The 41,248-nt window shown below is 40.0% G+C and carries 34 protein-coding genes and 1 pseudogene; 10 read left to right on the forward strand and 25 right to left on the reverse strand.

Translation table 11 applies throughout. From position 1 onward, the window contains the following. The 13 genes and pseudogenes from Q0X72_RS03195 to Q0X72_RS03255 form a co-directional block, all read right to left on the reverse strand. Window positions 1-186, reverse strand: a pseudogene (locus Q0X72_RS03195) (NADH-quinone oxidoreductase subunit N); the annotation flags it as partial. 12 nt (window positions 187-198) lie between these two features. Then, a complete protein-coding gene (locus Q0X72_RS03200) occupies window positions 199-1,686 on the reverse strand; it encodes a NuoM family protein (RefSeq protein ID WP_297761950.1) in 1,488 nt (495 codons plus the stop codon). Window positions 1,687-1,696: 10 nt separating this feature from the next. Beyond that, window positions 1,697-3,616: an NADH-quinone oxidoreductase subunit L gene (nuoL, locus tag Q0X72_RS03205; protein WP_297761952.1), complete on the reverse strand. Its 1,920-nt coding sequence runs from the start codon at window positions 3,614-3,616 to the stop codon at window positions 1,697-1,699. 12 nt (window positions 3,617-3,628) lie between these two features. Beyond that, a complete protein-coding gene (nuoK, locus tag Q0X72_RS03210; RefSeq protein ID WP_297761954.1) occupies window positions 3,629-3,946 on the reverse strand; it encodes an NADH-quinone oxidoreductase subunit NuoK in 318 nt (105 codons plus the stop codon). Further along, window positions 3,943-4,467, reverse strand: a complete 525-nt coding sequence (locus tag Q0X72_RS03215) for an NADH-quinone oxidoreductase subunit J (RefSeq protein ID WP_297761956.1) — start codon at window positions 4,465-4,467, stop codon at window positions 3,943-3,945. Before Q0X72_RS03215 ends, nuoK begins: the two co-directional genes overlap by 4 nt. A gap of 4 nt (window positions 4,468-4,471) precedes the next feature. After that, a complete protein-coding gene (locus Q0X72_RS03220) occupies window positions 4,472-4,948 on the reverse strand; it encodes a 4Fe-4S binding protein (RefSeq protein WP_297761958.1) in 477 nt (158 codons plus the stop codon). A gap of 4 nt (window positions 4,949-4,952) precedes the next feature. After that, the gene (gene nuoH / locus Q0X72_RS03225; RefSeq protein WP_297761960.1) at window positions 4,953-6,014 is read right to left on the reverse strand and encodes an NADH-quinone oxidoreductase subunit NuoH; all 1,062 of its coding nucleotides are present in this window, start codon (window positions 6,012-6,014) and stop codon (window positions 4,953-4,955) included. 10 nt (window positions 6,015-6,024) lie between these two features. Further along, a complete protein-coding gene (locus Q0X72_RS03230; RefSeq protein ID WP_297761962.1) occupies window positions 6,025-7,146 on the reverse strand; it encodes an NADH-quinone oxidoreductase subunit D in 1,122 nt (373 codons plus the stop codon). A gap of 6 nt (window positions 7,147-7,152) precedes the next feature. Beyond that, window positions 7,153-7,614, reverse strand: a complete 462-nt coding sequence (locus tag Q0X72_RS03235; protein ID WP_297761964.1) for an NADH-quinone oxidoreductase subunit C — start codon at window positions 7,612-7,614, stop codon at window positions 7,153-7,155. A gap of 11 nt (window positions 7,615-7,625) precedes the next feature. Next, window positions 7,626-8,186, reverse strand: coding sequence for an NADH-quinone oxidoreductase subunit B (locus Q0X72_RS03240; protein ID WP_297761966.1), 561 nt, complete (start codon window positions 8,184-8,186; stop codon window positions 7,626-7,628). After that, window positions 8,177-8,527: an NADH-quinone oxidoreductase subunit A gene (locus Q0X72_RS03245; protein WP_297761968.1), complete on the reverse strand. Its 351-nt coding sequence runs from the start codon at window positions 8,525-8,527 to the stop codon at window positions 8,177-8,179. Before Q0X72_RS03245 ends, Q0X72_RS03240 begins: the two co-directional genes overlap by 10 nt. Window positions 8,528-8,545: 18 nt before the next feature. Continuing rightward, the gene (locus tag Q0X72_RS03250) at window positions 8,546-9,556 is read right to left on the reverse strand and encodes a 2-oxoacid:ferredoxin oxidoreductase subunit beta (RefSeq protein WP_297761969.1); all 1,011 of its coding nucleotides are present in this window, start codon (window positions 9,554-9,556) and stop codon (window positions 8,546-8,548) included. Window positions 9,557-9,558: 2 nt separating this feature from the next. After that, window positions 9,559-11,412 carry a 2-oxoacid:acceptor oxidoreductase subunit alpha gene (locus Q0X72_RS03255; protein ID WP_297761971.1) on the reverse strand — a complete coding sequence of 618 codons (1,854 nt, stop codon included), beginning with the start codon at window positions 11,410-11,412 and terminating at the stop codon, window positions 9,559-9,561. A gap of 154 nt (window positions 11,413-11,566) precedes the next feature. Between Q0X72_RS03255 and Q0X72_RS03260 the strand changes: the two genes are divergently transcribed. From Q0X72_RS03260 to Q0X72_RS03275, 4 genes are all read left to right on the forward strand, one after another. Then, window positions 11,567-11,917 carry a 4Fe-4S dicluster domain-containing protein gene (locus tag Q0X72_RS03260; protein WP_297761973.1) on the forward strand — a complete coding sequence of 117 codons (351 nt, stop codon included), beginning with the start codon at window positions 11,567-11,569 and terminating at the stop codon, window positions 11,915-11,917. Between the two features lie 380 nt (window positions 11,918-12,297). Beyond that, on the forward strand, window positions 12,298-15,831 hold the full coding sequence (gene nifJ, locus Q0X72_RS03265) for a pyruvate:ferredoxin (flavodoxin) oxidoreductase (RefSeq protein ID WP_297761975.1): 3,534 nt from the start codon (window positions 12,298-12,300) through the stop codon (window positions 15,829-15,831). Between the two features lie 70 nt (window positions 15,832-15,901). Then, window positions 15,902-16,279: a HEPN domain-containing protein gene (locus Q0X72_RS03270; protein WP_297761977.1), complete on the forward strand. Its 378-nt coding sequence runs from the start codon at window positions 15,902-15,904 to the stop codon at window positions 16,277-16,279. A 130-nt stretch (window positions 16,280-16,409) separates the two neighbouring features. After that, window positions 16,410-17,186, forward strand: a complete 777-nt coding sequence (locus Q0X72_RS03275) for a hypothetical protein (RefSeq protein ID WP_297761979.1) — start codon at window positions 16,410-16,412, stop codon at window positions 17,184-17,186. A gap of 70 nt (window positions 17,187-17,256) precedes the next feature. Here the strand turns inward: Q0X72_RS03275 and Q0X72_RS03280 are convergent, their stop codons facing one another. The 4 genes from Q0X72_RS03280 to Q0X72_RS03295 are packed head-to-tail and all read right to left on the reverse strand — an operon-like array spanning window position 17,257 to window position 21,247. Next, window positions 17,257-18,324 (reverse strand): membrane dipeptidase, encoded by a 1,068-nt coding sequence (locus Q0X72_RS03280; protein ID WP_297761981.1) that lies wholly within the window; start codon window positions 18,322-18,324, stop codon window positions 17,257-17,259. Window positions 18,325-18,333: 9 nt separating this feature from the next. Continuing rightward, on the reverse strand, window positions 18,334-19,446 hold the full coding sequence (locus Q0X72_RS03285) for a D-TA family PLP-dependent enzyme (protein ID WP_297761982.1): 1,113 nt from the start codon (window positions 19,444-19,446) through the stop codon (window positions 18,334-18,336). An 11-nt stretch (window positions 19,447-19,457) separates the two neighbouring features. Continuing rightward, entirely contained in the window at window positions 19,458-19,922 is a 465-nt protein-coding gene (locus tag Q0X72_RS03290; protein ID WP_297762008.1) for a RidA family protein, read from the reverse strand. Window positions 19,923-19,930: 8 nt separating this feature from the next. Continuing rightward, window positions 19,931-21,247 carry a gluconate:H+ symporter gene (locus Q0X72_RS03295; RefSeq protein ID WP_297761985.1) on the reverse strand — a complete coding sequence of 439 codons (1,317 nt, stop codon included), beginning with the start codon at window positions 21,245-21,247 and terminating at the stop codon, window positions 19,931-19,933. A 103-nt stretch (window positions 21,248-21,350) separates the two neighbouring features. Between Q0X72_RS03295 and Q0X72_RS03300 the strand changes: the two genes are divergently transcribed. From Q0X72_RS03300 to Q0X72_RS03315, 4 genes are all read left to right on the forward strand, one after another. Then, a complete protein-coding gene (locus Q0X72_RS03300) occupies window positions 21,351-22,613 on the forward strand; it encodes an aminotransferase class V-fold PLP-dependent enzyme (protein ID WP_297761987.1) in 1,263 nt (420 codons plus the stop codon). A 179-nt stretch (window positions 22,614-22,792) separates the two neighbouring features. Further along, the gene (locus tag Q0X72_RS03305; RefSeq protein WP_297761988.1) at window positions 22,793-23,287 is read left to right on the forward strand and encodes a DoxX family membrane protein; all 495 of its coding nucleotides are present in this window, start codon (window positions 22,793-22,795) and stop codon (window positions 23,285-23,287) included. Next, window positions 23,284-24,867, forward strand: a complete 1,584-nt coding sequence (locus Q0X72_RS03310; protein WP_297761990.1) for a Gfo/Idh/MocA family oxidoreductase — start codon at window positions 23,284-23,286, stop codon at window positions 24,865-24,867. The genes Q0X72_RS03305 and Q0X72_RS03310 overlap by 4 nt, the downstream gene beginning before the upstream one ends. A 114-nt stretch (window positions 24,868-24,981) precedes the next feature. Then, window positions 24,982-25,704 (forward strand): energy transducer TonB, encoded by a 723-nt coding sequence (locus Q0X72_RS03315; RefSeq protein WP_297761992.1) that lies wholly within the window; start codon window positions 24,982-24,984, stop codon window positions 25,702-25,704. A 69-nt stretch (window positions 25,705-25,773) separates the two neighbouring features. Here the strand turns inward: Q0X72_RS03315 and Q0X72_RS03320 are convergent, their stop codons facing one another. Next, window positions 25,774-26,664 (reverse strand): metallophosphoesterase family protein, encoded by an 891-nt coding sequence (locus Q0X72_RS03320; RefSeq protein WP_297761994.1) that lies wholly within the window; start codon window positions 26,662-26,664, stop codon window positions 25,774-25,776. A 114-nt stretch (window positions 26,665-26,778) separates the two neighbouring features. Between Q0X72_RS03320 and Q0X72_RS03325 the strand changes: the two genes are divergently transcribed. Then, window positions 26,779-29,154 (forward strand): GAF domain-containing protein, encoded by a 2,376-nt coding sequence (locus Q0X72_RS03325; RefSeq protein ID WP_297761996.1) that lies wholly within the window; start codon window positions 26,779-26,781, stop codon window positions 29,152-29,154. On the opposite strand, the gene Q0X72_RS03330 is transcribed toward Q0X72_RS03325, so the two are convergent. Further along, window positions 29,151-30,356, reverse strand: coding sequence for a Pycsar system effector family protein (locus Q0X72_RS03330; protein ID WP_297761998.1), 1,206 nt, complete (start codon window positions 30,354-30,356; stop codon window positions 29,151-29,153). The two genes, Q0X72_RS03325 and Q0X72_RS03330, sit on opposite strands and share 4 nt — an antisense overlap. Window positions 30,357-30,401: 45 nt before the next feature. Between Q0X72_RS03330 and Q0X72_RS03335 the strand changes: the two genes are divergently transcribed. Then, entirely contained in the window at window positions 30,402-34,115 is a 3,714-nt protein-coding gene (locus Q0X72_RS03335; RefSeq protein WP_297762000.1) for a metallophosphoesterase, read from the forward strand. Window position 34,116: 1 nt separating this feature from the next. Here Q0X72_RS03335 and Q0X72_RS03340 read toward each other — a convergent pair whose 3' ends face one another. The 6 genes from Q0X72_RS03340 to Q0X72_RS03360 form a co-directional block, all read right to left on the reverse strand. Further along, entirely contained in the window at window positions 34,117-34,971 is an 855-nt protein-coding gene (locus tag Q0X72_RS03340; RefSeq protein WP_297762002.1) for a hypothetical protein, read from the reverse strand. Between the two features lie 2 nt (window positions 34,972-34,973). Continuing rightward, complete coding sequence (locus Q0X72_RS03345) at window positions 34,974-35,864, reverse strand: GyrI-like domain-containing protein (protein WP_297762004.1); 891 nt, start codon at window positions 35,862-35,864, stop codon at window positions 34,974-34,976. A gap of 4 nt (window positions 35,865-35,868) precedes the next feature. Further along, window positions 35,869-37,212 carry a vanadium-dependent haloperoxidase gene (locus tag Q0X72_RS03350; protein WP_297762010.1) on the reverse strand — a complete coding sequence of 448 codons (1,344 nt, stop codon included), beginning with the start codon at window positions 37,210-37,212 and terminating at the stop codon, window positions 35,869-35,871. Continuing rightward, window positions 37,212-39,185 carry an FG-GAP-like repeat-containing protein gene (locus Q0X72_RS13900; RefSeq protein WP_367180408.1) on the reverse strand — a complete coding sequence of 658 codons (1,974 nt, stop codon included), beginning with the start codon at window positions 39,183-39,185 and terminating at the stop codon, window positions 37,212-37,214. Before Q0X72_RS13900 ends, Q0X72_RS03350 begins: the two co-directional genes overlap by 1 nt. A gap of 47 nt (window positions 39,186-39,232) precedes the next feature. Continuing rightward, complete coding sequence (locus Q0X72_RS13905) at window positions 39,233-40,216, reverse strand: FG-GAP repeat domain-containing protein (protein ID WP_367180409.1); 984 nt, start codon at window positions 40,214-40,216, stop codon at window positions 39,233-39,235. A gap of 172 nt (window positions 40,217-40,388) precedes the next feature. Further along, window positions 40,389-41,248, reverse strand: an 860-nt coding sequence (locus Q0X72_RS03360) for an FG-GAP-like repeat-containing protein (protein WP_297762006.1), incomplete at its 5' end; no start/stop codon positions are given.

Consider the following 41,248-nt stretch of genomic DNA (forward strand, 5'->3'; position numbering starts at 1 on the left):
AAAAACTGTCCCTTCACCCAGAGGTAAAAATCCTAAAATGGTATGAATGCCAAAAAGAAAGATGACTAAAGGTACTACGAGGCTCTTTTTATTCTCGGAGATGAAAATTTCAACTATAAGCAAGAGCAGCGCAATAGCCAGTAGTGAAATTTCTTGTTTTAGCAGTAAAAAAGTATCGATCTCCATGAAACGTTTCTTTTATAATACGCCTTGAATAAAGGGTTGTATGCTCTTTAATATCATTTCGCTAAGCCATAGTGGGGCCACCCCTATTCCTATAATGGGCAATAGCATTAGTAATATGCCTGTTTTCTCATACCAGGTAACTTTTTCCATCACCAAAAAGGAATCATTTTTAACAGGACCCATCAACATGATCCCTACCACACGTAAAATGTAAACTGCAGTAACTACAATCGCTGAAATAGCGAAGATGGTCGCTATCCGATACGGAAGTTCGGCATGTTCAAAAGCGCCTACAAAGATGTTCATTTCCGCTACAAAGCCACTAAAACCTGGTAATCCCAAAGAGGCGAGACCTGCTATAACATAGGTGGCGGAAATAAAAGGTATCACCTTTAAAAGTCCACCCAATTTAGTTACATCCCTGGTATTGGTCCTTCCGTAGATCATCCCAATCAACGCAAAGAACAAGGCCGTCATAAAACCATGAGACAAGGATTGTAGAATGGCGCCGTTCCAGGCAGTTTTGTTAAGCATCAATAGTGCAAACAAGACCAACCCCAAATGACTTACAGAAGAATAGGCATTGATATATTTAAGGTCTGTTTGCCTGATCGCCGCAAAGGCCCCGTAAATGACGCCAAAAGCGGCCAAGACAATAAAGAACCAGGACCAGTGTAGCGTGCCTTCTGGCAAAAGGTACATGGCCACCCTAAATACTCCGTACCCTCCTAATTTCATCAGAACGCCTGCATGTAACATGGAAACCGCAGTTGGGGCTGAGGCATGTCCGTCAGGAGACCAGGTATGAAAGGGGAACAAGGCCCCAATTACAGCAAAGCCTATAAAGGTTAAGGGGAAGAATAACTTTTGCGCTTCCAAAGGAATGTTCACTTTGGCTATTTCGAGGATATTAAAGGTCAAAGGACCTCCTTCTGCGGCAGAATTGAAATAAATGCCTAAAATTCCAACTAATAAAATAGCAGAGGCCGCCATTAACATAAGAGTTAATTTCATAGCGGCATATTCCCGTGGCCCGGAACCCCAGATGCCTATGAGCAAGAACATTGGAATTACAGCTATTTCGAAGAATACGAACATGGTAAATAGATCGAGGGAAATAAAAAATCCATAAACGCCTGTAGACAGTATAAGCAGGGAAATAAAGAATTCCTTGGGCAATTCCTTCATCTTCCATGAAATAAAAACACCCGCCAGGACTACAAGAGATGTCAATAGGAGCAGGGCAACCGAAATGCCATCAACCCCAACGCTGTAATGAATGTTGAAATCCTTGAACCAAACCAGATCGCGGGTGAAGACCATAATGTCGTCATTGACCGCTCTTTCCTTAAAATAGGCAAAAAGTAAATTCACAGACATGGCCAACTGAATAATACTTCCTATCATCGCAATGATACGTGCCCGTTTAAGATCGTTGGCAAAAAGTAATGCCAGCACCGTTAACAAGGGAACGACAATAAAAAGCGATAATATATCCATAGGGATCATCTTAATTAGTCCATATATAAATAAAAACTATAGCCAGTAATACTATTCCGCTGACAAAGACCATGGCATAGTCTTGTATCCTTCCGGATTGGATGCCTCTGATTTTTTTGGAGATTCCCACCGTTGAGTTTCCAATGGCATTCATGGTCCCATCTACAATATTCCTATCGAACCATGCAGCAGAGGCGGCAATACCTTTAAACAAAATGTTTTTGGTTACAAATAGATAGAGTTCATCAAGGTAGAACTTATGATAGGCCCAGGTATAAAAAACACCAAATCGTTGGGCCGTTCTGCCTGCCAGCGCATTTTCTTTTTTATACAAGGCCCAGGCAATGGCAATACCTATAACTCCTACAAGTACAGCAATTAATGCAAGGGGTATATTTATATGGCCTTCAAATCCCATTCTATCGGGACTGATAAAATCGCTGAATGGAATAAAACCAACCGTTGCGCTAAGAACGGCAAGAACAATTAATGGAAATGTCATTGAAACAGGGGATTCCTTGGGCGTATGTTCATAGCTTCTGTTTGGTCCCCAGAAAATCCCAAAGTAAATACGGAATATATAAATTGCCGTTAGCCCTGCCACTATAATGCCAATAGCATAGAGAAAGCTATTATGTTCATAGACCGCTACCAGGATCTCATCTTTACTCCAGAATCCCGCAAAGGGAGGAATACCTGCAATGGCAAGAGCTGCAACCAGAAACGTGATGTTGGTAATAGGCATGTATTTTCGCAGTCCACCCATATCCTTTAAGTAATTGCTATGAACCGCATGGATGACAGAACCGGCACCTAAAAAGAGTAAGGCTTTGAACATGGCATGTGTAAATAAGTGGTACATGGAAGCCATATAACCAAGGCCATCTTGCCCATCGTATCCTGAAACACCCAAAGCAAGCATCATAAAACCCAATTGGGACATAGTAGAATAAGCTAATACCCTTTTAATATCGGTCTGGGTGATGGCAATTATAGCAGCAAACAGGGAAGAAAAGGCCCCAACAAAAGCCACAATTTGAAGAACAAATCCTTCTTCAACAAAAAAGAACATAGGGAAAAGTCGGGCCACAAGAAACACACCTGCAACCACCATAGTAGCTGCATGTATCAAGGCAGAGACGGGGGTAGGGCCTTCCATGGCATCGGGAAGCCAAATATGTAAAGGAAACATAGCCGATTTACCTGCGCCTCCTATAAAAACCAATATCAATCCCCAGGACAATACAGACAGTCCCATAAATGAGGTGGAAGCCCAGTTCAGTATAGCACTACTTTCCGGGTTATTGAGGGTTTCAAAATCATATGTGCCTGTATAGAAACCTATTAACAAGATACCTATAAGGAAACCGAGATCTGCAAAGCGGGTTACAATAAATGCTTTTTTGGCCGCTGCCACTGCGGACTCTTTGGTATAATAATATCCGATCAGCAAATACGAAGAGACCCCTACCAATTCCCAGAAAATATAGATCTGAAATAAGTTGGTGGCTAAAACTAGGCCATACATGGAGAAGGTGAATAATGACAGAAAAGCAAAGAATTTGGTATAACCCTCATCACCTTTCATATAACCCCTGCTGTAAATGTGTACCATCAGGGAGATAGTAGAGACCACAATCAGCATCATCACCGAAATAGGGTCTATTAGAATGCCCATATCTATGCGGAGAGTGTCTGTAAAGTTCATCCAGATAAATTTCTCTACCAGACTTGGAAATGCCCCGGAATCCTTTCCAATGATAAAAAAGTATTGGAAAGCGGTGTAGATCGAGAAAAGAGTTGTGAGTACCAATCCAAACACACCTATAAGACCGGAAATCGCCGGTTTTATTTTCTGATTAAATAACCCCAAAAGCAGAAATACCGCTAAGGGAATCAAGGGGATTAACAGAACCAAGGTGTAATTCATAATATGAATTCTTTAATACTTCATTGTTTCAATATCCTTTACCTCTACAGAGCTTATTTGCCTGTACAGATTAAAAATGATAGATACGGCGAGCGCAGTTTCGGCCGCTGCCACCGCAATTATAAAGATGGAAAACAGTACACCCTGTAAAACGTCGGGGTACATGTATTTGTTGATCACGACAAAATTGATCACGGAGGCGTTGAGGATGAGTTCTACTGAGATCAGAATAGAGATGAGATTCTTTCTGGTGATAAATCCATAGATCCCTATAAAAAAGAGTATGGAGGTAACCGTTAAGAGTTCGTATATAGTAATTCCTGCGATCATTTAGCTGGGTTGTTTTTTTCAGATAATTTGTTGCCTTTGGCAATCACAATTGCCCCTATCATAGCCGCTAATAACAGCACACTTATTACTTCAAAAGGCAGGATAAATCCACCTGCTTCATAGCTTAATAGTTTTGTTCCAATGTCAGTTATATTGGTGGTCGCCGTATTCTCCACTACCTGAAACTCATGTGAATACAATGTAAACAGGAAAAGGCCAAGTCCAATTAAACAGACAAGACCTGTAATGAACTGTTTAGACGGCTTTGCAATTTCCAAACGCATTTCGATGTGATGAACCAGGAGTACGGAAAAGATGATCAGTACAATGATTCCCCCGGCGTAAATAGTAAGTTGAATGGCTGCCAGAAAATTATAATCGATTAAAAAATAGATCCCGGCTATGCTGCACAGCACAAAGAGTAAATAAATGACAGACCTCAGCATTTTTCTACTCGATACCGAGGCAATAGCAAAGGCGATTATAATTAACGCAAGTATGTAAAAAATGATTCTTTCCATTGTATTAGTCTTCCACTCCCGGCATTAGTTTAGAGTTTGGTTCATTGAGTACCCTTGTAAGGGTAGTGCGGTCGTAGACAGAATTTTCAAAATTTTGTCCCCACTCAATGGCATCTGTTGGGCAAACGTCAATACAAAGGCCACACATGGTACACATGCTTAGGTGATAGACAAACTGGTCTATTTTCTTTTTCTTTTTCCCTGTTTCTTCGTCTATACCACGGTCCCAAATAATTTCAATAGTTCCGTTAGGACAAGCTATCTCACATTTCTGGCATCCAGTACAGCGGTGTTCATTATCTTCATTATGAGGCATGATGACCTCCCCCCTGAAACGATCGAACATTTTTAGGGTTTCCCTGTTATCAGGATACTGCTGAGTAATGGCTCCTTTTCTGGAGGTGATAAAATATTTACCCGTTACACTCATCCCTGTCAGCAGGGTTTTTATTCCTTCATAGATGTCAGAAAAATAACTCATAGCATTATAGTCTTATTGTTAGATTGAGCCATACCAATACAGCCATAAGGACAATGTTCACTAAATTGATAGGGAGCAAATATTTCCATTCTAGTGTAAGCAACTGATCTACTCGTAAGCGTGGAAACGTCCAGCGGAACCACATCATTAAAAAGACCAATACCATTGTTTTTATCAAAAACCAAAATACTCCCAGTTCCGGGATAGATTCCGTGATTCCAAAAGGAGACAACCAGCCTCCAAAAAAAACAGTTGCAGCAATAGCCGCTATGATAAACATATTGATGAATTCTGCCAGGAAGAAGTAGGCGAATTTCATTCCAGAGTATTCTGTATGAAACCCAGCGCCCAGTTCAGATTCTGCTTCTACCATATCGAAAGGAGCCCTGTTCGTTTCTGCAGTTCCGGAGATCATAAAGACCATAAAGGCAATAACTGCTGGGATATGTCCTTGAACAATAAGCCAGCCACTTTTTTGAATTTCAATGATCTCCGAAAGTTGTAAGGTTCCGGTAATTACCACCATGGTTAAAAGTGAAAGCCCTACGGAGAGCTCATAACTGATTGTTTGCACCCCGCTCCTCATGGCTCCGATCATGGCAAATTTGTTATTACTGCTCCATCCACCCAATAATATTCCGATCACGCCTATGGATGAAATTGCAATTAAAAAAAAGATACCAATATTGATATCGAATGCATGGAATTCCTGAGAAAAAGGAATGACAGCAAGGGCCATAAGGGCTGTAATGATCACAAAGTATGGGGCCAGATTATACAGAAACTTATCTGCTCTATCAGTTCCTACCAATTCTTTGGTAAGCAGTTTTATAGCGTCGGCCATGGTTTGTAAAAGGCCTTGATAGCCCACTCTGTTGGGGCCAATCCTTAATTGAAACCAAGCCGCGACCCGTCTTTCCAAAAGCACCAAGAACAAACCGGCAACTGCAAATACAGTAAGGTAGACGACCGCTATCAGGACCATTTCCACAATGCTGGCAACCTCAGCTGGCATAACGCTGAATAGCCAATTGTGAATGTTCTCTGTGATACTTAATAGGATCATCTAATTTATTTTAACGATCAATATCAGGGATAACAAGGTCTAGTGTTGCCATAGTGGCCACAAGATCCCCTATTTTTCCTCCTACTGCGATATGATTTAACAATGATAGATTTGAAAAGCCCGGCGACCTGAATTTAAGCCGATAAGGGCTTTTGGTTCCCGTACTGATGATATAGACCCCAAGTTCGCCCCTGGCGGTCTCCACTTTTTGAAAATATTCTCCTTTTGGTAATTTGATCACGGCATTGGTTTTTACCCTATGCTCTCCCTCAGGAATGATATCTATCAATTGTTCAATTATAGACAGGGACTCCCACATTTCCTGAATTCTAACAAGGTAACGGGCATAGGTATCGCCTTCCGTTTTCAATGATTCATTAAAGGTCACTTTGTCATAGGCACTGTAAGGATGGTGTTTACGTACATCGCAGGAATAACCTGAGGCCCTTCCTACCGGACCTGAAGCTCCAAAAGAAATCGCATCCTCTTTGCTCAGCACACCAACCCCTACGGTCCGTTTTTTAAAAATGACATTTCCGGTCAATAGACGGTCGTATTCCGGGAGTTTTGTCTTAAAATGGGCAATAAAATCCTTAACTCTTTTCACAAAATTGGGATGAATATCCAACATAAGCCCGCCGGGAACATTATAGTTCATAGTTAAGCGGGCACCACAGGTTTCCTCCATGATGTCGTTGATCATTTCCCGGTCCCTAAAACCGTAGAAATAGGTAGTAAGTGCTCCCACATCCATGCCCATTACACCCCACCACAGGCAGTGCGAAGAAATCCTGGTTAATTCGCCTATTATGGTTCTTATGACCTTTACCCGTTCCGGGATCTCCAATTGAAGTGCATTTTCAACTGCTAAACAGACGGCTTCATTGTTGATGTTTGCCGAGAGGTAATCCATGCGATCTGTGAGGTGAACGATTTGCTGATAGCTGTCTCGTTCGCACATTTTTTCAATAGAGCGATGTATATATCCCAGATCTGGTTCCACTTTTTTGATGATCTCCCCATCGATAGTTAATAGAAGCCGAAGTACCCCATGGGTGGCAGGATGCTGAGGCCCCATGTTGATGAAGTATTCCTCAGATTTAAAATTGGTATGTACAACTTCTGTTTCCATCTTTCTTTAGTATAGAATCATGTTGGTTTCGTCCTCATAGTCCTTCCTGAGGGGGTATCCGATCCAGTCTTCCGTTAAAAAGAGTCGTTTTAAATTGGGATGGTTGATGAATTTTATGCCAAAGAAATCGAACACTTCACGTTCATGGAACTCAGCCGTTGCCCAGATATCATATACCGAATCTAAAACTGGTGTTTCCCTTTCTTCAGCAGTTACTTTTACCACTACAATATGTCTTTTTGTTGTTGATTCCAGATGATAGACGATCCCCAGTTTTTCTCCCCAATCTACACCGCTCAGACAAAATAGATAATCGAACTGTGTTTCAGGATCGCTTTTTAACCGGGCCATTAAGTTGTGCAAGTGTTTTGCTGGGACTTGGATATTCAGAAATTGGGATTCTTCTTCAGTAAACTCCAGTTCTGGCTGCCAGCTGCCTATTATTTGTTGTAATTCTTGGTTGGTCATAGGTCCTTATTTTATAAACCTTCATCAAAACCCTCTACCGGATTCTTTTTATCTTTTCTGCTCTCTTTTCGAATTTTATCTTGTAGCATCAGCATTCCTTCCAGCAGGGCCTCCGGTCTTGGAGGACATCCCGGCACATAAACATCGACAGGAATGACATGATCTGCTCCTTTTACTACGGAATAAGTATTGTAGAAGAAGGGTCCACCTGAGATAGCGCAAGCCCCCATGGCAATAACATATCTCGGCTCAGCCATTTGTTCATAAAGTCGTCTTAGTACAGGCGCCATTTTATTCACGATGGTTCCCGCAATAATAATCAGGTCTGCTTGTCTGGGCGAGGGCCTGGCAACCTCAAAACCAAATCTGGAATAATCATGTCTAGACGCTCCCGTCTGCATCATTTCAATGGCGCAGCAGCTGGTCCCAAAATAAAGAGACCACAGGGAATTGGATCTTCCCCAGTTGATAACCTTATCCAGGTTGGTCACTACCACATTGGCCCCATTCCCAGCCGGAATAACTTTTCCGGGGAAATCTTCGGGCACTTCATTTGCTTTGTTTATTCCCATTTTAACGCTCCTTTCTTCCATGCATACAAAAGGCCTAAACCCAGTATGAATAAAAAGATTACTATTTCTATAAAGGCAACAGCCCCAATTCCTTTAAAAACAACTGCCCAGGGAACCAGAAAGGCTATCTCCACATCAAAGATCAAAAATAAGATCGCGAACAGATAATATCCTACCTTGAATTGAACCCAGGTTGGTCCAATGGTGGTCATTCCACTTTCATAGGGCGCCCGTTTCGCTTCACTGTCCGATTTTGGTGAAATCAGGTTCGAAAGAAAATTCGCTCCGGCTACCAGAACCACTCCGGCAATAAAAAATACAATGATAGCTTCTGAACCCATTTACTATTTATTCAGTTATCAAGTAATTTCATATATATCCCCGGAGAAAAACAGATCATTGGTCTTCCTGAAAGCTGAATTAGCTTTTACCTGCGCTGTTAATGCTTCTTCCCTCTCTTCAAAGGTCACATCCTCAAAACCCCGGATGATCCCTGTAACCATAGGATATTCCATTCGCACCAGCATTTGGTGTAAGGTAGGATCTTGTTCTTTGGCGTTGTGAATGAGGATATCGGATTCTTCCACCCCGTTTTCACCAATGGTGACTACCTCTAGTTTAAGTCCGTTCAGTATCAATCCTTTATCCCGTTCTTTTCCAAAGATCATGGGTTTCCCGTGTTCCACAAAAAGTTGTCTGTCCTCCCGCACTGCTTTATCCGTGTATTTGGTAAAACAACCATCATTGAAAATAGGACAGTTTTGTAACACCTCCACAAGGGCGGTACCTTTATACTTCTCAGAGGCTATAAAAATTTCTGTCATCTCTTTAGGCGTGTTCCCGCCAATTCTGGCAAAAAAACGGGCCTGGGCTCCCAGTGCGAGTTCTCCGGCAGAAAATGGAGGCTGAGTATTGCCATAGGGGGAAGATTTAGTCTTTTGACCAACCAGGGAAGTAGGGGAGAACTGTCCTTTTGTTAGCCCATAGATCTCATTATTGAACAAAATGATGTTCAGATCCAGATTCCTTCTTAGAACATGAATAAAATGATTCCCACCAATGGCCAAAGAATCGCCATCACCGGTTATAACCCATACACTTAGAGTAGGATTGGCGAGTTTTACTCCTGAGGCAATGGCCGTAGCCCTTCCATGAATGCCATGCATTCCATAGGTTTCCATATAATATGGAAAACGAGACGAACACCCTATCCCGGATATAAAGACGATATTTTCTTTATTCACGCCTATTTCAGGGAGTGCCTTCTGTACAGATCGTAAGATCACATAATCATCACACCCAGGACACCATCTAACTTCCTGATCACTGGCAAAATCCTTATATGTATACTCTTTTACAGCTGCTTCCATGGCTATGATAGAATTTGTTTAAACTTTTCTTTTAGTTCATTGTTCGCAAAGGGTAAGCCTTGTATTTTATTGAATTGTAAAAATTCATGACCACTAAAATTAGACGCAAGCACTTTTATGAATTGCCCTGTATTTAATTCACAGACCACTATTTTTTTAAATCTTTTAAGCAGTGCGTCTGTATTTTTTGGCAAGGGATTCAGATGATGAAAATGAGCAAATCCTATATTAGTAAAGCCTTCTTCATTAAGATGCTTCACGGCAGAATGCAGGCTGCCATAGGTACCTCCCCATCCAACAACAAGTAGATCACCCGAATCTGCAAATTCTGTTTCCTGGTCCGGGATATAATTCTGGACACGTTTAACCTTCTCAGCACGAATACGGGTCATGTACTCATGATTCTCGGGCATATAAGATACATTGCCGGTCACTTTGTCCTTTTCAAGACCACCCACGCGATGTTCTAAGCCAGGTGTACCCGGAACAGCCCAGAACCTCGCCAAAGAATCCTTGTCGCGTTCATAGGGATGATAGTTTTCTTTGAATTTTTTTAAACGCATGTTTTTTATCTCGGGCATCTCATCTACCGATTGGATCTTCCAGGGGGCAGATCCACTGGCAATATATCCATCACTTAGAAGTAATACAGGCGTCATATGCTCCAAGGTTAGTTTCGCCGCTTCATAAGCATAATTAAAACAGTTAGCAGGTGTACTCGCGGCAATAACGATCACCGGACTTTCTCCATTTCTACCGTACATAGCCTGCAAAAGGTCTGATTGTTCCGTTTTTGTCGGCAAACCGGTTGAGGGTCCTCCTCGTTGTACATTTACCACTACAAGCGGTAATTCTATCATCATTGCCAGTCCTAGGGCTTCTCCTTTCAACGCCAATCCAGGCCCTGAAGTAGTGGTTAACGCTAAGTCGCCGGCAAAGGAAGCGCCAATGGCTGAGGTTATTCCGGCTATTTCGTCTTCGGCTTGCAGCGTTTTTACGCCAAAATGTTTGTGCTTTACCAATTCATGTAAAATATCGGAGGCAGGTGTAATGGGATAAGAACCTAAAAACAATTCCATCCCCGATTTTTCCGCTGCGGCCAGGAAGCCCCAAGCAGTAGCGGTATTTCCCATGATGATCCTATAGGTCCCCGCTTCCATTTTTGCAGGAGAAATAGTATAAGAATTAGGGATCAGTTCTAAGGTTTCCGCAAAATAATAACCGGCATTGAGTACTTTAGTATTGGCTTCAATGAGCTCTGGTTTTGTTTTAAATTTCTTTTGAAAGAATTCTATAGTATGTTCAGTAGAGCGATGGTACATCCAGTATACCATTCCCAGAGCAAACATGTTTTTACTCCTGGTAATGGCCTTATTGTCTAGACCCTGTACATCTTTCAATGTCTCTTTGGTGAGGGAAGTCATGGCCACTTCAATTACCCGGTAGTTTTCCAGGCTGTTGTCTTCAAGAGGATTGGCTTCATATAGTGCCTTTTCCAAATTCTTTTTGGAAAAAGAATCGGTATCCACAATGATTGTGTGACCCGGTTTAACGGAATGCAAATTTGTTTTTAATCCGGCCGGATTCATAGCAACAAGAAGGTCTACTTCATCTCCCGGCGTGCTTATTTCGACACTCCCAATATGGACCTGGTAGCCCGAAACCCCGTAAAGACTCCCCTGGGGTGCTCTAATTTCGGCAGGATAATTGGGGAAGGTAGCCACATCGTTCCCAAACATGGCCGAGGTGTCTGAAAATTGCGTACCTGTTAGTTGCATCCCATCTCCGGAATCCCCTACAAATCGAATAATTACGGCCTCTAATACTTCTTGCGGCGTCTCTACTTTCGTTTCCATGATGATCGGGATTAGATTTTAGGCACTTATCATAGTACCCAAGGTATATAAATATCAAATTTAATTTCTACAAAATCAAGTAAACATGACTTTTATCATTTACCAACATTAAGTTGGGTCCTATTTTTGCGTATATTTAATCAAATTAGGAAAAATGGCTATCATAATTACAGATGAGTGCATAAACTGCGACGCTTGTATTTCAGAATGTCCTAACAATGCGATATATGAGCCAGACCAGGAATGGGCTTTTTCAGACGAAACTGCTTTAAGCGGTATGGTTAAAACTCCAGGAGGAAAAGAAATGGATGCAAATGCAGAAAACGAACCTATATCGGATGAGTTTTACTACATTGTTCCAGACAAATGTACAGAATGCAAAGGATTTCATGAGGAACCACAATGTGCTTCTGTCTGTCCTGTTGATTGTTGTGTCCCAGATGAAGACCATGTGGAATCTGAAGAAGAACTCCTTGGCAAAAAGGCATGGTTGCACGGAGAATGATAATGTGAAGTTAGGACATTGACTCGCAAAACATTTTAGACAATCGGTAATTTTGGACCATTATCTAATTTGAAATTACCACCCTTTATTTATTCAAATAGAGGGTGGTTTTTTTATTTAATATGATCAATGTAATCTTTGATTTATCCTGAATACAAAAACAAAACCCCTTGATCATATTTTATTGACGTGCAACTAGCTCATACTATGAATTAAGGAACTGATAAATGTCATAGTTTACCCTCTTTAGGAATGCTACTTTTAGCCCAATACACCAATTACAATATGTTCATTTTCAGCAAAATGGAATTGTTACCATCCTATTTAATGTTGTGGTGTGAAATAAAAAAATAAGGGGTCTTTAATGAAATTTATTCGTCATGAAAAAAGAATTTCCAAAACTAATATGCGATGCTAATGAGGCTGTAGCCAGAATAGCTCACAAGACCAACGAGGTCTGTGCAATATATCCCATTACGCCCGCTTCACCTATGGGGGAACATGTAGATGTTTTTAGCTCAGAAGGGCAGAAGAACATTTGGGGCAATGTGCCAAGAATAGTTGAAATGCAAAGTGAAGGTGGCGCGGCAGGAGCAGTTCACGGTTCGCTGCAGGCAGGAGCATTAACTACTACGTTTACAGCTTCTCAGGGCTTATTATTGATGATCCCTAATATGTACAAAATTGCCGGAGAGTTGTTACCCTCCGTTATACATGTTGCTGCGCGGACCGTGGCTACACACGCCCTTTCTATTTTTGGAGACCATTCTGATGTTATGGCTACCAGGCAAACAGGATTTTCTATGTTGTTTGGAAGTTCGGTTCAGGAGGCGATGGATTTTGCATTGATCGCCCAGGTGGCAACCCTGCGAACGCGGGTTCCATTTTTAAATATTTTTGACGGTTTTAGGACCTCTCATGAGATCTCAAAAATTGATGCCATTCCGGATGATATAATCAAGGCTATGATGCCCGACGATAAGATCATGGAGCATAAGGACAGATCCTTAGACCCAGACCATCCTGTTATAAGGGGAACTTCACAAAATCCTGATGTTTTTTTCCAGGCACGTGAAGCTGCGAATCCACAATATGAAAAAGTACCGGGTATTGTAAAAGAGGTGATGGATGAATTTTATAAGCATACTGGTCGACGCTATAATCTGTTTGATTATATGGGACATCCGGAGGCTGAGAGAGTGATCATAATTATGGGATCTGGTGAAGGAGCCGTACGCGAGACAGTTGAAACGCTTGTAGAGCAAGACGAAAAAGTAGGAGCTCTGTTCGTTCGCCTATATCGACCATTTGTAATGGAATATTTCCTAAAGCAATTACCGGAAACCGTAAAGAAAATTGCGGTTTTAGACAGAACCAAGGAACCCGGTAGTATAGGAGAACCTCTATACCTGGATGTGGTTACTGCTTATGTAGAAAGCCAACGAAGAATGCCATCTATAGTAGGTGGGAGATATGGATTGTCTTCCAAGGAATTCAATCCTGCGATGGTAAAAGGAATCTTTGATGAATTATTAAAAGAACGCCCTAAGAATCATTTCACCATAGGTATTAATGATGATCTGGGGCATACTAGCCTGGAATTCAATCCCGTATTTAAAACAAAAAAAACCACCTTCAATTGTATGTTCTATGGTTTAGGTTCTGACGGAACCGTAGGGGCCAACAAGAATTCCATTAAAATTATTGGAGATACCACAGACAACTATGTTCAGGGTTATTTTGTGTACGACTCCAAAAAGGCAGGGGCACAAACCATTTCGCACTTGCGCTTTGGTCCACAACCTATTTTCTCGTCCTATTTGATCAATACGGCCGACTTTATAGCCTGTCATCAATTTAACTTTATTGAAAAATACGATGTACTGAATCACATCAAAAAAGGAGGTACTTTCTTGCTAAATTCTCCTTTTTCCAAAGATGAAATATGGGATAAATTACCCAGTATCATGCAGGAAGAGATCATTGAAAATGAATTGAACTTCTATGTAGTAGATGCTACCAAGGTGGCACATGAGGCTAAACTTGGCAAGCGGACCAATACAGTTTTACAGACCTGTTTCTTTGCTATTTCTGGAATTTTACCCCAGGAAGAAGCCATTGAAAAAATTAAGAATGCCATTGTAAAATCTTATTCCCATAAAGGGGATAAAGTGGTAAAAATGAATTTTAATGCGGTCGATAAATCCCTTGAACATCTCCAAAAAGTAACATATCCCCAAAAGACCACAAATGATAGGGGCTTACGATCTATTATGTCTGGAGAACCCGATCCGTTCGTTAAGGAAGTGTTGGGCAAAATACTAGCAGGTAGGGGAGATGAGTTACCCGTAAGCTATTTTCCTATAGACGGAACCTTCCCAACAGGCACCACACAATATGAAAAACGTGGTATTGCCGATTTTATCCCTATCTGGGATTCTGAAGAATTATGTACCCAATGTAACAAATGTGTTGTCATTTGCCCACATGCAGCAATAAGGGCAAAGGTGGTATCCAATGAAATCCTGGCAGATGCTCCTGCATCTCTTAAAAGGAGTCCGGCTAAAGGCCGACCTTTTACCAGCGAAACAGAATCATATGTATTACAGGTGTCTCCTGAAGATTGCACAGGCTGCGATCTATGTGTTGCGGTTTGTCCGGCAGAAAGCAAGGAAATCCCCGACTTTAAGGCCATCAATATGAGGAAAAAACTGGAGAACGACGTTGTTGAAAATACACATTGGGACTATTTTTCAAAACTTCCGGACTATGACCGCACCTCTTTGCAAATAACAAACGTGAAAGGATCACAGTTCCTTGAACCATTATTTGAATTTTCAGGAGCCTGTTCAGGCTGCGGTGAAACTCCTTATATAAAATTATTGACCCAGTTATTTGGAGATAGTATTTTGATAGCTAATGCAACGGGTTGTTCTTCTATTTACGGAGGAAATTTACCAACTACCCCCTATAAAATGAATAAAGAGGGTAGAGGACCTGCATGGGCCAACTCCTTGTTTGAAGATAATGCTGAGTTTGGTTTTGGTATGAAACTCGCGCTAAGCAAAAAACAAGAGATTGCCGTTGGATTGCTAAAATCTCTTGAAAAGATAGTAGGCAAGGATCTGGTTGAGGCAATTCTGAATAACCCGGAAGAGGATGAAACTCAGAAAAAAGAGAAATTTAAACAACTCGATGAACTCAAAGAGAAATTGTCTAAGCACAAAGACCTTCCAGATGTCAAAAAGCTGTTACATCTAACAGAATACCTGAGGAAAAAAGCAGTTTGGATCTTAGGGGGAGATGGTTGGGCTTACGATATAGGATATGGCGGAGTAGATCACGTTCTGGCTTCGGGAGAAGATATCAATATAATGGTATTAGATACGGAAGTGTATTCCAATACAGGGGGACAAACGTCTAAAGCCACTCCTTTAGGGGCCAGTGCCAAGTTTTCAGTCTCCGGAAAAAGAACAGGAAAGAAAAGTTTGGCATTGCAAGCTGTGTCTTATGAAAACGTATATGTAGCACAAGTAGCCCTTGGAGCAAAAGATATGCAAACCCTGAGAGCAATGGAAGAGGCGGCAGCATATCCCGGACCATCCTTGATTGTTGCATATTCCCATTGTGGGGAACATGGATACGATCTAAAAGAAGGAGCAATGCATCAGGAAAGAGCTGTAGAGACAGGTTATTGGCCGCTCTTTAGATTTGATCCTTCCAAACCCAAAGGGAAAAAGTTTAAACTAGATTCCAAAGGGCCAACTAAACCTTTAGAGGACTTCATGTATAAGGAAACGCGTTTTACCAGGGTTGTTAAAGATGATCCAAAATTGGGAGCAGCTCTATTAAAACAAGCGCAGGAAGATGTAAATACAAAATGGGAGCGATTAGAACTATTTAGAAATATGTAAGTTCATATTCTATATTGGATAAGAACATATATAGTACGAGCAATTCTGTTTAAACCAAAATTTTAGTAAGATGGATGCCTTAGCTAACAATTATTTTGACGAAGCGATCAGTAAAATGAAACAGGCAAGTAATGAGCTATACAGACCTGAAGAAGATGTTGTATCATTTTTGGTCTGTAAAAATGCCCAGAGTGCCATTCAGAGTTTTCTGAAGGGATACCTTGCAAAAAACGGGATAGAAACGAAAGAAAATGAAACTATTAACGAGATGTACGGTCGTTGTATAAAGATCAATCAACGATTTGAAAAGGTAAATCTTGCAGGGTTCAATTGCCAATCACATGATTTATCGTCACGATATTGCGAAGGTGCAGAAAAAGTGAGCAGGTGTTTTGATATTGCTGATAGTCTCGATACGTTTTTAAGGGAAGAAAAAATCATTAATTAATAACTATTTTAATTTCTCCGGATAAAATTAATGCCTACTTGGGACATCTTTATCCCGTATTGGTCCTTTGGACACTTGTAAATAGCTTAATCTCAGCTTTATTTGTATGTAACCATTAAATACATTAAAAATGAGAAAACTATTTATAATCTTGGCAATGACATTATTCACTACCATTGCTATCGGTCAAGAAGAGGAGCCTCTGTATCTCATGTTCGAGTTTATGCATGTAGATGAAGACCAATCGGCCGCTTATGCGGAAACGGAAGAATTTTGGGAAAAAGTACATGTTCAAAGAGTGAAGAATGGGGATTGCATAGGATGGGATCTTTGGCAACTTCAACCAAATGGACAAGAGCAAGGTGCCCAGTTTATGACGGTTAGTTTGTACAATGATCCTGTAAAAATGATGGAAGGTGGCGATTTTAATAAGGCATGGACTGGGGCATATCCAAATCTATCTGATGAAGAAAGTAATCAAAAAATGGCGCAAACTGCAAGCAGCCGTGATCTGACACATAGGATATACCTCTATGAAATAGATAAGACAAATGATAATTTTGATATGCCATTGGGGACCTTGGCAGTAATCAACTTTATGAAAGCAAAACCAGGACAAGCATCAGCTTATGAGAATATGGAATCTGAGGTCTTTAAACCAAATCATCAGAAAGATGTTGATTCTGGTGCAAGGGCAAATTGGGGATTATTGAGGAATATGATGGGTTATGCAACAGAGGCATATGCAAGCCATATTACCGTGGACATGTACACAGGATATGATCAACTTTTTAACGGAAATAATACGCCCTTAACGGAGGCGCAACAAAAAGCAATGCAGGAAATTGACAACCTAAGGGACCTTAAGTCGTTCACTTTCGCCACCTTGGTTAGAAAAGTCCGTTGATCAATAAGATAATTGTAAATACTATTTGAGTTAGATCCTCCCAAGAAATTGGGAGGATCTTTTTATTTGTTTAACGCCATATGTTATGTAGAAAGTTTATGAAATTTACATGCATAATATTTTCAATATCCTTAGAGGTGTATCCTCTTTTACTTAATAATGACGGAAGTTTCTGTAAATCGGAAATAGTATCTAGATCATGCGGACATTGTTCTTTGCCAAATCCGCCATCAAGATCGGTTCCTATTCCTACATGAGAGGAATTTCCTGCAAGTTGACAAATATGATCAATATGGTCTACCATGGTTTCTAATGTAACCCCCATTGCCTTAGGAGATGATTGGCCACGTACCCAATTTGGCACCATCATCCACGCATCAAGTGCCATTCCGATAACTGCTTTTCTATTAATTAATTCCTGGATCTGTTCATCGGAGAATTGCCTGTTGTGGTCTACTATTGCTCTACAATTATTATGACTTGCCCAAACAGGACCATTATACACTTTCATGGTTTCCCAAAAACTTTGATCACATAAATGGGTAGCATCCAGAATAAGATTCAAACGTTCTATTTCTCGCAAAAGTTCTTTCCCCTTAGTTCCTATACTTCCCATAGAATTGGTTCCAAAAGCATATGTTCCGGGGCCGTAGTGCGCCGGACCTATGGCTCTTAAACCCTGCTCATGGGATTTTTTCAAATGCTCAAAGGAGACAATAGAATCTGCACCTTCAAGGCTAAGGATATACCCAATAGGCTTCTTATTTGCAGAATCCTGGTTCCAAAGATTTATATGATCATTTAGTTGTATTCGATTTGTAATTTGGGTCATTTCTCCAATCGCCTCCATTTCTCTATACCACGCTAACTGACCCTGTGTTTGTGCCCATGCCTGTTGCGGGGAATTCCAACCCGGAAGTGGATTTGTTTTTTTTGAAAAACGGGCTATTTGTGTGGCTACGCAAAGACCAATATTTCCTTGCCGCAAAGCATGCAGAGAAACTGTATTTTTTCCGCGATCGGGTTTGTCTGTCATCCCTTCTTCCCTTTTCCGGATCTCTACCACCGAAGCGGTAAGATCCCGATTCCATTCCAGGGCATTCATAGCAAGATCCAGATGTGCATCAAATATGAGCATACGAGTAATTTATATAACTGAGCTATGGTCCCTTGCGGCTACTTTCCAGGAACCTGCAATCTTGCCATTCGTTACCGTAAGCAATTTAGGATATTTCGCAACGGTAGGACAGATATGCATGGGTATGGCATAGAAAACATCACCGACCTCTGTAATCTTGCCAGGTGGGCAATTTAGCACCAAATGTTCTTCACTTTGTCCTATTTGTTCACAGTCTTCCAGTCCAAATATTTTGACTCTGGGAAAATTCATTTCAGGTGCGATCGATTTGTGGCCAAGGTCCAGACAAATTACATTTGGATTAGGCTTACTGATAATTCTGGTAAGTAAAACAGCGGCATGTAAGAATTTCATTTCTTGAAACGAGCTTGAATACCGCTCATCCCATAAGAGGGTTGTTCCAGGGCTGGCTTCCACTTCCTGCCTTTGCGCATGGATAGGAAAGGTGGGAGAGCCTCCCATTACAATGGTTTCAACATTAATCCCTTTCTTTTCTAATTCTGTTTTAAAATTTGAAACTTTGTCAAAAGCTTCATCGCATACTTTTTTTCGATCATTTATAACAGGTTCTCTTATATGGCCGTCATAAGCGTGGAGGCCTCTAAAAATGAGGTTGGGATCTTTAGAAATTAATTGACATAAGTCTGCGGCATTTTCACCTGGTTCTATTCCTGTGCGGTTCATTCCCGTATTGAGGTCGAGAAATAAGGGAACTCTAATTTCTTTGGAGGCTGCTTCTACAGAAATAAGTTTAATAATAAGCGCATTGTCTACAATTGTTGAGAAGGTAGACTTAGGAAATTGAGTTATTAGCTGGAAGAATCGAGAAATATTTGCACCCACTGGTTGTATGGCCAACAGAATATCTTTAGCACCGCATTGCCCTAGAAGTTCTGCTTCGGCTATTGTAGCACATTTGAATTTTTGTATCCCATATGCCATCTGCATTTCAATTATTTCCCTGGTCTTATGTGTTTTTATATGTGGCCTAAGTCGTTCAGCCGTGCCTGCCATTTCCACCATCAATTGAATATTTTTTTCAATTCTATCTGGATATACCAAGAGTGAAGGAGAAATTAGTTCATCGGTATTTTCAATCTGATACCAGGCTGATTTATCCATAATTGTTTATTTCAATGCAGTTGAAACATGGCTTCAATTTCGACGGGGATATTCCCGGGTAATATCATCCCTACGGCGCTCCGTACACCTACCCCAAGATCATTTCCAAATATATCGGCCATCAACTCACTAAAACCATTTATGACAAGGGGTTGCTGGCCAAAATCGGGCGCGGAATTAACCATACCCAACACCTTTACCACCCGTTTGATCTGATCGATACTCCCAAAATGGGTTTGAATGGTAGAAAGCATGGTAAGCCCCACTTGTTCTGCGGCTAATTTACCTTGTCCCAGGTTCATATCATCTCCGACTCTTCCGGTGATGAAGGTGCCATCATTTTTCATAGGACCCTGCCCAGAAACGTATAGAAATTTATCTATTACCAATATAGGTTTATACACCCCTGCCGGCGGTGGAGCCGGAGGCAAAATCAATCCAAGTTCTTTTAGTCGTTGTGAAGGAGTTTTATCCATGGCTATTGTCATATAAATTGGTTTAAAATCAAAATTCCTAAAAGACCCACAACCCCAACGGTTGTTTCCATTAGTGTCCAGCTTCTCAATGTGTCTTTGACAGACAGGTTAAAATACTCTTTGAACAACCAAAAACCGCTGTCATTCACATGAGAAAGCATCAAACTTCCTGAACCTATGGCCAGTACCATTAATTCAGGACTCACTCCGGTTGCTTCAACTAAGGGTAAGACAATGCCCGCAGCGGTTAGTCCGGCAACCGTTGCCGACCCAACACAAACCCGAATTACTGTAGCGATAAGCCAGGCTAAAAATAAAGGAGACAACGAAGAATCTTTAAGCAGATCGGCAATATAATCACTTACACCACTATCTATCAACACCTGTTTTAAAGCTCCTGCTCCGGCAATAATTAAAAGTACCATTGTAATTCCAGAGATAGAATCACCTACAGAAGTCATCACTTCTGTCATTTTTTTCCCTCGTCTTAAACCCAGGGTATAGATTGCTACTAGAACAGAGATAAGCATGGCTATTACTGGATTTCCTACAAAGGCGATGATATCTTTAAACAGAAAGTCTGTTGGAAATAACAAATCGGTCAAAGTAGCTAAGGCTATGAGTATAATGGGCAATAAGGCCGTTAAGATACTAATACGCATACTGGGCATTTCCTCATTCGTTAGAATTCTGGGATTAACAAATTCTTTTAGAGGAGTTGCATTAATATTTTTTAAAGTCCGGGAAAAAAATGGTCCTGCGATGATGATCGCAGGTATCGCCACAATTATTCCATAGATCAGAGTTTTACCCATATCTGCATTGAACATTACGGTAATTGCCGTAGGTGCAGGATGGGGTGGAAGGTAACCGTGAGTAACGGAAAGGGATGCAAGCATAGGCAGACCAACATAAAGTAGAGGTAAACCAGTAGCAGCCGCAACCGTAAAAACCAAGGGTACCAAAATTACAAATCCAACAGAATAGAATAAGGGGATGCCCACAATAAAGCCAGTTAGCACCGCAGCCCATTGAATATACTTACGACCAAACCTTTCTACTAATTTGGAAGTAATTCGTTGTGCGGCCCCGCTATCTGCAACTAATTTACCGAGCATGGCCCCCAGTCCGAGAATCATGACCAGAAATCCCAAGGTATTACCAATTCCATTTTCTATAGAGGCAACAACTGTCTCCAGATCCATTCCCTCGGCAATGCCTACGAACAATGAAACAAGGATAAAGGTTATAAAAGGATTGAGTTTGCATCGGGCTATTAGAAAAAATAAAATAAGGATCCCAATTATGACAATAATTAAAGGCATGGTTCTATTTTGGTAGTTATTAGAATAGTTTAATTACTAAATATACAATTTGAAAAGACATTTAAGGGATCTATTTTTTATCTTGTAGAACCATCCCGGCCATATGGACAAACGATCTTTTTTACGAAAAATAGGGCAGGCAGCAGTAATTACGCCTTTTTTACCTTATCATCTTAGGGCGGAAATGCCTATACATGCACCTTCTTATGATGTAACTAATGAAGACGAGTTTTGGCAAAGGATTAGGGTAGATTACGCATTGAAACCGGACTACATCAATCTGGAAAATGGGTATTATAATATTGCTCCCATTCCTACTATTGAGAAATTTCATAAGCATATAGAACAGGTGAACTATGAGGGGTCCTATTATATGCGGACGGTGCAATGGGACAACAAGAAACGTATAGCAAACCGCTTAGCTGACTTGGTGGGATGTAATTCCGATGAATTGATCATTACCCGGAACACCACAGAATCCCTTGATATGGTCATAGGCGGCTATCCCTGGAAAGCGGGGGATGAAGCAATTTTTGCTGTTCAGGACTATGGGGCTATGCGAGAGCATTTTAAACTTATTGCCAACCGTTTTGGGGTGGTCAATAAAACCGTATCCATACCCAACCATCCCAAATCTGATGAAGAATTAGTGGCCTTATACGAATCTCAGATCACTCCCAAAACGAAATTGCTGATGGTATGTCATATGGTAAATATCACTGGCCATATAATGCCCATACGAAAGATTTGTGATATGGCTCATAGACACGGAGTGGAAGTTATGGTAGATGGAGCGCATTGTGTTGGCCATATTAAAGTAAATATTTCCGAACTGCAATGTGATTATTATGGCTCCAGTCTTCATAAATGGCTTAGTACCCCTTTAGGAGCAGGACTACTATTTGTAGCAAAAAAGAACATCCCGAAGATATGGCCACTATTGGCGGAACATCCCCGGGATGATGATGATATTGAAAGATTGAACCATATAGGTACTCATCCGGTACATACAGATCTTACCATAAATGACGCCATGGACTATCTGGAGATGATAGGACTGGAAAGAAAGGAACAACGGTTGAGGTTTTTACAGCGATATTGGTCTGACCCCCTCAGAGGAAGAAAGAATGTGATCATTAATACCCCTGTTGAAGCACATCGAAGCTGTGGTATTGCCAATGTGGGTATAAAGGGAATGAAACCTTCAGACCTTGCAAAGACCTTACTAGACGAGTTTAAGATATTTACCGTAGCCATTGACCAGGATAATGTGCAAGGCTGCAGGATAACGCCAAATGTGTATACGACCATTAAAGAATTAGATCATTTTATCTACGCAATAAAGACCTTGGCAGAACGCGTATAAGATTCCTGAAAGAAACCGTTATTCTTTTGAGGAATAAGTGATGAGATGGTTCTTTAACTGATAAAAATCATAGTATTTTATCGGTAACGACAATATTTTTGAGCGTTTTATACAGTACTAGTATCAACACCTCCTATGGCAGGTTGAGTGCATATTTATGAATTCAAAATCGTGAAATAATGACAGTGACACTTCAAAAAGAATCGCTCACCAAGAGCTTGGTGTTTTTACGGATCCTGATAGGATGGCATTTCCTCTACGAGGGGGTCATTAAACTTTTTAATCCGGATTGGACAGCTTTTGGATACCTGGCTACAGCTCAGGGCCCTTTAGATTGGCTATTTATCTCAATGACGAACGAGGCAATTATTGGATGGGTAGATACCCTGAATATGATAACTCTCATCTTTGTTGGGATCACACTAATCCTCGGGATTTATGAAAAATTAGGTGCTTTTGCAGGTATGGTGCTTTTGGGCATGTATTATTTTGCCCATCCGCCATTTCCCTGGTTAGAGCAACTTAATATTGAAGGAAGCTATTGGTTTGTGAATAAGAACCTGATTGAACTAGCTGCATTATGGGTACTGTATCAATATCCCACAGGTTTTTATTTTGGATTGGGTTATTTAAAAGGTCAAAGAACTAACACGGCAAAAACACCACAATTATGAAATGGACAAGACGCGACGTATTAAAAGGATTAGGCGGTTTGCCCATCCTGGGATCTATATGGTGGGCGGGTACAGCAAATGCGCTGGTTAAAAGCAAAGATCGCTCAGAGATTTTGGAACAGTTAAAAATTCAACCCTCTTTAACTTCGGTACTTCCTGAGATTGGAGGAGCACCAATTCGTCTCGGTATCATAGGTTTTGGGATCAGGGGTGAACAACTTTGCAGAGCCCTGGGTTTTGCAACACAAGACTGGCTCGAAGAAATGAAATTGGAAGAAGAGACCACTGGGAACACCCAATTAAAAGAATTTCTTGATCAGGAGAAGTTAAACATTAAAATAAGCGCAGTCTGTGATGTTTTTGATGTAAAGGCCGAACTTGTCATCGCTTCATTTTCAACACCAGAACATACTGTAAAGCGCTTTACAACCTATCAGGAAATGATACAGAGTGGGGAAGTAGATGCTGTTATAATTGCTACCCCAGACCATTGGCATGCACCAATGGCAATTGAAGCTCTTAACAATAATGTTCATGTTTATGTGGAAAAACCAATGACACATTCCATTGAGGAAACGTACGAACTTCGTGATGCTGCTGAAAATTCAAAAGCCTTACTGATGGTGGGGCATCAACATAGACAAACCCTTAGCTTTAAAACGGCTAATGATATTGTTAAGAAAGGCGTTCTGGGTCATGTGTCGATGATACAAACGTTTACCAACAGAAATGATGATAATGGTGCATGGAATTATGATATACACGAAAAAGCAAATGAACAAACTATAGATTGGGACCTCTTCTTAGGAAATGCACCGAAGATACCATTTAATAAAAACCATTTCTTCCGTTGGCGCAAATGGTGGGCTTATGGCTCTGGTTTATCTGGCGATCTGCTCACACATGATTATGATCGATTAAATTGTGTATTGGGAATGGGGATACCATCTAGCATTACAGCTTCCGGAGGTATCTATACCCATAACGATGGTAGAAACGTGCCAGATGTGCTGCAGGTAAATATGGAATTCCCAGATTTTAGCACTGGCAGTAGTCAGCCAAAAGGGAAGGAAAAAGGAATGACCTTTACCTATAGCGCAACCCTTGGGAATGCATTTAACAGGCCCACTATTTTAATGGGTCATGATGCTTCCATGGAACTGGGGAATAATCTTACCGTGTGGCCAGATAATGGTTCTACGAAATACGCAGAGATGATCGAGGAGGGAAAAATGAAACCTAATGTGCCTATCTATCATTATAATCCGGGAGCAAATATGCCAGATGCAGTGTCTTCTGCCACCTCTCAATATTTTGCGGATAAGGGGCTAATGTGGACGTATATAGACGGTGTTCGGGTTAACTCTACCTTCCTGCATCTAAGGGAATGGCTAAGTTGTATACGCAATGGAGGCACCTTGAGTTGCGGTATTAAAGAAGGTTTTGAAGAAGCCATTTCTGCCCATATGACCGGACTCGCCTATAAGCTTGGTAGGAGGATAGAATGGGATCATGAACAGCAGCTAATTGTCCCTATGGAAGGGATCAATTTTGATGAAGTACTGTTGTCTTCTACCTGATATTTGTTCATAGAGCAACATTAGAAGGTTTACAATCAGTCATTTAAAAACTGATAAATGTCATAGTAATTCTTTGGTATTGGATTTAATTTCAATGTATTAAAAGCCAATATCATGCAAGTCAAAAAAAATCCAAAATTCGATTTAAATAGAAATAGTGGCCTTTATTTTGTTATTGGGCTTACTATTGTCTTGTTCCTAACATGGCGGGCACTAGAGTATAAGACGTATCCGAAAGACATGGAAACCTTAAGTATGGCGATGGCCGAAGACGACTTAAAAGAGGAAGTTCCTATAACGGAAGCCATTAAAACTCCTCCACCTCCCCCTCCACCATCTGCACCTGAAGTAATTGAAGTTGTAGAAGATACTGAGGAGATAGAAGAAACCATTATTGAAAGTACTGAAATTAGTCAGGAAACGGTTATTGATGCAGTAATAGCAGTAGACGATGTGGAAGTAGGGGAAGAGGAAGAAGAAATAACAGTGCCCTTTGCTGTGATAGAGAACGTTCCTATTTTTCCCGGATGCGAATCTGCCCGTAATAATGAAGAACGAAAAGAATGCTTTCAAAAAAAGATTCAGGAGCACATCATCAAGGAATTTAATTATCCCCCTGCTGCACTGGAACTCGGAATACAAGGAAAGGTATTTGTACAGTTCCTAATAGATTCTAAAGGTAATATCGGAAGCATAAGAATGCGAGGCCCGGACAAAAATTTGGAAAAAGAAGCTCACAGGATCGTCGCTTCACTTCCACAGATGACGCCAGGGAAACAAAGGGGAAGATCTGTTTCGGTTCCCTACAGCATTCCGATTAACTTTGTTATTCAATAAAGAATATTTTCTAAAGATTCATCTCATATATAGATCAAGGTGGGGCTAGGTCTGGAGATGGATCTTTTTCTATTGGTAATCTATAAGATTTTTTGGTCCTTCCAGTACTACTCTTACAATTTGTAGTGTACCATCTTCCTTGGTAGCTATATGCCATTTGATCAATACAATTGCACCATTGGTGATCTCAATTCCTGTAATACTTCTGGGATGAACACAACTACCATCGTTAAAAAAAGGAATTTCTCCAGGGCGCGCAAATCGTGGCCTGTGGGTATGCCCTACAATGGTTATGAGCTTATTGTTGTTTAGAATCCATTTTTTTATGCGTCGTTCCACTTTAATAAGCTCTTTGTAGTTTTTAGCCGGACTCGTCGGATCTGCAATACCCCAAACTTGTAGAGGGGTCCAAAGCACCCGGACTAAAAATCTCGCCCAGCGCCAAAATGTGTAGTTCCACCAATCGGCCTGATGTCCGTGCACCAGAAAAATCTGCTGACCGGTATCGCGATGTTTTAAGACAAGTGCCTCGTGATAGGTAATATCCTTAAATAGATCTTTATTAGATTCATCGATGGGATCAAAATAACTACCTAAGTGCTTTTTCACGTAATCGGGGTCTTTGTAAACCATATCATGGTTTCCCCAAATCATGTGTAAGCGATTTTTCAAATGATATTCACGAAGTTGCTGGTATACATTCTTATGGGCATCAAAAATGTCTTTAAAATGCATATTTTCCCATAATTCGTCTCCGTCGCCAAGTTCGCAATACTGAAATCCTTCCTTGTAATAATGCCTGATGGCATGAAAATAGACGTTCCGATTGTTAGCAAAATCATCTGCAAAACTGTTATCTCCCCTATGGCAGTCACTGAAGAAGATAAATTTTGAGGAATCATCGAATAGCAACGTCTTGGCGTTCTTATAGGCCTTGCTGAGCCTTGTATTGGAAGACATAGGGTTAATTTGTATAAATATCTTAAAAAAGTGAGGAACATCGGGTATTTTTTCTAATCAATAAGAAAAGGATTTGTTTTGTAATTTTATGGAGAAATAGTAGACCAATCTCTTATGACATCAAAGGAAACAAATGAATTGCCATTAAAGCTAGTCATAAGTTTTGACAAACTTTTGAGACAGTACGAAGAAATGGCAAAAAGCGATGATCCATTTATGGTAGAGAAAGCCAAACGGATCCTGGATGCACAAGCCCCTTATCCTATTTTGAGGGAGGGCTTTACAGATGTTGCCCTTCTTGATACTTATAAGGATACAATTGGCCTTATCCTGGAGGACTCCTTTTCGGAAGTACTTACAGAAAATGAGATCAAGGCCGCATCCCTACCCTATTTCGATGTAACTTTCAACGAATCCAAACGCTTTAAAAAGATCCTCAAAGAAGCGGGAAAAGATTTTGGCCTATCACTGAGAAGGGAGAATGATAATATTGACTACATCATGGGGTGCGTTGTTATCCTAAATTATCATTATGGATTTAAGCTAGATTTTCAACGACCTTTCTTTTACGAGATACCAGACACCAATGGTGTTATACGGCACTATCGTGTTTTGTACAATGCAGATTTCATGGAGATCCTTCCAACTAAATTGTCTAAAGACCTTAATCAGGAAGATGTTGACCAGTTATTGGAAAACCCTTATAATATTGAATTATGGAAGGAAAAAATACCTCCAAATAGTTTTATTTCAAAGGGATTTGTTATTTCCAATATGTTCGATGCAACTGCAGAACAGGCTATTTCTAAAATTAAATCAGAATTAATTGCCAGCAATAAAAGAGGCAGTAAAAATTTCATGAAAGATCTTCAGGCAACTTTTAAATCCTTTTTTAAACTTAAGGACTTAAAGGTAGGATTTGTAACCTATAATGCTGAAGAAGACCAGTTTGAAAAGGTTTTTGGTATTGGTATACAGAGTTTTTTATTGAATGATGGAGATTTTGAAGCTTGTAATAAGGCCCTATGCCATCAATCCTATGAAAAGCTACTAAAGCTGAACACCTATTTTATTGTTCCAGATGTAGAGAAATATTTTGACAAATCTGGCGGAATGCAACCCTACAAGAACCTTATGGAACAAGGGATAAAGAGCGCCATTTTAGCACCTATTGCACTCAATGGAAAATTGTTAGGAGTATTGGAGATCGTATCCCAGGTTACGAACCAGCTAAATGGAGTAAATGCCAAAAAGCTAGACGATGTAATGCCCTATATTGTTTCCGCTGTGGTGCGCTCAAAGATCGAAGAAGAGAACTTAATAGATGCTATTATCCAAAAAGAATGTACTACCATTCATCCTGCCGTTTATTGGAAATTTAAGAAGGAGGCTAAACGATTCATCAAGGATGATCTAAAGGGGAATGAACCATCTTTCAATGAGATTGTATTTAAAGATGTATACCCCTTATACGGACAAACAGATATCCAGGGATCATCAAATGCCAGGAATATGGCCATTCAGAGGGATCTGATGATACAATTATCTGAGATTAATACAATTCTTGAAGCCGCATGGCAGGAAACTAATCTTCCTATTTATGAAGAACTCATTTTTAGAGTAGAAAATCATATTGAGGATGTAAAAGAGGTGCTTCATACAAACAGTGAACAGGCTATTTATAATTTTGTAAAGAGCGAAATAGAACCTGTATTTCGGTTTTTGAAAAAGAATGATTCCTCTCCTCTTATTAAACTTATTTCTTCTTACGAGAAACGTATTGACAGCGATACAGACACCTACTATGATCATAGGAAGAATTATGATATGACCATCATGCAGACCAACAGGCAACTGGCAGCTATTCTAGATGAACGTCAAATAGAAGCACAGGCCATGTTCCCTCACTATTTTGAGCGTTACAAAACAGATGGAGTAGAGCATAACTTATATATTGGGAATGATATCACGGATGATAATTCTTTTGATATGCTATATCTTAATAATCTGCGCTTATGGCAATTACAGGTTATGTGTGATATGGAAAATGGCTATTACAACTTAAAACCCTTATTGCCTGTTAAGCTAGATGTAGCATCATTGATCCTTGTTTACAATACGTCACTTTCTATTCGGTTTAGAATGGATGAAAAACATTTTGATGTGGACGGCACGTACAATGCGCGATACGAGATCATAAAAAAGCGCATAGATAAATCCTTTATCAAAGGAACCACAGAGCGTCTTACTTCAAAAGGGAAATTAGTAATTGTGTATTCTCAAAAGTCGGATGAATTAGAATATTTGAGATACATCTCATTTCTGAAGTCGAAAGGTTATTTTACCAACAATATAGAGATCGTAGAACTGGAAGGGCTTCAGGGAGTCACAGGATTAAAAGCTATCAGGGTCGAAATACTTTACAATAAACAAGAAGAACCTCAGAAAACATATACTTATGAAGACCTCATGGAGGCATTAAAAGCTTAATTTACTACAAGATCAGCCATCCTCTCGGGCCCAAAATATCTAAAGGCAATACCAAAAGCTATCACAGAAATAATTATACCGATCATGAAAATGGTATAGGTCCATCGAAGAAGCTTGTATTTTCGATTTAAAACCAAGCCAAGAAAATAAAGATCTTTAGTTAGTGAAGAATAGATATATTCTTTATCCTTCACTAATTCCATAATTGCCCATTCGAACTCGGCTAATTCCATTTTGTGAAAATTCCCGAAGAACAATAAATTCACTTTCTTATTTTTAACATCCTCCTTTGTAAACTTGCCACTTGTTACATTGGGTCGAGTTGCCGCAACCGCCAATACCATTGATGCTACGCCAAAAACGATAAAGATTATTGTTGGATAAATTAAATAGGTATTGGAAGGATTGTCCAATTTTGGGATTAAGTTAGATAGGGCCAGGGAAATAATGATGGCATTGACAGATAACAGAATATTTGCTTTTGTGTCGGCTATATCACTTAGGGTTAAATGGTTTTTTAGGGTAACCCTGAACAGCGTTTGAATACCTCTGTCCGGACTTTCATTTTTGTATTTGGCTTTTAAGGATTCTTTTTTGGCTATATTTTTTTCTGTCTTCTTTTCTTTAATGAGTCTACGAAGATTCTTATCCTTTCCTGGTTGCCAATTTTTAATGGCATAATCCGTATAATAGCGATGTTCTGTGCGAAACATCTTCACGTTTTCATCGAGCCAGTCTTTGGTGGTGTAGGTAGCGATACCCAGTTTAGAAAGTTCTTCTCTAAGCAACTCGGAAGTTTCCAAAAAGCTTTTTTGTCCAAAATGCGAACAGTCGGCATCTCTGATGATCTCCTCCAAAAGTGAAATAGGCTGGTAGTACCTTTGGGTTGCCATAATACAATCTTCTACACGGGCTATTAGCTTAGTGTCGTATTCAATTCTACTCAGGAAATCTTTTGCAATGTCACAACTGCTTTTCTCATGATTCTCCGATCCTTTTGTATAGCCCGTATCATGAAGCCAGGCAGCTAACAGAAGGACTTCTTTGTCCTTTTCTTCTAAGGAATAATAATCTATTAATACTTTAGTACTTTTAACTACGCGTTGGGTATGCCGTAAATTATGATAAAGAAATTTAGGGTCTAATTCCCTGGATAATAAGTCTACCACAAATTGGTTAGTTTTCTCAACAAATTCCGACATATACTATATTTAGGTCTTACAAATTACAAAATTTAGACGTTGAACATGGTAAAACATTACACTCTTATACTACTTATTCTTTTGTTCACAAGCTGTGCTACCTATCGCGTAAAATACGATGACACTAATGCCACTGTAGATACATTGACGACCAAAGAGATCTCTCATACGTTTTATTTAATTGGGGACGCCGGACTTTCTCCTGTGGGAGAATTAAATCCGGTTTTGAAATTATTCAGGGAAAAATTAAACAAGGCAAATAAAAAAAGCACAGCAATTTTCCTTGGAGATAATATTTACCCAGCAGGCTTACCAGACAAAAAAGACTCCACCGCCGCATATAAGATGGCCAAGAACCATCTGGATGCCCAACTTGCAACACTTGCAAATTTTAAAGGTCACCCTATCTTTATTCCCGGCAATCACGATTGGTACAATGAAGGACTAATAGGCCTGGAGAGACAGCAGAAATACGTTGAAAAAAAGATAGATAAAAAGAATGTTTTTTTACCGGAGAACGGCTGTCCTATAGAAGTAGAAGAAATTTCGGACGAGGTATTGCTGGTCACCATTGATACAGAATGGTTTCTTGTGAATTGGGATAATCACCCTACCATCAATGACGGATGCGATATAAAAAGCAGGGATGCCTTCTTTGAAGAAATTGAAAGCATCATAAAAAAGAACCGGGATCGTACTACTCTTATCGCTACGCATCATCCCATGTTTACCTATGGATCACATAATGGTCTGTACGCATTTAAAAAGCATATATTTCCAGTAAATGAGACGCTGCCACTCCCCATTATTGGAAGTGTTATAAATGTTTTAAGGAGAACATCCGGAGCTTCTATTGAAGATCTTCAAAATAGCAGATATACTACTTTGAGAAAGCGACTGGTAACCTTGGCCCAGTTCTCAGATCGAGTAATTTTTACGTCAGGTCATGAACATACCTTGCAATATATTGTAGAAGATAACACGCCTCAGATCGTAAGCGGATCTGGCGCAAAAAAGGGGTATACAAGGTTAATGAACGGAAGTAAATTTTCAACAGGGCATCAAGGGTTTGCCAGTTTGGAAATCTATAAGGATGGGTCCTCTAAGGTAAGGTTCTATGGATTGGATGATAATGAAAACGAAGAGTTCCTATATGCTTCAGATGTACTTCCTCCTTTTAGAGAAATAAATGAGGACAAGTATCCCGAAATATTCCCAGCCGAAATAGAAGCTTCAGTTTATACGGAAGAAGAAGTCAATAAAAGCGGATTCTATAAGGCTGTTTGGGGCGATAGATACAGATCTTATTATGGCACTAAGGTAAAGGTACCAACAGTACGATTAGACACACTTTTTGGAGGTTTGGTGCCCGTGAGAAAAGGTGGGGGCCATCAATCAAAATCATTGAGACTGCGTCATAAGAATGGCAAGGAATATGTAATGCGGGCCCTGCGTAAAAGTGCGGAACTATACTTACAAGCAATGGCTTTTAAAGATCAGTATATTGTAGGCGATTTTGAAAACACCTATACCGAAGATATTTTAAGTGATTTTTACACCGGGGCTCATCCGTATGCCCCCTTTACTATTGGTTCACTATCGGATGCCGTGGGAATTTTTCACACTAATCCTGTGCTGTACTATGTGCCAAAACAATCAGCATTGGAAGAGTTCAATAAAACTTTTGGTGATGAACTATACATGATTGAGGAACATGCGGGTGACGGTCATGGTGACCTGGAGAGTTTTGGCTTTTCCAATGAATTAAAGAGCACGGAGAGTATGTTGGAAGACCTCAGAGAGGATGAGCGATATATAGTAGATACGGATCTTTTTATACGAGCCAGATTGTTCGATATGATCCTGGGAGACTGGGACAGGCATACCGATCAATGGCGCTGGGCCGAGTTTGAGGATAAAGAAAAAGACAAGATCGTTTATAAACCCTTTCCCAGAGACAGGGATCAGGCCTTTTCCAACATGGGAGACGGAGCCTTAATGAGTGTTGCCACAAGAATTATTCCTGGCCTTCGGGTTATGGAAGGTTTTAATAAAGAAATTAGAAGTGTTGAAGGTTTTAACTCATCACCAAGAGTCTTTATTCTAGACCTGGCCATATTTCCGGAAACCACAGAGGAAGAATGGATCGCTCAGGCAGAATATATTAAAAGCAACCTTACAGCCTCGGATATTGACAAAGCCTTTTTACAATTTCCGGAGGAGGTTAGGGACGAAACCACCGAGGAGATCAAACGCATACTCTTAGCCAGAGCCTCTGCTATAACTGCAACAGCGAAGAAATACTATGCCGTTTTAAACAAGTTTGCTGTAGTCACAGGAACGGATAAGGACGACTGGTTTGAAATAAATTACCTAAATGATAAGGAAATAGAAGTAAAAGGATATAGGATCATAGATGGAGAGAAAGAGAAATTATTCTTTAAAAAAACATTCTTTGAAGGAACCACGAAGGAAATATGGGTATATGGCTTGGATGATGACGACCGTTTTGAAGCCCGTGGAGAATTTAAAAATCGTATAAAGGTAAGGCTTATAGGAGGGCAGAATAACGATATTTATGACATTGAAAATGGCCATAATATCAGTATTTACGATTATCGTTCAAAGAAGAATACTTATAAGAATACCCAGGGAGCCAGGATCAATAAAACGGATGAGTATAACATTAATACGTATTTGCCACTGAAGATTAAAGGTAATACCAACCAACTAATACCAACCATTGGATTTAATCCGGATGATGGTTTTAAAATAGGTTTTAGTGATTTATACATTTTTAATGGATTTAGGCAAAATCCATTCACCCAACAACATAAGATCAACGCTTCCTATTATTTTGCAACCAGTGGATTCGACCTGGGATATGCCGGAGAATTTGCGAACATCACTGATAAATGGAATTTTCAGATTCAGGGTCGGTTTACGTCACCCAATTACAGCATCAACTTTTTTGGCTTTGGGAACGAGAGTGTCAATTTAGATGACACACTGGAACTAGACTATAACAGAGTTCGACTACAAAGCCTGTATGTGATTCCTTCTTTAGTTTGGCGAGGTCATTTAGGTGCTAAGTTTATGACCGGTGTTTCCTATGAAAGTATATCTGTGGAGGAAACGGATAACAGATTTATTAATACATTTTATCAAGCAAATGGAGAAGATACCAAGAACAGTTTTATAGGAGTTTCTGCCCAATATTCCTATGATAACGTGGATAATACTGCTTTTCCTATGCTAGGAATGTCTGCCAACTTCGCCTTAGGCTATAAAACAAGCGTCACTAATTCTGATCAAGGTTTCGGATACTTTGTACCAAGTTTGTCTATTGATCATAAATTAGTTCCTGGAGGCTGGTTAGTCCTGGCTACAAAATGGAAGGCTCATTTTAATTTCGGCAACGATTTTGAATTTTATCAAGGCGCAAGTATCGGAGGGGTAGACGGGCTGCGTGGATTTAGGAATCAGCGATTTACAGGGAAAACATCCTATTATCAGAATACAGATCTGCGGCTGAGTTTAAAGAAATTAAAAACGGGAATCTTGCCCACTACTTTTGGCCTTTACGGAGGGTTCGATTACGGAAGAATTTGGTTGCCAGGTGAAAATTCAGATCAATGGCATACTTCTTATGGTGGGGGTATTTTTCTGAATGCATCCGATTTTATCACTGCCAGGGCGGCCCTTTTTCAAAGTGCTGATGGGTCTAGAGTAACATTTGGATTAGGATTTGGGTTCTAAGTTATTTTGGGAGGGTAAATGTATAGAGATTTCCACCGGTATTGTGATTTCTCTCATCCGAAAGTAGCATTGTGGAATTGTCTTTAAAACAAAGCGCTTCTAATTGAGTCCGTACCCCCAGATCTATAAATTGTACCGTTCCTTTCGAAAAATTGGGCAGGTCAAATTTTGTGATCAACCAAAGTGAACCATAACCTAAAAGCACGATCTTCTTCTTATCTGGAGAAATGGCAGCGGAAGTAATTTGGCAGGTAGTAAACTTATTACAGGTTTTAAAAGTTCCCACAAGTTTGGCATCATAATTACCTGCTTTAGCGGGAACAGTATAAATTAGTGCCTCGCCATAGAATGGGTTGCTTCTGTCCTTGGTAATAAGATAAAGTACATCATCGAGATGGAAAAAGGCCTCTGTATCATACTTCCTTTGTGAGGGAATAGGAGGATACTCTTTTTGTTCAGGAAATTTAAAATTGATTTTTTCTGCCTCTATTTTATCTCCGGGCTCTATCGTAGGATTTGGTATCTTATAGATCACCAGATCTTTTCTGTTATTGTCATTATTCCCAAAATCGCCTATATAGAGATTACCCTTGTCATCTTTAGTAAGATCTTCCCAATCGTCATTCTTGGCATTTTTTACTTTGAATTCTCTTAGTCGCGCTCCCTTAGTGCTCACTTCATATATCACATCATCATTCCCATTGTCTTCTATAAGCCAGATCTTATCATTTTCTAGAGTAGTAATACCAGAATTTTCATTGAATTTATTTGGTAGATCACAAACAAAGTTGAGTTGTCCATGTTGCGCACAACCGGTGCTTAAAACGCAAAGAAAAAAAGATAGAAAAAGTTTCACTTCTATTTAGATAATGGCATATAGACTTCCGCCTTCCAGGTAATTTCATTTACTCCCATATTGGGATTGCTATAAAATATTTCGATCGGTAATCCTGTAACTTCAATGTTATTCTTTTCAGCATAATCTAATAAGGCATACCAGGCCCTGTCTGATGTTATATAATTCCCATTATATATAGCTTTTAGAGCTTTCTGTTGTGTTCTTATGCCGTATTTTAAGTCTGGGTGCTTGGGCAGGCTATCATTCTTGATAATAGGATAACAAAACTTAAATTCCAAACTGTCATTTGCCATGTTCCATCGTGTAATTTCAATAAATGGCTTGCCATTTAATTCCACACCATTATTTACCAAATAAGGGTCGAGCAAGGGGAAATCTCGCATCATACCACCGGCTTTCTCAAACTGTGTGGTCTTGTTACTTACATAGGCATAATACGTAGAATCTATTTCTCCTTCCCCAACTACTTTTATCTTGATATTTTTCAGATCTTCTGCCAGGAGTTCCCCAAATTCTATTAGTGTTTTTTTGGTTCGCTTTTCAAAATCGGTATCAAAGAATGGGATCTTAATTTTATTAATAAGCGAATGAGCACTATCCTTTGTAAAAATCTTGATCTTTGAAATGGAGTCATTAACTTCGCTAATGTCCCAGTCATAAATATGGGTCGAATCACTAAAATATAGTGTTTGTGACAAATGCTCCAGATCTTCATTAAATGTTAATTCTGAGTTTTCCAGGCTGGTATTCCATAGCTTAATGGTTTGATTAATAGTGCCGGTATTTGCCTTTACCTGCATGGTTACCAAATAATCATAAGGGTATACAAATACATACCAAACTATCCCTCCTAGAATTAGGAATAAGATTAGAATACTAACTTTCTTCATAAATTTATTGGGTTTGCGCCAAACGCGATTTATTTTCCATGGTAAGATTATTTACCACAAAAGAACCTATATCTCTTCCTTGTTTAACTCCAATTTCTACCGCAGCACGGTAATGGATCCCTCCATACATTCTGCTGATAGCAGCCTCGTCAGCAGCTTCTCTGAAAGAAGAGAATGTTCTTACAGGAAGACCATAGGGCAATTCGGTATCGTCCTTAAAGGTAAAATTTTCTCCAAAAACATCGGTGAGTACTGTAGAAGCGGCTCCTGAAACAACACTGTGACCACTTGTATATTCCGGGAAGGGTGGGGTTTGAAGTACAGGCTTCCAATTCTCATCAATATGCTCATTGATCAGCGTTTCGGGCCTAATAAGGTTGCTTCGGTATTTTTCATCCCAGCAGCTAATAAAGGCATCTGCGATAGCCATGGAAGTCTTGGTATAGGCGTAGACGGTCTTATCAAAATCACTGTCTGATTGCTTACAGGCTATCTTAGTAATACCTATCCAATGAGCCCCGGGTGTAATTTTTTTTGTTGCAAACATTAAATGCCCCCTCGTCACAGAAACATAAGGATTGCAATCCCAAAATTTAGCAATTATAACTTCTTCAGAAGTATCGCCTTCGGCTGTCATTTTCTGACTAATATCATAAACCTCCTGTACTTCTTTATAAAAATCAGTGCCTTCTTCCATAGAAAAAGGAGGGGGTGGAACTGGCTTAAATTGATCTGCCGTTTTTATAACAAAGGGCCTTATTTTACTCCAATGGGGTTCAATACCAGCCATATAAGAAGGAGGAGTGGGTTGCCATCGCGAAACTTCATCAGTATTCACCGTAAATTTGGGCATGGTCCTGGTTTGCTTATAATTGTCCTTATCCATCCAGGCGCCTATATGATCTGCCACTTGAAGGCCGTACTCTTTTGATGCCTTAAATTCATCTTCATTTTGAGAAGCCCAAATTGTATATAAGCTATCCCGGAAAACCTCCATTTTGTTTTCACTAAAAATTAAGCGTCTGCTAAGATCCATGTGAGCAATTAGTGCAGCCAATGCATTATTAACCGGTTTGGAGGCATCCGGAGAAGGAATGGGGGTTAATTCATGTATCTGCCCAACCAAAGAGGTAAACCTGTCATTATTAAGACTTATGATCTCATATGCTGCAATATTGGGATAGGCGTAAATTCGACTCGCCACAGGGGGAGAAAAGATATCATGGATCATGATCTCGGTTACTTTGTCAATTGAACTATGCAGTTGCTGGGGAGTAACAACTATAGGTGTTTCTTCTTTTTGACAGCTGAGGATCACCAAAACCAGTAATAAGAAGTAATACTTCATCATTTGTTTTTTTTATTTACTATTTGGTATAGTTGAACTTTCTCGTTGTTATAAGTTGCCAATAAATAGGGTTGGTTGTGTATAGTAAGGATATTGAGATGTCTGATGGATCTTTGCGCAAGATCTAATCCCAATTGGTCGCCCAAAATTACATTATTTTTCCCTTTTATCATAGCCCCGGCAAACGCTCCCAGTCTGCCATGATAGGGTTTCACTCCAAAATAATTCCCGGCTGCCAACACTTCTTCTGTTCCGTCACCATCAAAATCATACTTTGTAAAAGCCATTATTGGCGCAACTTGTAATTGCCTGGAAAAAGGAACAAATTTAAATTTGCCTTGCTTATTTTCAAGGTATCCTGATCGCAATTCGTTTACATACAATTCTCTAGCTTCCTTTAGTTGATTCCTTTCAAATATATCTTCAATGGGTTTTCCGGCAAAGTCCTTATAGGCAGTAAACTTCTTTCGTAAGCTTACCAATTGGTCTGCAAGCCCTTTTAATCCTTCAATAGGATAGTATTGGCCATTTTTTTCTGTAACCACAATGGTTTCTGTACTACCATTCTGATCAAAATCTGCATAGTACATTTTCATGGGGGCATTTTCAGATGCTTTAAACTTAGTATTTAATCCCCAGTTTCCAAGTAAATAATCCATATCCCCGTCCTGATCTATATCATAGGCCACAAGGCATTCCCAAAGACCATTGATTGCGTTCTCTAAAACATTTTCTTTAATAAATTTTCCTTTTACATTTTTAAAGAAAACAGGCGACATCCATTCGCCTACAACGATCAGATCTGGTGTTCCATCACCGTTATAATCATCCCAAATGGCATCGGTCAGCATCCCAAGATTGGTGAAGTTCTCGTTCTCAATACGCTCAAAAATTCCGTTAGTATTCCTTAAAATGTATGATTCAGGATTCTTGCCAAAGTCATTTGTGATCATTTGATTCCCAACAAACAGGTCTAAGTCCCCGTCCATGTCGTAATCTGAGGTGGCAAGGACAGATGCATTCTGAAAAGTCGCAGCTAGATCCTGTTTAATAAAGGTAGAATCGGTTTTCAGGTAATAGGCATCCAGCAACGGAGGCATCTGGTTAAAGAAGTCGGCTCCACCAGTACCTATGAACAAGTCATTCTTACCGTCTTTATTAAAATCTGCAATGACAGATACCACATCTTCAGTAATAGAATCATTGGTAACTTCCGGAAACAATGATTCTTGATATCCGTCAGATGTTTGAATATAGAAAGTGGATGGTTTAAACTTGGAACTCCCAAAGAACAGATCATCTTCACCATCACCGTTAATATCTCCCACCGCCAGCGCCGGACCCCGATCTGATACTTCATAGGGAATCAGCTTTTGACGGTTGAAATCAACATAGGGATCTTCCTGATGCACAAATTGTATCCCCATATTGTCATCAACTTTTTTAAAGAGTATTGTTTTATTACTCTTCAACCATGGATAAGCGAATGGCAAATTATCCTGAGGGTACACAACAAGGGTTTGATTTACGGCTACATTTTTTAAGACCTGTGTTGTATTATCTGGCCAAAGGATCCTTAAGGAATCTACTTTCGTATGAGATCCATAACCCAAATGAATGATAGGCTCTGAGGAGGCCTGAAAACCTCTTACCGTGTACATTTCCTTAAACTGAAGAACTCCCTGGTGATAGGATAGTATTTTGGTCCCAATCCCCAATGAATTCTTTCCCGGATAGTTGAGCTTAATTTTTAAAAAATTAGCTTCGGTATTGGTCTGGTTTATATAGAGGGTAGCCGGACTATTAATATTGTTCGTCACAAGATCGAGATCTCCGTCATTATCTAAGTCGCCCAATGCAGTAGCACCAGATACCAGGGTATCTCTATCAATCCAATCCGCAGATCGGTCTACAAAATTCAAACTATCCGTTCCTTGAAAAATATAGTTGTGAATTGCACCCGAAGGCATCATATCTAGTGCTTGTTGGTCTACTAATTTGGTATTGTTAAGTTTCTTTTTTATTTGGTCATCAGATGCATAATTGATAAAATCCAGATCGTTGGGTCGTTTTGGTATTCCGTTTGAAATAAAAATATCTTGTTCTCCATCTTCATCGAAATCGGCAAATAGTGCACTCCAACTCCAGTCAGAAACTGGTAGTGGTACCCGTATTGATTGATCCTCATCTTTTGGATCTGAAGATCGTCATCTCCCTCTGAGGATTTTAGTACGGTCTCGTCCTCGGGAAGCATATCTAGTGATAGAATGTCTGGCCATCCGTCATGATTTACATCCGCCACATCGTTCCCCATAGAAAACCTGGTGCTATGTCCAAAATAGGTCTTTAAGCTTTCGGTAAAAGTACCATCTCCGTTGTTTAAATAGTAGTAATCATCTTCATGAAAGTCGTTCCCCACATAAATATCCGGATATCCATCCTGATTAAAATCGCTAATGGCCACTCCTAGGCCATACCCATTGATCCCTCCGTAGATGCCTGCTTCTTCGCTCACCTCTACAAAAGAATCCCCATCGTTCCGTAAAAGCTTGTCCCCGGTCTGGAAATCTCTTTTATACCGAAGATCAGCTTTGCCAAAAGATTCCTGGGTATGAACTGCGTGATTTAGGAGATAAAGATCAAGGTCCCCGTCCAGGTCAAAGTCAAGAAATGCCGCATTAGAACTATAGGTGTCAAAATCCAGGCCGTATTGTGCTGCACTTTCTGTAAATGTTTGGTCTCCATTATTAATAAAAAGTTCATTATAGCCGTTAAAACCATTGATGCCGACTACGGCACAGACATAGATATCCAATAATCCATCCCCATTTACATCTCCCATCACCGTCCCTGTATTCCAGGTACTATTCCCTGCTACACCGGCTTTCTCGGTAATATCCTCAAAATTGAGATTGCCTTTATTTAGATAGAGTTTGTTCTTTACCTGATTTCCGGATAAATAAATGTCTGGTAAGTCATCCCCGTTAATATCACCAATGGCCACTCCCCCTCCATTGTAAAAGTAGAGATAGTCCAGAATATTAAGCTCATTGGTTTCGGTAAGGGAGTTGTTAAATTCAATACCTGTTTCATCTGGACTGGGATTTGTAAACAGATCACCTCCAGCTTTGCCTCACCCAAATAGCAGCATCAATACACCAATAAATGAAATAATTTTAGTCATTAAGCCTGTAGATCTTTGGTTGTGCATCATTCAATGCTGCAATGACAAATTTATTGCCGTTACGATCTTTGAATTTTTTTAAGTGTTTGATCTCCTCTTTGATAAAAAATCCACTTTTGGAATAGTCCTCCCATTGGTAATTCAACTCTTTATTCCCCAAAAGAACATTGCCATAATTGGCATCTAATCTGGAATATTGGGGCTTGAATTCAAAATTGTTCCCTCCCATGATAAGGTCTATGTATCCATCATTATTAATATCAGTGCAGGCTATTCCGCAAATACATGAGAGTTGTACCCTTGGGGGTAGTATCTTAATGCTGAATTTACCACCACCTTCATTAATGGCTATGATTGATTCTGCGATACCCGATTTTTTCATGATAGAATTATCGAATACTTCGGCAGGCCATAATTCATTAATGGTCTTTTTTGCATATTCTGAGGCCTTTAAATTCTGCTTTTTAAGAGAAACTATTTGATTCGTTAGTTCCTTCTTTTGATGCAGGGGGTAGTCCTTCCCATTTTCATTGAGCGTTACGATCTGCTCAATGGTGCCATTGCCATCAAAATCATTGATCCACATTTTCATGGGATTTTTCAAGGTGGGTTTATAGTGCAAATTGGCACCTTGATTGCCTAATACAAGATCGAGGTCGCCATCATTGTCCAGGTCTGCCGCCTCCACCACATTCCAGAGACCATCCAGGCTATCTAGTGAAGAGGGCATTTTAGCCAAACGTCTTCCGGAATTTCTATAAATTTTAGGGGTTCCCCATTCGGAAACCGTAACCAGATCTTTTTTATCATCACCATTCATATCGGCCCAGACCGCACCGAACGCATGCGTGC

Origin of the sequence: uncultured Muriicola sp. (genome assembly GCF_947258935.1) — a bacterium.
In the GTDB taxonomy this organism is placed as follows: Bacteria; Bacteroidota; Bacteroidia; order Flavobacteriales; family Flavobacteriaceae; genus Muriicola.

Excerpts from the sequence above, each read along its gene's own strand:
- Q0X72_RS03290 (WP_297762008.1), bottom strand. The coding sequence starts at position 19,922 with ATGGATAAAACTCCTTCACAACGACTAAAAGAACTTGGATTGATTTTG.
- Q0X72_RS03325 (WP_297761996.1), top strand. The coding sequence starts at position 26,779 with ATGACATCAAAGGAAACAAATGAATTGCCATTAAAGCTAGTCATAAGT.
- Q0X72_RS03255 (WP_297761971.1), bottom strand. The coding sequence starts at position 11,412 with ATGGAAACGAAAGTAGAGACGCCGCAAGAAGTATTAGAGGCCGTAATT.
- Q0X72_RS03270 (WP_297761977.1), top strand. The coding sequence starts at position 15,902 with ATGGATGCCTTAGCTAACAATTATTTTGACGAAGCGATCAGTAAAATG.
- Q0X72_RS03285 (WP_297761982.1), bottom strand. The coding sequence starts at position 19,446 with ATGGATAAATCAGCCTGGTATCAGATTGAAAATACCGATGAACTAATT.
- Q0X72_RS03230 (WP_297761962.1), bottom strand. The coding sequence starts at position 7,146 with ATGGAAACAGAAGTTGTACATACCAATTTTAAATCTGAGGAATACTTC.
- Q0X72_RS03305 (WP_297761988.1), top strand. The coding sequence starts at position 22,793 with ATGACAGTGACACTTCAAAAAGAATCGCTCACCAAGAGCTTGGTGTTT.
- Q0X72_RS03320 (WP_297761994.1), bottom strand. The coding sequence starts at position 26,664 with ATGTCTTCCAATACAAGGCTCAGCAAGGCCTATAAGAACGCCAAGACG.
- nuoH (WP_297761960.1), bottom strand. The coding sequence starts at position 6,014 with ATGATCCTATTAAGTATCACAGAGAACATTCACAATTGGCTATTCAGC.
- nifJ (WP_297761975.1), top strand. The coding sequence starts at position 12,298 with ATGAAAAAAGAATTTCCAAAACTAATATGCGATGCTAATGAGGCTGTA.
- nuoL (WP_297761952.1), bottom strand. The coding sequence starts at position 3,616 with ATGAATTACACCTTGGTTCTGTTAATCCCCTTGATTCCCTTAGCGGTA.
- Q0X72_RS03315 (WP_297761992.1), top strand. The coding sequence starts at position 24,982 with ATGCAAGTCAAAAAAAATCCAAAATTCGATTTAAATAGAAATAGTGGC.
- Q0X72_RS03250 (WP_297761969.1), bottom strand. The coding sequence starts at position 9,556 with ATGGAAGCAGCTGTAAAAGAGTATACATATAAGGATTTTGCCAGTGAT.
- Q0X72_RS03240 (WP_297761966.1), bottom strand. The coding sequence starts at position 8,186 with ATGGGAATAAACAAAGCAAATGAAGTGCCCGAAGATTTCCCCGGAAAA.
- nuoK (WP_297761954.1), bottom strand. The coding sequence starts at position 3,946 with ATGATCGCAGGAATTACTATATACGAACTCTTAACGGTTACCTCCATA.
- Q0X72_RS03300 (WP_297761987.1), top strand. The coding sequence starts at position 21,351 with ATGGACAAACGATCTTTTTTACGAAAAATAGGGCAGGCAGCAGTAATT.
- Q0X72_RS03215 (WP_297761956.1), bottom strand. The coding sequence starts at position 4,467 with ATGGAAAGAATCATTTTTTACATACTTGCGTTAATTATAATCGCCTTT.
- Q0X72_RS03330 (WP_297761998.1), bottom strand. The coding sequence starts at position 30,356 with ATGTCGGAATTTGTTGAGAAAACTAACCAATTTGTGGTAGACTTATTA.
- Q0X72_RS03335 (WP_297762000.1), top strand. The coding sequence starts at position 30,402 with ATGGTAAAACATTACACTCTTATACTACTTATTCTTTTGTTCACAAGC.
- Q0X72_RS03295 (WP_297761985.1), bottom strand. The coding sequence starts at position 21,247 with ATGCCTTTAATTATTGTCATAATTGGGATCCTTATTTTATTTTTTCTA.
- Q0X72_RS03260 (WP_297761973.1), top strand. The coding sequence starts at position 11,567 with ATGGCTATCATAATTACAGATGAGTGCATAAACTGCGACGCTTGTATT.
- Q0X72_RS03280 (WP_297761981.1), bottom strand. The coding sequence starts at position 18,324 with ATGCTCATATTTGATGCACATCTGGATCTTGCTATGAATGCCCTGGAA.
- Q0X72_RS03200 (WP_297761950.1), bottom strand. The coding sequence starts at position 1,686 with ATGGATATATTATCGCTTTTTATTGTCGTTCCCTTGTTAACGGTGCTG.
- Q0X72_RS03275 (WP_297761979.1), top strand. The coding sequence starts at position 16,410 with ATGAGAAAACTATTTATAATCTTGGCAATGACATTATTCACTACCATT.
- Q0X72_RS03310 (WP_297761990.1), top strand. The coding sequence starts at position 23,284 with ATGAAATGGACAAGACGCGACGTATTAAAAGGATTAGGCGGTTTGCCC.
- Q0X72_RS03350 (WP_297762010.1), bottom strand. The coding sequence starts at position 37,212 with ATGAAGTATTACTTCTTATTACTGGTTTTGGTGATCCTCAGCTGTCAA.
- Q0X72_RS03345 (WP_297762004.1), bottom strand. The coding sequence starts at position 35,864 with ATGAAGAAAGTTAGTATTCTAATCTTATTCCTAATTCTAGGAGGGATA.
- Q0X72_RS13900 (WP_367180408.1), bottom strand. The coding sequence starts at position 39,185 with ATGATGCCTTCGGGTGCAATTCACAACTATATTTTTCAAGGAACGGAT.
- Q0X72_RS03235 (WP_297761964.1), bottom strand. The coding sequence starts at position 7,614 with ATGACCAACCAAGAATTACAACAAATAATAGGCAGCTGGCAGCCAGAA.
- Q0X72_RS03220 (WP_297761958.1), bottom strand. The coding sequence starts at position 4,948 with ATGAGTTATTTTTCTGACATCTATGAAGGAATAAAAACCCTGCTGACA.
- Q0X72_RS03245 (WP_297761968.1), bottom strand. The coding sequence starts at position 8,527 with ATGGGTTCAGAAGCTATCATTGTATTTTTTATTGCCGGAGTGGTTCTG.